This window comes from Levilactobacillus lanxiensis (assembly GCF_016861655.1).
Taxonomy (GTDB): Bacteria; Bacillota; Bacilli; order Lactobacillales; family Lactobacillaceae; genus Levilactobacillus; species Levilactobacillus lanxiensis.
Genome location: NZ_BOLN01000001.1, coordinates 173,015 through 230,685, shown reverse-complemented (window position 1 = coordinate 230,685; position 57,671 = coordinate 173,015). Strand labels below are relative to the sequence as shown.

The window sequence follows — 57,671 nt, the reverse complement described above, 5'->3', positions numbered from 1 at the left end:
ATGCTGGCGGGCAGCCTCAAGCGCCTGCACACGGATTACATCGACATCTACTGGATTCACAACCCGGCCGACGTTGAAAAATGGACGCCTCAACTGATTCCGCTGGTGAACAGCGGCAAAATCAAGCGTTTCGGGGTCTCCAACCACAATTTAGCCCAAATCAAGCGGGCCAACGAAATCTTGGGCGAAGCCGGTATTCAGGTGTCCGCCGTGCAAAACCATTTCAGCCTGTTGTACCGTTCCTCAGAAGAGGCGGGCATCATTGACTACTGTCGCGAACACGACATCACGTTCTTTGCTTACATGGTGCTCGAACAAGGCCTATTGAGTGGCCGCTACAACGTGGACAATCCACTGCCAGCCGACAGTATGCGCGGAAGCATTTACAACAGCGTACTGCCACAAGTGAGCGCCTTAACGGCCGGCCTGCAGGCAATTGGCGCGAAACAAGATGCTTCGGCCGCTGAAGTGGCTACGGCCTACGCGATTGCCAAGGGCACCACGCCAATCATCGGGGTCACCAAGGACAAGTACATTCCGAGCGAGGCCAAGGCGATGTCCCTGACGTTGACGGACGCTGAAATTACCCAATTAGAAACCCTGGCCCAAGCCGCCAATGTTGATACCAAGGGCTCCTGGGAAGCTCCCATGGCCTAATTGGGGTACAATGAAGCTATTGCGGGACTGAATAAATCAGTCACACACTGAAAGACTCATTAAATCAAAAATAGTTGGAGGAATTTTACATGACAAAAATCATGATTCTCGGTGCCCATGGTGCCATGGCACAACTGTTGACCCAACGTTTATTAGACGAAACTGATGTCACGCTGACACTGTTCTTGCGTAACGCAGACCGACTGAATAAACTGGCCGCCAATCCCCGGGTAACCCTGGTCGATGGCGACGTGCATGACACGGCGGTCGTGGCCAAGGCCATGGCTGACGCCGACATCATCTATTCCAACCTGGGTGGCGCGGACCTTGATGTCCAGACCCAGAGTGTGGTTGACGCAATGAAAGAAACCGGTAAGCAACGCCTGATCTACATCAGCTCATTGGGCGCGCACCATGAAGTTCCCGGCAAATTTGGCGAGTGGAACGAACAGATGATTGGCGCCTACCTGCCAGCCTTCCGCCGGACCAGTGAGCTGGTTGAAAAGTCTGGCGTGACCTACACGGAAATTCGGCCAGCCTGGTTGACCGACAACGACGAGGTGGCTTATGAAGTCACGACCTTGGCCGATGGTTTCAAGGGGACCGAGGTTTCTCGGCAGAGTGTCGCGGACTTCGCGCTGAAAGTTATCGCCGACCCCAGCACGTATCAAAACGCTAGCGTGGGCCTGGACAAGCCCGGTACTGATGGCGACAAGCCTAGCTGGTACTAAGGGGGATTCACGATGACGGTCATTGATGTCTTTGCGCACGTCTTACCCGCAAAATTTTTAGCCAAAATGAATGCGATTCACCCGAATATCTTAGACAACTTTCCGTACATGAAAAATGATCTGTTGACGGATGTGGCGCAACACCGGGCCAGTCTGCCAGCGGATCACCAACAGATTATTTCCGCGGTCAATTTGAACCCGGAAGACTTCGTGGGTCCGGATCAGGCGGCCGAACTCTGCCGACAGGCCAACGCGGAAATCGCAGACCTGGTCCGCGCCAACCGTGACATTTTTCCGGCTGGTGTGGCTATGTTGCCACTGAACAATGTGCCCGCCGCCTTACAGCTGATTGACGAGCAGGTGGCCGGTAGCGATGCCTTGGTTGGGGTGCAACTATTTACCCAAGCATTGGGTAAGCCCATCACGGACGCGGCCTACGAACCGATCTTTGCCAAATTAGCGGCGGTCGGTGCGCCCATCTGGCTCCATCCCGTTTTCGATACGCACAAGACCGACAACGAGCTGACCTTTAGCTGGGAGTACGAGCTGACGCAGGCCATGAATGGTATTGTGGCGGCCAAATACTTCCGCAAGTATCCCGGCTTAAAGGTTATCGTGCACCACGCCGGGGCCATGGTGCCGTACTTCAGCCAACGCATCAAGTACATCCAGTCAGCCGAAAATTACGCGGACTTTAAAAAGTTCTACGTGGATACTGCTATCCTGGGCAATCCTAAGGCGTTGGAACTTGCGGTCGATTTCTTTGGGTTGGACCACGTGCTGTTTGGCACGGATTCGCCGTTTGGAATTCCACCGGTGGGACCGACGGCGGTGATCGAGCAGGCGGTGCGGGATATGGACTTGACGGCGACGCAGCAGCAAGCCATCTTCACCACCAACTGGCAAGCACTCATGGACTAAACTGGCCGTTGTCCGCGCCTCCGGGCTGGTGAAAACTGGGCCTGGCCGCGGTGCTGGTCGTTCCCGGCGGCGGCCTCAAGGTTCCCTGCTGTGGGGCCGGCTCCAGACTGAAAGGCGGTCTTCCACCTCAACTTTGAGCCTGAGGGGCGGTCTCAAAGGTTGTCCCATGGGCTAAGCTGAGTGAGAAACCTCAGCTAAGGCCATCGACACAGCCGGGAACCTTGGTCCGCCTCTGGTCACTGACACTGGCCTAGTCAGTCCAGTTTTCCCCAGCCCTGCGGCTGACACTTGTTTAGTCCGTGGGCTGGCCGGTTTGTTGTGAGTGTGCTGGGATGCTTATAAATTTGTTTATTGATGCCGGCTGGCTTTATCTGGTCGGCATTTATTGGTTGATCGTTTATGTTGGAGATGAATTTTGTTAGAAGAGCAGATTTATATAGATAAAAATTGACTAGGGCTAAATAGAATCGAAGAGCTGGTAATCAGTGCCAACTAGCTATTAACAAGGAATACATTTATGGGTTAAACACATACTCATCAGTGGTTTAGGGGTGTGATAATGACATGGTCGATGTGAGTGACCAGAGGTGGGCCAAGATGGCCGGCTGTGTCGGCGGTCTTGGCTGGGGGACTTTCTCAGCCTAGTCCGCGGGACGACCTTTGAGACCGATTTTTGGCTCAAAGTCGAGGTGGAAGCCCGCTTTACAGGCTGAAACCGACCCCATAGCAGGGCATCTTGAGCCCACCACCGGGAACGGAACTGTCCTTGCATTCTCGTTACCCCCAGAAGCATTAGCCAAAGTATCTTTAACCCGAAAAGGAGTCTGACTATTTTGAAAACGGAACATGAAAAACTCTTAGCCGGTGAGGATTACGATTACCGGGACCCCGAACTGCAGGGCCTGATTACCAAAGGCAAGAGCCTGCTTTCAGTGATCAATACCAGTCAGGACACTGCCAAACGGGCCGATGCCATGCAACAGTTCTTTGGCAAAACCGGGCAACGCTTCGTAATCAATGGGGCGTTTAGCGCGGTCTATGGCGTCCACATTTCAGTTGGCGATGACGTGTTTATCAATGGGAACTGCACGTTTCAGGATTCCAACCGCATCACCCTGGGCGACCGGGTCGTTATTGCGCCGGATGTGAAGCTGTACTGTGGCGCTCACTCGTTGGACGCGACGCAGCGGTTCGGCGTGCGGCCGGATGGCAGTCGCTACCTGATTACGACGACCAAGCCGATTACGATTGGCAGCGACGTGTGGATTGGGGGCAACGTGACCGTGATTGGTGGCGTGCACATCGGTGACAACGTCGTGGTTGGGGCCGGGGCGGTCGTGACCAAAGATGTGCCAGCCAATACGGTGGTCGCTGGCGTGCCCGCGCGCATCATCAAGCCGTTGCCTGCACTCAAGTCACTGTAGAAAGGGAGAGAGCAGATGACCAAGCAATTAGGTGCCCCCTTATTTCGCTTATTCAAGTTAGAAATTACCGCGGCGGAACGAGAAAACTTTGCCGCAGTGGGGACCCAAAATTTAACGACGTCGATTCAAAATGAACCTGGGACGTTGGCGATGTACACGAGTCACGTGGACCCGGCCGGAGTACATAACCGGGTCATTGAAGTGTATCGCGATAACGCTAGCTACAACATTCATGCGCACTCACCGCAGTTCGCCGCGTTTCGGACGGTCGCCAAACGCGCTGTGACCCAGCAAACGGTCGTGAACCTGACACCGAAATTGTTGTTGGAACAACCGCAGCCGTTATACCGTAGTCCGGCGAATGAGGCCTTTATCCAGCTGATGGAACTAACCGTACAGCCAGGGCAGACGGCCGCCTATCAATCAGTAGTGGTGCCGTATTTACAGGCGGCCATGGCGGATGAACCGGGCTTGCAGGTCAGTGCCGTGGGACAGGTCGTGGATGCGCCAGATCAGTGGGTGATTTTCACGGTTTACCAGGATTTGGCGGCGTTCAAAGCACATTGCCAAACGGCTGGATTCAAGCAGTATCAAGCGTCAGCCCAACCGCTGATTCAGACGGCGGATGCGACCGTTTTGACGGGCGACACCTTGGTCAATCACGGTGGCCTGGCATTTACGGCGGAGTAAACCAGGTAGTTGCCTCCGGGTTGGTGAAAATAGGGATTGGCCGCGGTACTGGTCGTTCCCGGCGGCGGATTCAAAGTGCCTGGCTATGGGGCCGGTTCCAGCCGAAGGGCGGGCTTTCACCTCAACTTTGAGCCTGAGGAGCGGTCTCAAAGGTTGTCCCGTGGGCTAGGTACTTTGATCCGCCTCTGGTCACTGACACTATTCTAGTCAATCCAATTTCCCCAGCCCTGCGGCTAACGCTGGTTTAGCCCGCCGTGATGTGGCCGTGTGAGTGCTTTGATTGTTACTAATATTAACGTAAAAATGGTGCCACCCGATTTTTGTGGGTGACACCATTTTGAATACTCAGATAATGTGTTAATCGGATAGCTCGTGACCATAATTCTTTCCGTCATCGGCTAAACCAATGCTTTGGTTAAAATCAGCAATTTCTCGTGGATCGTCATGCCAAATAGCCGGAAAGTCTGGACCAGTTGGGTTGAAAGGCAACTGGTTGGTGCGCACAAGCTCGGCTAAAAATAAGTTGATGACCGTGTCTATGTCAAGTCCCATATCAGCTGCAACTTTGATAGCTGCTTTTTTGACATCCTTGTTGAGACGAATGGTTAGGGTTGTTTGCTTATCCATGATTACGCACCTCATTGTGTTTTCCTGTCAATCGACAAAGCAATTGGCGTTGATCCGGTTCAGATTATTGAGAGAGAGTTTATTTAAACGTCTCATTCTTAAACGACTGCACGGTCCCAGTCTTGGCCTGCTTGTTGACGTTGGCGGTCAGTTTGACCTGGTCGCCGGCCTTGAGGAGCGCCGCCTTGGGGTAGTCACCGGTGCCGACCGACCAAAGATAATCGTTGCCCTTGATGGCGAACAGCACGCTTTGGGTACTGCCGTTGGGCACGATGGCGACTCGGGTGACGATACCGTTGACCTTGGTCAGTTTGGTGGCAGTGGAACTGGCCGTGGATCCGGCCGCGGCTAATTGCACGCGGTACTGGTCCAGCGCCTGGGCCGCCGTGGTGGCGTAGGCCTTGACGCTTTGGTCGGCCGCCTTGATATAGGCGTAGCTCCGGAAGGCCCCGGTGGAGTCTAACAGGGAAACGACCCAGGTCGGCGTGCCGTCGATGTTGTACATAATTGGCATCGTGGCCGACCATTTCTGAGCGACATATTCCTTTTCAGCAATCTTTTTGGCCCCATCACTGTCCATGACCCCGATATTTTTACCGGTGTAGTAGGTCAGTGTCCCGGTCCGGGCGTTGATCATGGAGTACCCCATGGTCGAGTCGGCGCTGGTCTTGGGCGAGGTGAAGTCGTTGAAGTAGGAAATATTGCCGTGCTTGTCGGCGACGGGGGTGACGCCATCCTCGGTCCCATTGCTGTTAGGGAGCTTAACGCCGGTCTTATTGAAATAGGCGTTGAAGAACCCGTTGCCGTAACGACCGAAAATCTGGTTCATTTCCGCAGCGGTCGAGGAGGCAATCGATTCATTAATAAATGCGGGGGCACCGGCCGCCGTGTAGAGGTGGGTGGCACCAGTCTTGGCATTTAACACGACCACGTGGAGGCTACGGTAGTTGATCCGGCGGGAAACGCCGCGCGCCTTGTAGACGGTTTGGATGAAGAAGGGCTCACCCTGGTCATTGACCTCGAGTTGGGGTTGGCCTTCCTGAACCCAGCTGGGGAAGCGGTTGTAAATGACCCGTTGCGCGTCGTCAAAGAGGTAGGCGCTCGGGGTGTATTTCATAGATTGCTTAACGAAGTGGGGTTCGGCGTTGACGTTGGTGGCATCGATGATGAAGTACCCTGGCGTGTTGCGGGCCCGTTGCCAGCGCCAGAAGCCATCGAACTCGACCGGCGCGATGTAGACGGTCTTGCCTTTCACGACTTGCGTCTGCAGGTCGCCCAGCTTGTAGTAGGAGGTGTTGGGCACGGTGCTCATCGCCTTGTTCATCTTGTTACGGACGGTCTTGGGCGAAATGGCGATTGGCGTGGCGTTCTTGTCCAGCAGAGGCGCCGTTTTCACGGTCTTGATGCGCAGAGAATTGTAGACGGCTTTGACGCCAAAGCGCGTTTGTAGGGATCCAAACAGGCCGAGGACCACTAACACGGCTAGTACACCAGCGGCCAGTTTGGTGCCGAAATTAATGCGGGGCAGGCGGAAATTGAAGTTCTGTTCAAAAAGATTGCGGGGGCGTTTGGCCTTCTGCTCGACTTCCACCTTGGCCTGGGGACTGCTGATGAGGAGCAGGGGCAGGTAGAGGATGCCGTAAATCAGGTTCATGCCAATCAGGCTGGCGGGCGTCTTGCTGGGCAGCGAGCTGAAGACGATGCTCAGCGCGACCAGGTAAAAGATCACGTAGGTGCTGACTAATATTCGCCAGCGGGTGGGCCGCTGAATGCAGGCCAGAATGGTCATGCCCAGTGCGGTCAGGGTGCCAAATAATGCAACTAAAAGCATAGATAAACTCCTTTGTGAGTGACTGTGAGGTGGAACAATTACCTCTAGTTTACCGTAGTTAGGGGGTGGGGTATAGGGGAATGAGTTGGATTGTGGGGATGAAGGGATCATTGAAGCGGAGCAAAGCGCTGTGAATACCCCAAACTCAAGTCAAACACAATTTCCGTGTTGATCCTGAAGAATTGTTGATTTGGTAGAACTCACCCTTATTACCATCGGCCTTGATTAAATCACCATCAGGGTCGGTTGAATCGGTGTAAGGGTTAGGGTCGGTACCTTGCTTAGCGTGACCAACTTGGTGGTACCACTTAGTTCTGTAGTACCAGTAGTGGATTTGCTTGTCGTCACCATTAGGGAACGTCTGATATGCTAAATATTGATAAGACTCTGTAATTGGTTTACCTTTTTTGGTATACCCTACAGTTCTAGTAGCAGTTTTATAATGATTAACAATCTTGATTCTAGCTGAAGTCCACTTCATTTCGGATGGCGTTGCATATGTACCATCATTAGGACCATGAACAAGCTTGTATAACTTACCGTTATCTGGCGCTACTGCTTCCGCTAGTGGCGTAATCGTCTTTTGACCTGACGTTACACCTGAATCATAAATTTGTTTAGGTGTGAAGATGTCGTAACCCTTAGCAACAGCATGGTCGTGATGGTCAAAATCAATGAAATACCCCTTGATTTCTTCGTTCTTCAACGTCCACTTTGCTGTGTTTGAGTTTTTTGTCTGCCACTTAGATTTTGTGATTTTACGTCGTGATGTGACATGGTTGTTGAAACTGGTATGACGTAGAGCTTGGGACTTTGTGGTTGATGACGCAACGTAGAAGTTATAAGTATGCGTCGTCTTATAAACATTCTTGGTTGCCTTAAATGTTACTTTATTACCTGAAACTGATTTGGACCAACCAGAAGGTGAGGTTACTGATGAAATTGAAGTTCCACTTGGTAACGTATCGGTGATGGTATACCCCTTGCCAGAGAATTTAGCCTTCTTAGTCTTCTGTACAATCTTCCATGAGAAGGTCTTCGTATAATCAGCTAGAGCTGACTTGGTTGCTTTGTAAGTTGATGGTTTTGAAGATTGAGGACCGACGTACTTTTTGGGAGCGGGTTGTTTTGGTGACTTTGGAGGAGTAACCGGGTACGTACCACCATTAATTTCAAGAATATCTGATAATGCTGCATGTCCGCGCCAACTAAAGTCAATACTACCAGTTGACCAACGACCCATTACTGATTGCTTAACATTACCACCTTGGAAGTCTATACCACTACCGATAATACCACTAGGAAATGTTGTTCGTTTTTCAATTCCAAGAATACCCTTCTTGGCCAAAGCACGGTCAGCTGAAGATGAACCATTACCACCAAAATTACCAACCATTGTTGGTTTTGTATAAGCTAAAACACGTTGAGCATAACTATAAGCACGAGCTTTTTGACCTTTAATATGGAACCAAGGTGATTCCATTTCCATGAAGTCAATGCCCACTTGATTATCATTATCTAATGGGATTGTCTTTTTTGATTTATCATAGTACAAGTGAATCTTAAAGTTACCACCAGTTTGTTGGCGAGATACTCCACTAACCCTATGCAATCTACTCTTTGGTACCTTAGCGCTACCAGTATCAGTGCTATAAATACCCTTGGTATCAGCGTATGTCCAATTAGCTGTAGCATTCTTAGGAATAGCTAGACCTAATCTTTTAGTCATGAAATAAACTTCATTTCTACCACCAAGGCCTGCAGCCTTCTTAGTTATACTTAAAGACATATCAACTACTTTACCATTGAATTTACCAACATTCTTATAATAAATAGTGCTACCTGGTGTATTTTTAACTGATGTTACAGCAGCTCTTGATGAAATTGATGCGGGCCTACCTGTTTTAGCGCCTTTACTAAATGTAACTTTAGTTTTACCGGCTTTAAACACAGGGAAAAACTGGGCTGTAATATGACTACTTGTAGGAATATTACCCCAATCACGTTTAGCAACATACCCATCTTTTTTTAATTCAGAATAATAAGTAGTGAAGTCTTTGTACCGAACACCATTTACTTTCTTATTTACAGTTTTATCGAAACCATCAGCATGTGCCATTTGTGGTGCAGCAATACCTGCAAAGGTCAAAGCTGTCATTGCGGTGATTGATACCCCTATACCGAGACGGGATAGGGTACTTAATTTGAAACTATGACTATGATTATTGAGACTGGATTGTGATTCTGGACTTCTAGGACGTCCAGTTGAATCTTGAGTTACGTCAGTTAATCGTGGACGTTCTCTTTTGTCATTGAACATTTTCTCACCCCTATAGTATGTATTTACTAATTAAGACCTCATCAAATTGAGGTAAACGATAGATATTGATAGCTTGATACCATTTAAGAATATAAAGACGTGTTGTCTACCCTAAATCTACGTAATCGATTAATAACGGTTTATGAGTAAGAATCAACGTCATTGAAGATAATTGAATGGTTTATGTTACTTGAATTTAGGTATTATTGTCGGCATCAAGCTAAAAATACCAACACTGTAGTAAATGAGTGTTGGTGAGTGGTCTCTATAGACATTAAAAAAGCAATCACGTCTGTTGTGATTGCTTCAGTGAAGATAAATACCCCACAAGATTAAACTATCCTGTGGGGTATTGTTGGTTTTACTATTTAAAATCATGTTGTGTTGATTTTATTTAAAGGTTACTTGTAAGCTTTTACAGATACCTTCTTATGAGCGGAAAGTAAGTGGAACGTGTAGGTTACCTTACCATGCTTTTTAACAACCTTACCGTGCTTCATGTTCTTGGTGTAATACCCAGCTTTAGCCCAAGTATTCTTGGCCTTTGGCGCCTTGATAGTAGCTTTGAAGTTATTGTGCTTATTGAGACGTACGTACTTGTAGCCCTTGTAGGTAGTAATACGAGCCCATTTTGCGTGATGTTTCTTAGCCAATGCCTTAGTGCTGACCTTGACTTTACCGTTGACCTTGACGTACTTGTTGGACTTTGTCTTCTTTGAAGTCAACTTGGAAACCTTGTAAGCGTACTTCTTAGTTGCTTTCTTCTTTGAAGTCTTTTTCTTAGGTGTTGTCTTCTTTTTTGAAGTAGTCTTCTTCTTTGAAGCGGTGTTTACAACTGATGAAACTGATGAATTTATAGCCGCTTCAGTATCGGCATTCTTCAAAGCAGTCTTAGCCTTATTTTTATCAATCTTAGCATTATCACTAAAATTGCCTTTAGCATCAATTTTAACACCAGTATACTTAGTCAATACTGCATAAGCTGCGACCATCGATTTTGCATCTGATTTCGTTTTATCATAGGTATTGCTATATGCAACATCTGCCTTTGTCTCAATAGCATCCGCAACATTTTCACTAAGGTGGTCATGTAACCAACCTTCGATAGCAATATGAATGTCTTCATTCATATAATGTTTAACCTTAACTTGAATAACCTTTGATGAAGCATGGGCTACGGTTACGTTAGAGCTGGTAAATGATGGAACAACTGTTGCTAAGCCCATCAATGTTGATGCTAACATGATTGAAGTCATAAGCTTCTTTGAACGTTTTGAAGTAAACATTTTAAATCATCCTTTCGATTTTTGTTTCATTCATTATCAAATTTTGTTTTGGTGTTTGATTTGATATTTTGTTGTTTGATTCATTGGTTCATTGCTCCGTTTGATGTGGTTCTCATTTAGCAACAAAGTTATCATACCGCGTGTTGGTTCTGTTGCAAACCCATTGTTGATTATTTATGTAGTAAAGATAGTCATGAACGTGATGATGTTCGTGAGAACTTTACATGTGACTAATTTGGAGTGGGTGACGCAGTGCATAGGGTGATGATTGAAGAAATGACACGAAGGTGTCGGGTGTAATACCCCTGTGGTTTGTCAGGGACGTTAGATGACGACATCTTTCACTTGCAAACTGTCGGTTTCGTCGATTGCTAACTCGTCATTCTTTAGTTCGACATCGGATTGTGGGTCGTTATCGTCAGTTAACTCTTCTCGCTCGTTTGTCGCAAATGAATCTGTTAGGTCTTCGACCGTTAAGTTGAAGTCATTGTCATGTCCCAAGAGGTTCAACAGAAGACGCTTACGATTATGATTTGGGTCATGCCCAAAGAGGGTGGTGACTAACTCGTTCACCGTTTGTGTCGTTGGGTCAAACTTGATTTGGACTAGGTTCTTTCGGTGGGTGTAGATTGGATTGACAGTGGTAGTCGGGAGATCATTAAGGTCAATTGCTCAGATTGGACGATTGTAAAAAACAGATTGATTTTAGTTAAGCGCAAGATCAAGATATTGGTCTTCTGAGAGCGAAAATTAAGGAAGATTAGCTAATCTAATAGATGTATTTGGTGATAATGTCTATTATCTAAAAATTAGATACCTCAGATTACTAAAATTCTTAATTCAAATCGTCATGCAAATGAGGATCCGTCAGATACTGGGCGGCATTGGATAAATCAGGGTAGATAAATGCCTGATTGATGCCAATTGCATCCAGGTCCTTTAGTAATTGCGCTTTCTTCTCGCCTGGAATTTTGATTCGAAACCGAATCAGGTGTCGAATCTTCTTTCGCACAGTTTTTGGTTTTGAGAGAAGTATTGGCATTAAGAAGGCCCCAGATTGGTTACGAATCCGCTTATCAACGGTAGGAGATGAAGCGAAGACGACTTCTTGCAATTGATCCAAGTTTGGAATTCGGCCAACTACCGGTGAGTCCAACTCAATGTTGTGATAAAGATTTTCGAGCTCGAATGAGTTTCTAAAGTTATTGTATTGCGTGTACAGCTTGGAGAAGGCATCGGATAAGTCTATCTTCTCATCATCCGTCAGGTTCTTGAGCCGTAGCGAAGTCGTGCCCGATTTATCTAAGTCGTTGGCCTGTGTAGCAGTGAACCACTGGTAGAATATGTTGAATAAAGAAAGCTTTTGATAGCCTTTCGCGTCTGCTTCTCTGAAGGAGATGACGACGGTTGGGTTGCGCTTAGAATCGTAGATTGTCTTGCAAGCGGCGTAGCGGTCAGCGTCGCCGAAGACATTTTTTTGCTCAATAGCAATCTGGTGCTTAAACTTGTCGATATCTTTTTCCAACCTTTTTTGCCGGTCAGGGCGCATCAGACTGATGCTAGCACCAATGTTTAGCAAGTCACTGTTACCGTTGCGGTAAGAGTCAAAGCTAAATTGATTGGGTTTCGGGTAAAAGGCAGCAATCTCGCCTTCCTTTTTCTTACCATCCGCATCGACGGGAACCTCACTGACGGCGAAGTAAAGGGCAACCAAGGGATTGCTGGTGATGTCTAGCAGCCGGGTAGGTAATTGGTTGTGTTGCATAATGGCCATGCGCTCAAAGTTATTTTTGTCCTTAAATACTTGCGGGAAACGCTTCAACATATTGTTGGTATAGTTGAATTCGTTCCGTCGCACATGCTTGCTTTTTGCCAAGCCATTGTCTCCCCGATAGAGATTAGGCAAGTAGTCGGTTTTCCCGAATGATTGGGACTGACCGCGATAGAAAATGGGGACGTGATCCTGATTATTATGCTTTTCATGTTTTTCCTTTTTTTCGTGTTTTTCTGCAACCAGGGCTATGTACTCACTTAAAGATGAAATGGAAATGGATTTAGTTTCGACGATGATGCGCAACTCCCTTCGATGATGGGCCGCAAACGGGTCCTATCAGTACTTTTTAGACCGGAACAAGTTCAGTATACCATATTATAATGCGGTTAAAGGTGCGTACGTCGTTGCAAAATAGAATTCAAAAATAAAAGAGTTTAGCCAGTGTGAAGTGGGCTAAACTCTTTTGATTTGGTTATTAGCGAATGACAACCTTCATCCCAGCAGGCACATGTCTGTAGATCCAGTGGGCATCGGCAACGGTCAGACGCACGCAGCCGTGACTTGCGCGTTTGCCCAGCTTGTGAGCCTCACTGACGACGTACTTGCCGTGCACGTTGACGGGAACGGAGTGGAACAGGTAAGTCCCCCAGTCCTTGAAGGACGTCCAGTAGTTGGCGCCTTCCTTAGAGCTGGCGTTGTAGAAGTGCTTGCCGTGGTTCTGAATGTGAAAGGTGCCGGTCGGGGTCGGGGATGATTTCTTCCCGGTCGAGCAGACCATGGTGTAGAGCACCCGGTGCTTACTGGTCTTCACGTAGACGCGTTGCTTGGCGATAGAGACCTTAAGATAGGCGTGCTTGTATTTCTTTAAATTGGGGTAGGCCTTGCTCTCGGATGGCTGTTTCCAGCTGGGAGTGGTGCTGGCCGTGGCAGTGACCGCGTTGGCCCCAATGCTACCCAGCAGACTAACGATGGCCAAGAGGGTCGTGATGATGATTTTTACCTGTTTCAATGGAATTCCTCCTTGTAGAATACATTATCATTCTATTAGGAGACGCCAGACCTGTCAACGCGACAAAATAAAAAGGCTGCCAACTATTTTTGAGTTGAATGGCTGATGGGACAGGTGTAGTAAGGAATCAGGGTGCTTTACTTTGCCACGCGGATTCGGTATTCCACAGACAGTTAAAATTGGAGAGTTGCTGCCGCAAGTGCAAGCGATAAAATGGTGAGCCACTACCGCAAGTGCAAGTTATAAGGATTGACGTTAGTTAGCGTTGATCACAAAAAAGGAAGAGGCCGACTTGGCTTCTTCCTTTTGACTTAACAGCAGTTTAATTTATCCTTTAAACATGAAAATTCCCCGAACAATTTCGGCACCAATCAAAACAATCATTGCGGACCAGGTTAATAATGTGGCTAAGCTCCCCATAATGTTGACCTCCTTGTGCACGTCTTAACTAACTTCATTGTACGCCGAAGCGAGTAAACTAACAATGGGTACGCTTACATTTCATCAAACATTCGAGCGGATAGTCAAAACCCGTTCGGAAGAAACGTAGCGCTTAGGAAAATGGGTGATCCATGTAAGTGACCAGAGGTGGGCCAAAGTGCCCGGCTGTGTCGATGGTCTTAGCTGAGCGGTTTTTCTCAGCTTAGCCCATGGGACGACCTTTGAGACCGCATTTTGGCTCAAAGTCGAGGTGGAAGCCAGCTCCACAGGCTGGAACCGACCCCACAGCAGGGCGCTTTGAACCCACCGCCGGGAACGAAATGAGTCATCCGTTTGCCTTAAGAGTTCGTGACCTGAATCAGGTCGGCAAACGTGGCCGTCGTCATGCCCGGCGCAATCCGCAGCCGTGACAGGTTGTAGCGGCCCTCAGACATCTGGGCGAATCCCTCCTGGGTGGTCAACGCGAGCTTATAGCCGGCCTGTTTAGCCAAGCGATGCGTGGTCTTGTTGGCCCGACCAGCCGGGTAGCACAGCATTTGCGTATCCTGATTGAGCTCGTGGTCGAGCCAGCGTTTGGAATTTACCAGCTCTTGGCGTTGTTGCGCGGCTGATAAACTATTCAGGTTCAGGTGCTGGACCGTGTGACTGGCAAAGTCCACGCGGCCGGTCGCCTTGAGCGCCTTCATTTGCGCTAGAGACAGGTGATTGGCCTTGTGGGTGAAGCCCGTGATGGCATTGATGGTCACGTGTTGGTGGTACTTTTTCAACGTCGGCAAAATTTTCTGATTGTCCTTGTAGGCGTCGTCCAGCGTGATCCAGACGACTTTTTTCTGTGGCACGGTATTCGTGGTCAACGCGCGAATGGCCTGGGCCGTGGTCAGCGTTTCATAGTGGTGCTTTTCCAAATAGGTCAGCTCCGCCACGACCTGTTTCTTGGGCACCCGCAGCTGATTGCCGGTCGCCACGCTATGGTACATCAGAATCGGCAACTTCAAGGGATGCTTGAGGGTGATCCAGGGCTCGGGCTTTTTTACCGTGACCTCGGTTGCGGAAACATCTTCCTGGGGCACCCGATTATGCGTCGCCGGAGCCGTTTGAACGTTCGTCTTGCGAAACTGGGTGAGCGTGACCGTCCCCAAAATTACGGCCACTAGCGCCAGACAGCTCCCCAAGAGCCACCATTTCTTTTTCATTTGTGATTCCCCCAAAAATCTAGTCTTACCTCTATTATAAATATTTTAATGAAAAAATCTTGGGCTAATCAGCACGTTGGCTCAATCGCCGGTAATAATCGATGGAATCCGGTGGCAGGTTCAACGCCGCGGTGACCTCTCTGTCGGTCTTTTGCGGGTGGCGCCGGAGATAGTTAACTAAGTAACCTTGATAGAGGACGGTGGGGCTGAGGGCAAAGCCAATGACCGCTTCGTCCGGCTTTAAATACTTGTGGAGGCCGGGCAACGTCAAATGGGGGTCGGCCGCGGCCCGTTGCTTGAGAAACCAGTCATCGCAAAGAAACCGCTGTTGGAGCGGGTCGATGAAGTCCCGGAAGGTTTTGAGAAAGGGCTGGACGGTAGCTGGCCAGTCGTGGGTATCGATTTTTTCCGTCACACCAGGCTTGAGAAAACTTTGCACGGGATAGCCTTGCGACACCAGCAGGAGGGTCAGGCGCGTATAAATGTGGAGCCGCTCATCGGCGAGGTAGTCGGTCAGGTCGTCGACCCAGCGATAATTGATCGGTTGCGGTGCCTGTTTGGGCTTGCTTTTAAGGTCGAGTGTTGGCAGGTAGGGTGTCCAGCGGTGCGAGAACAAAAATTTGAAATAGATGTTCAGGTGCGACAACACCTTGTTATAGGTCTGGTTCTGAATTTGACGGGCGGTGAGCAACATGCTGAGGTACTGCTCGACGTCTTGCGTTTGGAGATCACGCACGCGGTGGGTCTTCTGATAAGTTGGGTTGAAGTTCTCTAAGTAATGGAAGAAATCCTTCAACGTGGTCGTGTACTCGTCGCGCGTGGCTTCGGCCATGGCCCGGTCGGTTAGTAACCGGTTGAAGGCATCTTGGTAGGGGTATTCTTGCGGCATCCAACCGCCTCACTTTCTTTAAAAATAAATGGTTTTGTGATTGCGTTCCCGGCGGCGGGCTCAAACCGGCCTGCTATGGGGTCGGCTCCAGCCAAAGGTCGGGCTTCCGCCTCAACTTTGAGCCTGAGGAGCGGTCTCAAAGGTTGTCCCGTGGGCTAGGCTGGCACAGAACGTCAGCCAAGACCACCGACACAGCTGGCCGGTTTGGCCCGCCTCTGGTCACTCACAGCCACGTTAATTTTAAAAGATGTGGTCGTGGGTGGCAGGTGTGTTGGTGGTTGGGTGGTTAAAATCCTTCTGCTGGCAAAAAAATTACTGTAAGTTCGCTAAAAAATAATTACGTTAACTTAAGTATACCATTTAGCGGCTGAATACCTGTAGTCGGGCGCTTTGGGACCAATAGAAAGGGCACGCTAGAATTAACCAGTGTGCCCTAATTATTTCATGTCATTAATGTCTAAGCCGTGACAGTTTCTGCCGCCCGGACCTTGGCACGGAGCTGTTCCTTTTGGTCTTCGGGGATGAAGGCGCCGTCGATGGCGTTTAGCGTGAGCCGTTCCAGTAGGGACCAGTTCAGGCCGAATTGGTCGTGCATCTTCATGATTTCACTTGTTAGCGTGACATCGGAGACGGTTCGGTCGTCGGTGTTTAGCGTGACCTTCAGACCGGCACTGAGGAACTCTGCCAGTGGGAAGTTTTCGTAGCCGTCGATGGCCTTGGTCTGCACGTTGCTGGATGGGCACATTTCAATCGTGGCGCCCGCGCGTTTGGCTTGTTCGATGGTGGCAGGGAAACCGCTCATGTGCACGCCGTGGCCGATACGCTTGGCACCTAACGTCAGGGAGACCGCCACGTTGTCCACAGGACCGGCTTCGCCAGCGTGCAGCGTGAATGGCAAGCCCGTTTTGAGACCGGCCTCGACTGCGGGCGCAATTTCCAAAGCTGGGTGGTTGAATTCATCGCCGGCAAAGTCTAAGCCGACCACCCCCTGGTCCTTGAATTTCGCTGCCGTCTGGAACACGTCGATGCATTCGTCCAGTGGGCGATCACGCATGGCGCAGACGATGGCGTTGACGGGGATGCCAAAGTGTTTGGTGCCGGCATGTAAGCCGTCCAGCAAGGCCGCGATGACTTCTTCAACGGAGAGGCCCTTAGCCGTACAGATTTGTGGGGCGAACCGGGCTTCTAAGTAGATGAGACCATCTTTAGCGGCCGTTTCGACCATATCGTAGCCGGCAATCTTCAGTTGTTCCGGCGTCTGCATCAGGTCGGTCACAATTTGGAATCGTTTCAGGTATTGGATGAGGCTGTCCGTTTCTAGGGGTGCCGTGGTTAAATCGTAAAGCGCGGCATCGTCGGCGGGCAGCTCGGCCCCAGTGACGGCAGCCATCTTCCGCAGGGCGGCCAGAGAGAGTGAGCCATCGAGGTGGCAGTGCAATTCAACCTTGGGGTACTGTTGGACATTTTCTTTAGTAAAAGGTTTGACGTGGGACATTGCTGAACTCCTCCTTCAATATGTAGCGTGCTACGCCATTCTGGGCTAGACTTGGCGTTGGTTGGCGCCTTACCGGGCGGAAAAAATGAGATCGGAACGCTGTGGGCAGGACGCCCAGAGCCAAAGGGCGGTCTCTGGACTCGCTTTGAACCGCTAAGACCGCGTTTCAAAGTCGCCATTTACGCTGCTAGCGCACCGTAAATCCCACGGCTAGACTCATTTTTTCCGCCCTCACGGCTAACACTGGTTTAGCCCAGATGGTGGGTGGCTGATTGTTTTAGTCATGATCAAATAAAATTTCAGCCAATAGCTTCCTTCCAGTATACCATGTAAGCGTTTAACTACCAGGACAAATCTGCCTGATTCATGGTGGTGAGGGTGGTTTTATTTTAGAAATTCGTCAGTATTTGGCGGCTGCTTGCGCACGTCCTGAGGCAGTTGCTTCGCTGACCTAATTAAGGCTTGCATCAGCCAAAATATTTTTTTGCGAGTGGACGGTGGCTTGGGTTCCCGTGACCGTTGGCTTGGGGGCTGAGCCGACCTCCCCGCTGAACGATTAAGGGGTGCTATTTATCGGGTTTCGTGCTAATATTTAGGCTTACCCAACTGTTTTAAGAACTCTTGGTTTGCGATTCTTGCAGCTTAGTTGACAGGTTTCGTGCAAGCAACTTTACCCGTAAAAATGCCGATTAAGATGTCAAATTTTACATTTTTTTTAAATGGCGCAAAACCATTGTTTCCGCGGGGTAAACATTATATGATTAGTTTAATTAAAAAGACTAATTTGGCGCGACTTTGGCCGCTGATTAGGTCGTCTTGGACAGCTATTAGTTTGGTTGGCAAGTGAATCACCATAAAACAAATCAATATCATAAATAACATTGGCAACTTAAACAACTTGGCGTACCACCATTCGGGGGAGTATGACCAGTCTTAGCAGTTACTGGTTTCAAAAGAGAAGGAGCAATTAAAATGGATCAATCTTACACGCGGCTTACGCGGGAGCTCATCCGCAACCGGCGCGCGGGCAAGCGGCGTTACATAACCGGATTTGATGGGATTCGGACACTAGCCGTTTTGGGGGTCATCATCTATCACCTGGCGCCATCGACGCTACAAGGGGGCTACTTAGGGGTTCCTATCTTCTTCGTAGTTTCTGGCTATTTAATTACTTATTTACTGATTCAAGAATGGGATTCAACCCACAGCATTGATATTTTAGGCTTTTACGGGCGCCGGCTAAAACGGCTGTATCCCGCGTTGGTCACGATGTTACTGGGAACTACGGCGTATATCACGTTGTTCCAGCGGAGTCTGTTGGCCAACATTCGGGGAACCGTGTTGACCAACATGATCTACGGGTATAACTGGTTTGAAATTAAACACGGTCAGTCCTACTTTGACCGGTTCAGTGGCGAGTCGCCGTTCACCCATTTGTGGTCGCTGTCTATTGAAGGGCAGTTCTATTTAATCTGGCCGTTCGTTGTGCTGGGACTCCTCTGGTTCCTGCGTAAACGGGCACGGGCAGCCGCTATTCTGTTTGGCATTGCCATCTGTTCGGCAATCGCAATGGCTGTGCTGTATGATCCCGCCAACACCAATCGGGTTTACTACGGGACGGACACGCGGATGTTTGCGATTCTGGTCGGGACCGCCATGGCCTTCCTATGGCCAGCGCACAAGCTTAATGAAAATGTGACGACCGCCCATCGGGTCATTTTAGATGTGGCCGGGGGCCTGTCCTTACTGACTTTAATTTACATGTTCTTTACCATGAACGGCCAAGCGGCCAGCACGTACCGGGGCGGCATGTTCTGGTTCACAGTGCTGTCCGGCATCCTGGTCGGCACAGTGGCCCATCCCGGGAGTGATTTAAACCGGGTCCTGACCAACCGCGCCTTCAGCTACATTGGCCAACGAAGCTATGGGATTTACCTGTATCAATTTCCCGTGATGATTTTCTACGAATCACGGATTAATATTGGGAATCATCCGTTGTTAAACTCACTGATTGAAGTGGCCCTGATCATGCTGGTCACCGAGCTCAGTTACCGCTGGATCGAAAATCCTATGCGGCACTACCACTACGGGCAAATCACCAATGACGTGGCGACTTACCTGCAACAACCTCGTGCGCACCGGCTGGTCAACAGTTTGGGCGTTGTCGCGGCCTTGTTATTTGGCTTAACGGCGGTCGGCTTTGTCCAACAACCCGCCGCAGCCAAGCCAACGGCCCTGCAACAGACGATTACGCAACGGTCTGCCGCAGCTAAGAAGAAGAACGAGGCGGCCGCCAAGAAGCAGAAGGCCTTAGCCAAGGCGGCTTCCAAACGTAAGCACGAAAAGGCTGTGGCGTTCTCCAAGATGTCCAAGGCCAACCAGAAGACGGCGAAGTATTACTTCTTAACGGCCGATGAGTTGATGACCAGTAAGCAAACGCCATTGACGGCGGTCGGGGACTCCGTCTTACTGGATGACTCCGGTGACCTGCAAAAGGTCTTCCCAGGCGCTATCGTCGACGGGGCCGTGGGTCGTCAGGCTGATGCCATGCCAGGCATCATTAGCAGCTTATCGCAACGGGGTCAGCTTGCGAAGAACGTGCTGGTCAACATCGGGACGAACGGATACGTGACGCCAGCGCAGGCTGATCAAATTGTCCACGCCATTGGCCCGAATCGCCAGATTTTCTGGGTCACGGCCCACGTGCCAACGCGTGAATGGCAAAATTCCGTGAACAATCGGATCAACAAGACGGCGGACAAGTACAAGAACGTTCACGTGATCGACTGGTACACGACGGCGCAGAACCACAGTAGTTGGTTCGTTAGCGACCACGTGCACCCGAACGACCATGGGAATCGCTACTACACCTCCCTCATCGCCAAGACCATCACCAAGGTCACTAACGCCAAATAGTCTCTGGCGGCGCCTTACCGGGCGGTAAAAATGAGACCGGAACGCGGTGGGCAGGACGCCCAGAGCCAAAGGGCGGTCTCTGAACTTGCTTTGAGCCTCAAGAAGCGAGTCTCAAAGACACCATTTACGCTGCTAGCGCATCGTAAATCCCACGGCTGGGCTCATTTTTACCGCCCTCACGGCTGAGACTGGTTTGGGGCTAGTGAGCTTGAACTGGACGTTGGTTTTGAACTCTTAAATATAAAATGACTTTTACGACAGGACGTTTTACCCGCTTTCTTGGGTGAACGTCCTGTTTTGTTTTGGTCAGCTTTCACTGAAATTTTGTGCAGTGTGTGAGGTGAACTGGGTTCGCTTTCAGGACAATCGCGTTGTCAAAAAACAGTGAACTTGCTGGGAAATGATGGGGCTTCATCAATCACCAAATACCGGTTTAACAGAGATTTAGCGTCTTTAATTTCCGCCACCTTTTAGCCCCTTAACGTTAGTTGGTTTAATTTACCGTTGGGGTCAGATTTTTACAGTTTTTCAGTCGTTTTTAGGAGATTATCCCGGTCACATTTTTCCGTGCGTGATATGATACCTAGTGAATTCAGGGATGGATTCACCATATAATCTACGGGGGGAATTGTTATGATGAAGAAAGTTGCAATGATTGCTGCGGCAGCTGCGATGGTATTACCTTTAGGGTTAGGCGCCATCGCACCCACCCAAGCTGAAACGACGGCCTTTGCGGCTACTAAGGCAGCTGCGAAGAAGACGACGTTGACGTTAGTAAGCAGCAAAGCCATCAAGAAGGCGGCCTTCCACGTGAAGAGTGGCAAGCCAGCACTGTATAGCGCAGCGTTTGCGGCCGACAAAGCCAAGGTCACCATGGCTAAGAAGGGGACCTTAGCTGGCAGCACCACTTACTACGCAACCAAGAAGATCGTGGTAAAAACCAAGGCAACTAAGACGGCCAAGGCCAAGAACGTCACTTACGCTTACATCAAGAGCGCTAATGGCAAGGTCAAAGGCTGGGTGGCCCTTTCTAAACTGACCGCGGGCAAGTTTATGGCCGCAGATGGTAAGAAGGTGGCCAAGGCTGCTGACAAGATTGCCGGCAAGACCTACACGCTGGTGAAGGCAACGAACCTGAAGAAGGCCGCTTATCACTTCAAGTCAGGTGACCCGGTTGTCTTTAGCGGCAAATTCGCTGCTGACAAAGCCAAAGTAACTTTAACGAAGAAGGGCGTTTTACCAAACAGCAAGACCTTCTACGCAACGAAGAAGATCACCATCAAGCAAAACAAGAAGAACGTGGCCTACCTGTACATCACCAAGGAAGGCTGGGTTAAGGCTTCTGCGTTGACTGCTGGCAAGTTCATGGCGGCTGACTAAGGAAAGACCTCAGTAGGTTTTAAAATGGCGCGGGAATGCGGTCCCACGCCATTTTTATGCGGCCAGCCAGTATAACAAAATTTGTAAAGGGTCCGCCGTGCTATTTGGGCAGCATCATGGTAGACTTAAGCCAATCAAAAAGGGCCGCCGCGTATCAGCACGACCACCCTCCCTGGCTTCGGTTGCAAAACAGTGGCTAGCGACAAACGATAAAGATAACCTTCCGCCGCAGAGCTAAGTGTTTGGGAAGGTTATTTTTTTTGTAAAAAAACCGTAGAAAATTAACGGTTACTGTTAGATCAAGGGTAGCCAGATTGATTACATCCAGCTAATCATCACGGTTAGTCTGCCTGGAATCAGACAAAAAACTGTTGAGCAAACGGCGCCCAATTCGACTGCTATGGGTAGTTGCGGGTTAAACCAGTGTGAGCCGCAGGGACGGTGAAAATGAGCTTAGCCGTGGGAGTTCCCTTGGTGGCGGAGCCGCTTAGGGAACTGATATCTTTGAGACGCGGTTCTTAGCGGCTCAAAGTAAGTTCGGAGACCGCTCTTTGGCTCCGGACGTGCGCCCACAGCGCCCCGGCTTATTTTCACCGTCCTGGAGGCGAATGAACGAAACTAGTTTAACCCGCATCTAATTATTTAGATAAGCCGGCAATCAAGATTGGACCGTCCAATTTCATCAAAAAATTGTAACACGACCTGTTGCAATTGCCGTTAGATTAAGCTTTCCTAGCGTTTCTTAGAAATGGCTAATTTTCAAAGTAAACGCTTTACAATGCATGACAAAGCAAGCATAATGGAGTCGTAAAAGGCACATGAATCTACGGAGGTGTTTTTGATGGTAAAGACAAAAGCAGTAATGATCGGTGCAGGTTTAGGGAACATGGCCGCAGCGGTTTACCTGATTCAAGAGGCCCATTGGAGCGGCAAGCAAATTACGTTCTACGGGGTCGATATGCATGGGGCCAACGATGGCGGCACGACCAGTGAATTCAATGATGAATACTGGAACAAAAACCATCCTCTAGACAACCAAACGGGGTACGTTGCCCGTGGTGGCCGGATGCTGAATTACCGGACTTACGTTGATTTGATGGACTTACTGGACCGGATTCCTTCCGCTACTGAGGACGGGATGACGGCCGCTGAAGATACCCACGACTTTGATTCCCATCACCAGACCTACGACAAGGCCCGTCTGTTGCAGGGCGGCAAGGGCATCATCGACGGCGGCAAGCTGGGCCTGAACAACAAGGACCGGGTCTTGCTCTCCAAGTTAGTCTTAATGCCAGATGAAGAAGAAACTAAATTAGACAATATTACGATTGCTGAATACTTTAAGGACGATCCACATATGTTCCAAACCAATTTCTGGTACATGTGGGAAACGACTTTCGCCTTTAGAATTGAAAGTTCCGTTCAAGAATTACGGCGTTACATGCACCAAATGATTTATGAATTCACGCAAATTGAACACCTGGTTGGGGTCAACCGGACCCGTTACAACCAATTTGAAAGTATCATGCTGCCATTGATCAACTACTTGAAAGATCAAGGCGTGACCTTTATTGATAACCGTATCGTCACGGACTGGGAGTTTGCGGACAGTGCCTTACAAGACGAAATCACGGTTACCGGCTTACACATCAAGAATTTGGAAACGGACAGCGAAGACTTAGTCGACATCGATGATGACACCGCCGTTATCTTTACTAACGGGTCCATCACCGACTCCGCCACCATGGGGGACTACGACACGCCAGCCCGGGAAAACATGGAATACGGCATCAGTGCCGCTCTCTGGAAGAAAGCCACGGAACGCTTCTACAATCTGGGGACGCCAGACAAGTTCTTTAACGACCGGAAGAATTCCGAATGGGTCAGCTTCACGTTGACCACGAAGAACCACCTGCTGTTGAATGAAATTACTCGGATCACCACGCAAGTTCCTGGGAACGCGCTGAACTCCTTCCTGTCCACGACACCAATCACGCCACTGGGCCAAAAGGATATTAACATGTCCATCGTGGTTCACCACCAGCCGCACTTTACGACCCAGAAGCCAAACGAATCCGTTATCTGGGGCTACTTCCTGTACCCACGTCGGACGGGTGAATTCGTCCACAAGCAGTACATCAAGATGACTGGTAAGGAAATGGCCCAAGAATTGATTGGGCAACTGTCCAAGGTCGACCCTGGTCCCGTTAACATCAAGAGTAAGGAACCAGAAATCATGGACAGCATCATCAACAACATTCCAGTCTACATGCCATACGCCTCAGCCCTGTTCAACAACCGGGCTAAGACCGACCGGCCAGAAGTCATTCCGGCACATTCCACGAACTTGGCCTTCACGGGTGAATTTGCGGAACAGCCTTACCAAATGATCTTCACGGAACAAAGCGCCGTTCGTTCGGGTGAAATTGCTGCATACCACTTCACGGGCATTTCGATGGATAACTTAGTCGACACGCCACGGTATGACAAGGATCCGAAGACGTTGCTGAAGGCGACGAGAAGAATGTTTAGCTAAAACACTCACGGGTAAGGGCCGGTTAAGTGGTGCAGTCCTCCTTGCGACGGCCGTCACTTATGCTGTGGGCACGACGCCCTTACCCTGAAATGAAGGAACCGACCTGCTTGGTTGGCTCCTTTTTTGTTGGGAATTTAAAAAATAAACGGGCGTTCTCTTTTGAAAAAAGCTGGCTTTGCTATGCTAAGAAAGAGGGGAGAAGAAAGTGGACCTAAATTCTTGAAGTGTAATTTTTTGAGCTTATAGGGGTAATCAGTGAAAATGACAGATTTTACTAAGGGGGAACGGTTTGCAATTTGGGGATATCGCAAGTCTTTTAAAGCCATTCAAGCCAAATGTTTACCATAGAGGCACATATCGGTGCTATAATGGCAAAAACGAGGTGGGAATAATGAAAAATATGGAAAAGGATCGAATCAGTATTCGAGTTGATCACGATAGAAAAGAGGCTGCTCAGTCTATTTTGGACGACTTGGGCCTTGATTTAGGAACGGCGATTAACATGTTTTTGGCGCAGACTGTTCGTGAGCAGGCACTTCCCTTCCGACCAGCTAAACACCCATCTGCTCTAAAACAAGCGCTGGATGACGTTAAAAATGGTGATGTGACGACATTTGATTCGGAAAAGGACTTCTACAAATATTTAAATGAGCAGGAGGATTAAATGCAGGTCAGGGTCACGCGGACGTTTAAGAAGAGTTTGAAAAAATTAGTCAAGAAACATTATGATAAGGCCAAGTTGATAGAGGTCATTGAGCTAATTAAGCACGGCGATAATGAAACGCTTGTCCGACAGTTTAATTGTCACTTACTAAAGGGTGACAAAATGGGTATCTATGAATTACATTTAGAGCGAAATTGGTTGCTACTTTATCAAATAATTGGTACAAATCAATTGGTTTTGCTCTTAGTGAATACGGGAAATCATGATATTCTAAGATAAGAAGGACTCAGTACCTATAGATAATCTCGTTGTTAGCTTTTAATTCTGTATGACTAAGTTGAGAATCGTTTCTGTTGTGATATTTTTAAGACTAAATACCGTAGCAGGCCAAATAAAAATGGCAGCCCAATCATCTCTGATTGTGGCTGTCATTTTTTATCGACGGGATTAACTCGCCAAGCTATTCACATTGGTTCGATGTTCTGTGGTTCCTTGCCAGAACGGTACTTTGACCACGCCCATGACCTTGTTGGCACTGACGTAGCCCCAGGCCCGACCGTCCTCGGAGACGCTGCGGTGGTCACCCAAGACGAAGTAGTGACCCTTAGGCACGCGGTTGCCCTTGTAGGTCCAGTTGCCCTTTTGTGCCAGGGAACTCAGCGTCCAATCGCCGGTCCCCGTGGTCCGCTCATTCTGGTTGATGAAGGACTGATTGATTTTTTTATTATTCACATAAATGTAGCCATTTTGACTGACGACCTTGTCGCCGGGTAGGCCAATCACGCGTTTGACGTAGTTGGTGTTCTTGGCCGCAGCGGGATCCTCGCCGTAAGCGTCGAAGACAATCACGCTGAGGCGTTTTAACTTAAGCGGCTTGACCACGACCATCCGCTCCTGGTCGACGAGGTTGGGCTCCATGGAGTCCCCAGAAACTTTGACGACCTCAAACAGGAAGGTCCGCACCAGCACTACTAAGACGAGCGCCACTAAAATGGGGATGATCCAACTAAAAACACTGCGTAACACTTTCATGAAGTTATTTCTCCTTGGTTAATTAGGATTAGGGGCTAATCACCAGTTATCGGTGATTCTGGGGCAGGCAGGATGACCACCACCCACGGCGACCGCTAAATTCAAGTTACGGATATCTGTGGTCAATTCTAGCATAGTGGACCCCCACGTTAGCCCGTTTAGGTGGCCGTTTAGGAAAAAATTAAGTAAACCCCAAGAAACTTCGTTCAAATGGTAGCGTTTCCAGTGAAAATATGTAACAATAAGGACGTAAACCGTTTTATTAACGAAGGAGGATTCATCATGGCTGATAAACAAGAATTGTTAAAAGTCGCAACTGACATGCTCGACAAGGCGTACACCCCATACTCACATTTCCACGTAGGTGCAGCAGCGGTCGGTGCCAGCGGCAAGATCTACGGTGGCTGTAACATCGAAAACGCTTCGTACGGTGCCACCAACTGTGCCGAACGGACGGCAATCTTCTCCGGTATCGCTGCGGGTGAAAAACACTTCACGGCTTTGCTGGTGACCGGGAACACGGACGGTCCAATTGCCCCTTGTGGCATCTGCCGCCAGGTCATTTCTGAATTCTTTGATGCCGATGCGCCAATCTACCTGACCAACCAGAAGGGTGCTTTCACGGAGACCACGGTTGAGGGCATCCTCCCCGGTGCCTTCGTCGACTTGAACTAACCATAAATTGGTCCATCCGAAGTTCGCTCCCGGCGTCGGGTTCAAGGTGCCCTGCTATGGGGCCGGTTCCAGCCGAAGGGCGGGCTTCCACCTCACCTTTGAGCCTGAAGTGCGGTCTCAAAGGTTGTCCCATGCTCTAAGCTGAGTGAGAAACCTCAGCTTAGAGCATCGACACAGCCGGGAACCTTGACCCGCCTCTGGTCGCTAACACGTATGTGGCCATTTACGATTGATTCAAGGAGCTTGGTTTTGTCCTTTTCAATTTTCCTACGACTAGGGACGACACCATTCATTGTTGGTGTTGAGGGCGTGATCACTTGCGTCTAATGAGCGACCGCAGATTGTTAGGTTTGTTAGGCTAGTTAAATTTTTGAATACTTAGAATGTGACGCTCAGTAGAAACTTGCTGAGCGTTTTTTGTCGTGGAGTGGGAAGGTGGCTATGGATTTGGTGTGGGTTAAACCAGTGTTAGCCGCAGGAATAGTAAAAATGAGCCGTGCTAGGGGATGTCAGTGACCAGAGGTGGGCCAAAGCGACCAGCTGTGTCGATGGTCTTAGTAGAGTGAACTTCTCTACTTAGAGCATGGGATGACCTTGGAAACTCGCGAATTTCAGCGAGGTTTCAAGGCAAGGTGGAAGCCCGATTCTCAGGCTGGAACCGGCCCCACAGCAGGGCACTTTGAGCCCGCCGCCGGGAACGAATATCACCGCGTTCCGCTTCATTTTCACCCTCCCGGAGGCGAAACTAAGCTCCAACCCCAAACCTAAAGCGAATTAGCTGAAATCGTAAAATTCAACGCACAACCTGAGCCGGAGGAAGCCAGGACGGAGCCAGCTGTGTCGAGGGTGTTAGTCGGCGTTTCTCAGCCGGCTTACAGCCTGGGGCAACCTTTTAGACTTGTGGGTTTCAAGGCTAAAAGTTGAGGTGGGAGCCTGAACTTTGGCGGGAACCGACCCCACAGCAGGCGCAGTCCTGGAAGCCGCAGGCGGCCACTCCCACACAACCTGCACTAAACCAATTTTACTATTTCAGATAAATTACTTTGACACACACAGTAGTACGTGATACAGTAGTCTCATCAAAACAGAAAAGGAAGTGGCAGCATGGCTGAGGTTATTTCCAAAGATTTAATCCGGGGCCATACGGATACGATTATTTTAAACATCCTGCAACAGGGGGATAGTTACGGCTATCAGGTGGCTAAGCAGGTGAAGGCGCTGAGTGATGGTCATTACGAGTTGAACGAAGCCACGCTGTACACGGTCTTTCGACGGTTAAAAAAGAACGGCGCGTTGACGGATTACTGGGGCGATGAGTCGCAGGGGTCGCGACGCAAGTACTATCACATCACGGCAGTCGGCACGGAATTATTGCAGGCGAACACGGCGGCCTGGCGCGTGGCCAAGCCAATTATTGATGATCTGATCACGGGCAAGATTACTGAGGAGGAAGACTAAGCATGGACGATATCACAATGGAAATTCGCACCCGGCTGGACCAACTATTCAGCCAATACCAACCATCACGCGCACTGACTGAGTTGAAAGAGGAATTGGTCGGCGACCTGACTGAAGCGGTGACGGACAAAGTCAATCAGGGCCAGGACACCACCAGCGCCATCGACGAGGCTATGGATCAACTGGGCGACATCGACACGCTGCTCAAGGAAGTGGCTGGCGATGACAGCACCACTGAAAATGCCGACACCACGGAACGTGACGACACGACCGCATCCGGTTCTGATCAAGACAACGATGATGAGACCATTCACATCGACAACACCGGTGACGAATCCCGCGTCCAAATTGGTAAGCTCCAGATTCACGGCGATAAGGTGACCTGGGGCGACCACGTGCTGGTCGACGGGGACAACGACAAGGTTGATTTTGGCAAATTGGTTCAGGTCGATGGCGACCACGTCACGGTGGCCGATGGCCTGGTTGACGTGAACGGTGACGACGTGAAAATTAACGGCGAGCGGCCCCGGCGGACCTATGTGGAATCTCTGCGGTTAGTCAACACGCAATCATTTGCCATCGATGACATCAATGAACTCGACATTAACTACCGCGATGCCGCCATCAAATTAGGGCCGGCCAGCGCCGACAAAATTGTGGTCAACGAGTACATGAGCCGCGACAACAGCCGCTACTACCTGCGAGCAGCCCGGCACGGTAAGCTGTTGGCCATCAAGCAGGGCGACCGGCCGCGGCTGTGGCCGCTTCACGCCCGGACTGAAATCTTCCTGCCGACTAGCTTAGCGGGTAAGGTCACGGTTCACGCCGGGAACGGTAGCTTGGAAATCAGCGACTTGCGGGCCGACTTAGCCGTCGATGCGCACGCCACGAACGGCAGTGTGCGGGCGTTCGACGACCACTTGAAGCAGTTGAAAATGCACTCGACCAACGGTTCCGTGCGGCTCGATCAGGTGACGGCCGCCACCGATTTATTTAGCAAGAACGGGAGCGTCACGGTGCGTGAGGGTGCCGGGGACGTGCGGATTGAATCCAGCAACGGCGCGGTCCGGCTCTCCGACCATGTCGGGAACGCCGACCTGCGGAGTCACAATGGCGCCATCAAGCTGGATGGCGTCACCGGGCAAGTGCACGCGGCTACGGCCAACGGCGCCATTCGCGGTCGGAACGTAAACGGTGGGGGCATCTTCAGTACCGGCAACGGCAGCGTGAATTTGCAACTGACGGGGTTGACCAGCGACGTGTCCGTTGAGAGTGGTAGCGGCAGTGCCACCTTGCAGATGCCGTTACTGACGGACTATCAATTTGACGCGAAGAACTGGAGCGCCAGCGTGAAGGTGCCAGAAGAGGCGAAATTAAGCCTCGATGACCACCACCACAAGATTGGGACTGTGGGGGAGAACGCCGAACACCGCGTGACCATTCAGGCCAGCTCTGGTAGTATTCGGTTAAGTTAGAATGCCTTAAAAAAATCCGTGGATAGTCAATCTAATTGACTGTGCACGGATTTTTTAGGGCAATTGGTTTAGGCCACTCAATTAATCAATCTATGTAACTTTCTAATTGTTACCAGTTCACTTAAACTGTGGTCATTCTTTTAGGCCGTGAGGGTTTATAATCTAGGTAGACTAGGACTAACTTAAAAGGGGTTTTTTCGGAATTTGCGGATTGCCGAAAAAGCCAGACGGATTAAATGAAGACAGCGTTTTCTTTAAATTGTAAAGAAAAAGCCAACAATTTAGCAAAAAGGGGTTTATTTTTTGCTGGGGAGAGGCGATACTAGAAGAAGTTACTGACGAGAGCCCTCGTAGAGATGCCACCAAGATTGTAATTGGTGTAATCGCACTTGGCTGATTCCGGTCAAGGGAATTTCCCGCGAATGGCCCGCAGCTAAACCGAGGTAAACGGTGGAAGCTGAAACGTAGTCGACGGTTCCCGTATACGTAACGTTATTGAATATTAGCGTGGTCACTTGATTGTTTTGATAGGCTAGTTGGAGTAGGTGCTTAATTGGCTGGCTAACACGTTGCATGATAATCATCACGTCCTTGATGAAATAAGATTAATTTCATTATAGAACATCCGTTCGCTTTTTGAAACCCGATTTTTAAATATTACTGGATAACTTAATTTCATGGTAAAATGTACGGAGGGTTGTCCATTTGGGAAAAGCTGACCGGTGACGGGCGGAATTTCATCAGCTAGAATTAAGACCCGTAGCTGTGCGCAATCAAAGGACATAAATGACAGCGCCTGGCGCTGGACTAGAAGGAGTAATGGACTGATAATGACAGAATCGACTAATGAGGCTGTAACCGAAGCTGAACTGAAAAAAGAATTTGACGATCTTTACATGCACATTTTCAAATATATTGGTGACTTTGTCTCCATCCCTACGCAGAAGTATAACCTCACCTTCGAAGCGTTCATGGTCATGGACAATGTCGCCCGAAGCAAGAACGGCCAGACGTTGGTTGAACTCGCTAAATTAGAAGGCGTCTCCAAGAGTGCCATTGCTCGCCAGGTCAACGTTTTGTTGAAAGAAAACTACGTGATGCAAAAGGTTGATCCTAACGACCGTCGGGTGAAGTACATTACCTTGACGGCTGCCGGGAGCCGGGTTCAACGCAACCTCTCCCAAGCCACTGACGAACGGTTCCACCGTTGGTTAGAATTTTTCGGTGGCAAGGACGAAGCCGAACGCTTCATTCGCGTGCTTCACCAAGCCAACGAACGGGCCGTCGCTGCTGGTTTTGTCGGTTTCGACAGCCTGCACGACAAGCGCCGGAACTCCAACCGGAGTCACACGAATCACTAGTAAATAAGTAAACTGTTGAAAAGACGTGGGCATTCCACGTCCTTTCGACTGCGTAAAATTAAAAACGGTGTGACCTTGAGAAATTTCTCGGTCACACCGTTTTTTGTTGTTGAAATGTGGGTTGTTGGTAAATGATTGTGGCAAAAAAAGGTTCAGTTAGCAGGAGTGGTCACAGGAATCAAAGGATAGGTAAGTGCTAACTGAACCAGTATGACGGTTTTAATACATAACTAGTAATAGAAACTAGAAACCACACGGTAAATAAACGCCAGTGTAGGGGATGGAGGCGGAGGCAGGCAAGGATGAGACCTGGTGCCCTGAAGACCGTCCCGCAGGCTTCAGGGCTGCCCCACCAGCGTCGAAATCCTTGACCTGCCGCAGCCGGAATCCCCGGCATAGCTGACGTTTAGTTACGGCGTTGGCTCTCGCGGGTTAGACGGCGGTAGACCTCCGCGCCCACCAGATCATTCGTGACCATCCACACGATGTGGCCCAGCGATTCGGACACGTGCTCTTCCGTAGGCTGGTCCTCAGCGGCGGGCACGGTACCCATGGCTGGCATGATACCGAGGTGGAAGGCAACCCAGATGGCGAGGCCAAACCAGGTGCCAGCGTCCTTTTCCACGGCCGGAATCTTCTCACCGATGATTTGGTAAAGTACGGCAAACGTGGTCGAGAAGCCAAAATGAATCACGTAGCTGACCCACGGCAATTGTTGGCCGGAGTAGGTGTAGGTGGCGTGCGTCACCTTAGCAGGGATGCCAAATTGTTCCAGCAAACGCTGGGGTGGGTTGGTGGCGTTGCGTTCCTCGGTGCGGGGTGGCAGGACGTTTTCCCAGCCGAGCTTAACTAAGCCGGAAACAATCCCGGCCGCACCACCAGCGATGACGGCTGCGCGGAGATTCAATGGATGACGTTTAAAAAGAGACATGGAAGATTCCTCCTTCGGAATAATTGCTACGATCTAAATTATAGCCTTTCGGGGATAGGATTGTGGCTGATTTGTTTGTGGATTTTGGAATAGACAATTTAGGGGGTGACGGAGAAACACAGATTTTAGCCAGAATGGATAATGTGTATCCGCAAAATTATTTAAATATAGAACGTCAGTTATTGTATCGGTGAATTACATAGTTAGTCATGGATTAGCCATGCAAATGGTCGTCTTTTAAAACATTTTTGACATTTAAGCTTGCTTTTAGTTTAGGGGAGGCGCATTATAAGAAGCAGTTCGAGTTTATCTTTCAACTTTTTAATTGATAATGAATGTTGAGTGAAAAGTGTGATGTCATGGCATTTGAACGATACATGGGATTCATGTGGATATATATGTGAATTACATAACAATCACGACTTTACACCATAGTTCTTCACCTGTGCGAATCGATTCCATAGTTAAGTTAAGTAAACATTCAAGGATTTTATCAATTAAAAAATCAGAAAGATAGGCTTCACCAAATAGTAGGGGGACTGACTTATGCAGTCAGGAAACAAAGTCATGGACACTAAAAACAATGTTCAGGTAAAAAAATGTACAAAGTCGCTAAACTACGGTCTGCTGGCCGGTACGATTCTCTTAGGCCTTAGTCTGGGCCTGGTTCCAGCTAAAGCGTCAACGACTGATGATGCCGCGGTTAATGCATCTACACCTAAGGTAGACGATACACAAACGGTGGGTGAAACACCCGCGACGCAACCAGCCACGGTCTCGTTGGGCAAATCCAATGTCGATACAGCAGTTGTGTCTAAAGCACCTGCCCAATCAGCAGAGAAGCCAGTCGCAGCTGTTCAGCCGCAAAAGCCTGTTACCGTGGACTCCAAGACAGACGCAGATGATTCAACATCCGAAGCGCCAGTTCCAGCCGACAAAAAGCAATTAGCCAGAGAGGCACCAGTGGCTGCTGATGCACCAGCGCCGGCTGATACGGATACACCGACCGATACAGACACACCAACTGACACCTCAAAACCAGCTAATGATACGACTACGCAAACAGATTATGCTAGTGCCACACCCATTACGGACAATCCCAAGGCCGTGGTTCCCGATGGCACCCAAAAACTTGATGGCAAGTACGCCTTCATTCCTAAATTCAACGGGAGTGGAACGACAGCGGTTTCAGTGATTGGAACTGAAAAGGCCGTAACTAAGAAGAATACGATTGCCGCAGACCTAGTCAATGCGACCAAGGGTCAAGTGGGCTTTAAATACACCAATATCGGGTTTGACGCCGCTGGCAACAGTATGGACATGAACATTCTCTATACTGACTGGGGTCGTTTGGATCAAACGGATCCGGCTTACGTGGAGACCTATACCACGATGATCTACTCAAACTTCCGGGGTGCCGGTTGGGGCGATGTGACCTACGAGTTTGTCCGTAGTGATTCAGGCAATCCAGAGAACGTTACGGGCTTAATGACCTTGACCGATATCGATGGTAATCAAACGGTTAGCGTTACGGATAGTCAATGGGCCGGTATCGATAACCTCTATATCCCCAAAGGCGATGACCCAATGAGCGGTCAAAATGATAACTGGCTACGGTATACGGAGAATGATGGCTACGTGACCATCGTCTCACCAGATTCGGGGAATACACCTTCTGATGGGCAATACTCAATGTTGACCTTTACTTATACCAATCAAAGTTCCTTAACGTTCCGGTACAGTGATGGGACTGATGGCACGGTACCAACCAAGTTGACGGCGTGGGGCGTTAATTACATTCCCCAAAAGCCGTTAGCCACGGCAACGGTTACGCCAACCATCACCGTCAGCGACAGCGATGAAACGACTGTCTTACGGGATACTGTTAAGGATGGCGAATCTACTTATACATACAACATCAATCAGGTCATTCCAGATGAGTGGGCGCAATTTTATTATGGCAACGTGGCACTCACGGGCACCTTGCCTAAAAATACTAGTGTGACCGGCTTCAAGGTGTTGGATGAGGTCGGTAATGACGTCACCCAGCACTTTACCAATGAGAGTACCGGGCAAACCTTTAAAGCCACCGTTAACGCAGATTACTTACAGAGTGGCGATTTTTATGGTCACCGGTACACGATTCAATTGAATATGAGCGTGCCACAAACCGATAGCGTGCAACAACTGAGCTTTAATATGGCAACCACGATTGACGGCGATACCAAGGCGTCTAATTCAGTGACGACATTGGTTGATAAGAAACATTATTTGGTGACCCATTATTACGTTCAGGGAACTACCACGTCGGTCGCTCCCGACCAACGGCAACGAGTCATCTATGGATCGAGCTATACGACGAGTGCCCAGACGCTGGATAATTACCGATTAGTTGGTCAGATTCGGACTAGTGGAACCTTTACTGATGAAAGCCAGGCAGCGATTTATGAGTATGCACCACTAACGGTCTCGATTCCGGTCAAATACGTTGATCAAAGAGGTAAAGAAATTTCACCCGCAACGAGCCTCACGGGACGCTTGGATACTAGCTATGACGCCAACAATTTGAAGCGTGATTTGACCGGCTATGACTTGAAGTCTGTCGAAAATGCGACGGGAACCTATGCGGAGAACAATGCCGCAATTATTTTCCATTACCAGGCCAAAACCATCACAATTAAAATTCATGACATTGATAATTACGAAAACAACTTGGATAAGGAATTAGGCCTTACTCGTACGATTCAAGGCTTGTACAACGATCCTTACCAGTTGTCAGTCTTAGACGTGCCGCAGTGGAGTGAAATCTATTCGGGTGCGAAGTCGTTACTTACGGGGACCTATTCGGAGAATCAAACGATTACGTTGCATTACAAACAGGCCTGGAATCAAGACTATGAGGGATATGATGGTTCAGAGACAATTCCAGTTTTTAATGGGCTTGATAAGCTTATTGGTGTTATGCAGATTCACCCGGATGTTAATGAAGATAATACAACTGTGTTGATTCAGTCAGGTGGTAGGTATTTGGTTGGTACTTTGGATGATGATGTGGATGTTAGTACTTTCCGCAAGCAAGCGAGTGTAACTAAGGGCAAGTCAGTGACAATCACCAGTAATACTGGCGAAAAAATCCGTGTATCAGTCTCGAAGTCTGGTGAGATCACGATTGCCCATTTGAACAGTGCAAGATTGCCGGTGGCTGATAGAGCAGTGATCAGTGCCAAGGGAACTCGCGTGGGTCAGTACGTTGATACTAAGAGTGCCATTAAAGGGCTGAGCACCAGTACCTATTCCTTGAATAGTGAGTACGGTTTCCAGCAGGCCGTTCAAAAGTGGCCTAATGGCTATACCAGTAGTTATGACAGTACCGATCCGCAAAAAATAAAAATTATTATTCGTAATGCTAAAGGGAAAATTGTTTATAGCAAAGCCGGTTCTCAACTAACAAAGGCAGCGAAGATTAAAACTGGAGCAGCTCACTGGATGTTTAAAAGTAATGCCTACGGTGCTTTAACCAGTGAATTGCTGGTAACCGATAAGCGGGGCAATGGCAAGTTGTATGTCCAAAAACTCACGACGATGGGTACTTTGAAGAGCACAACGGTAGCTGTGGTAAAACGTAACCAGATTACCAACATGAAGACTTTGACGTATGGACAGTATCGTGGGCAAGAGTATGATGATGAGCCCGAAGCAAGTTCGGCAAATAGTGGAAAAGTCATGGGCACACAAACGTTAAGCCGAATGAAGAACGGTGAATTTCAAGTTGTGGACTACGATAAGGATGGCCAACGAACTGGTAGAACAGTTTACCAATTACGCTCCAAGGCGGAAATTCCAACTAATTTTGCAAGATTATCAGCTGGGAAACAAACAGATTGGTTGATGGAACACAGCCTGTCAGCCCATAAGTATGATAGTAATGGACGAGTAATCTTACCGTATACGGCAGACGCCAAAGATGGGCTAGGTCAGCAGTCAAGTGAAGTAGCTAAAACGCAATCAGGGGCGAAAACAAAGCAGGTTAGACATGTGACTGTACTTCCGCAGACTGGTAATATTTCTGGTGAGAGTTTGTCAGTTTTAGGGGTATTTGGGTTGTTATTGGCCTGGATGGCTGGAATTGCTGAGGTGTTAGGAGGAAAGAAGAATGATTAACAAATTTTATCAGAAGGTACTGATTTCGGGATTGAGTCTCATGTTAATATTACCCTTGGATGTAGATGCGTTTGCTAAGGCAAGGCCAACAGTTTATGCAACAGAAGATATAGGAGCAGGAAAGACCAAAAAGGTGAATACAGAAAGTATCACTAAGATTTGGTATAGACCCCGTGCCAACAAGAGAGAATACCAGCGTGAAAAGTTATCAGGTAAGAATAAGACGTACAATGGGAAAAGAATCATTATTAGTGAGAAGGGTAAACACTATGAATTTAAACGTTTCGCCTTCTTAGCTGATGGTAAGCCTAAAAAAATGAAATATTATAAGACTGGAATTTTAAAGAAGAACTCTGAAGTACAAGGGGTTGCAATTATCGGCAAAAATTCTAAAGCTAAAATGTATATTTTAGTAACAAATAGAAGGAGTGGTAAGAATACAAATCATAGATATGGCCATATTTTAAAGTATAACCTACATACTTTGAACAAGTACGTGAATAAGAAGGGCAAACACGATAAGATTGTGCGGGCACTTGTAAAGAGTCGTAAGTATATGTATACGACCTCTGCAAGTAAATCTAAGAAGAAGCATCTTAGAAATAAGGCAAAGGACAAGTTGACCCCTACCAACTATAAAATCTATAGATCGGTGACAATTGGGCCCCGCTTTAAAGCTGGGCATGGGCAGAGCTTTGCGTATAATCCATATGACAAGTATCTATATAATGCAGCATATTGGTTGAAAAAGGATACGGGTAAGAAGCACCTGGTTACTATGCAGCGGATTGGATTAAATAAATTAAAGCCAGTTAAGCGTTGGAAGTTCTATATTCGTATCAAGAAAAAAGCGTGGCATCAAATTTGGGGAGTGAAATTCCGTTGGCCATTCCAGGATAAAAATGCTGGTTATTTACAAATTAGAGATTTAACGTTTGATAAAAATGGGAATTTTTATTTTGCAAAATTATTGGGCAGAAATAAGTTGAAGAAAAGGAAACGCTTAGCAATCGTTAAGCCAAATAAGCATGAGTCAAAATATGCAAACCAAATGGGAAAAAAGGTGCAAGTCTATCGTGGTAGATTGTCTTCTCATTCAGTTAAGATATCTGCTGTCCATCAGATTTCAAACTCGATTGGGTCAGTGAGTCAAGGATTATCTTATCGAAAAAAAGGAAACAGACTGTTCTTTATCTATGACAGTGCATTTATGTCGTTACCATTAAGTAAAATTAATCAAAAGTTTTCCAGAAAATCGATGCACTTTACAGTTTTAACCAGACAATACTATCGTGAGTCTGAAGGGATGGGAATTACTAGTGATGGAGACGGTTATCTTATCATGAATAGGTATGCCGAAGCAGTAAAATCGGTTGGCAAAGTGAGGTAGATATTTAATGAAGTTAACGAAGATTGGGGTAGTATTTTTATTGAGTTTAGGGACTATTGTCGTTGGTTGTACAAGTCAAAAGGAAGGAGCAATAAAAGCGTCATCTTCTGCAGCATCGTCAAATAGTAATAAAAAGGTCGGCAAGATTGAATCCAGTACAATGATGGATCCGGACGTGGCCTACAAGGTTGCCAATAAAAAAGCAAAATTTTACCGGAGCTTAAAGGAGTATGGCACTGAAGATGGAGTTGTGTCGGATAATGAGACGGCTCAAGGCGCTTTCTTTGGCAGTGTGAGAAAAGTGAAAACAGCTACTGGTGTGTATTACCATGTTTTCAGATACTACGCTAATGGATTTAACAACAAGTCAAATCCTGAGGGGTCGGCTGGTTATAACGAGGATGCTGACTATGGGTACGTTAAGGCTGTAAATATGAAGCGGGTTAAGACGATTAAGTCGGAATGGACTTATAAATCTAAGCAGTTATATTACGTTGGCAATCCTTATGCTTATCATATCTGGTCTAATCCGGTTAATACGAAACACTACGTCTACGTGACGCACGTCTTTGATCGACTTACGACGACGCAACTGTATGCCACTAGGGAAATGATTAAGTCTAACGGAGATCATTACGTCTATCTTAAGACTGCCAAGAGGTCATTAGGGTGGGTCTACAAATCACCTAAAGCTTTAATTGCTGGTCGTTATAAAGGATTAGGTCATCAGCTATTGAAGATTAGAGGAAAAGAAAAAATGGTCTTGAAAGTGCAGAGTAAGCGTTCGACTGGGAATCGGGTTGACGTGAATGACAGCTCTGCACTGCCACAGAAGGTCTATTTGATTAAAAATGGCCGTCAACATCGACTACGTGTCTTGACTGTTGGGATGGATAACCGTCCAATCCGATTTGATTTTTACCGGGGAGTTGCCACTCGTGTAAAAGCATATGAATATTGGCGTAAGCCTTGGAAGACAATCTCAAGTCAGAAAAAATTGCGGAGTCATTTTACGATAACGCATGAATTTTCTGAGCCGACCTACACTAATGTTCATTTCTTTTCCAAAAAGAGTAAGAAGTTAGTTCGGGTAAAAACGTATGGTACTGATAGTCAGGGGACAACCTGGATTTATCGAAATGGTCAGGTGAAATTCAAGACACATATCGATCATGATGTCTCTACTTATCCGTTAAGCGACTTTAGGTAATTAACGGTTTGTTACGTGGCTGGGTATTGCTGAATTTATCCGGTTAGTATGGACTCTAAATGAACACTTTCAACCTTTGGTTCTTACCAGGGAACCGATATGTATAATTTTAGGTAACTCTAGCATGGAGGAGTCAAATAAGACAGGACTACCCATTCAGACTAAGTGTCTGTAAGGGCAGTCCTGTTTCATTTCAGAGATTAATCTGACGAAGTTATGAGTCGCTGGCTGGTCTTGATAGTCGCTATCCCCGCACAAAATTTTAGAATATGGTAAGGTGAAACGGTAGCGCTGATGGCAGGGAAAGTGATTATCTGACTAATATCTTGAGACTATCTGTCATTAAATCAATTAAAGGGTTATCCATGAATTAAGTACAGACTAACGCTATGTCAGCCGCGGAAATGCTGAAAATAAGCCAACGCGGTCGATGTAAGTGACCAGAGGCGGGCCAAAGTGACCAGCTGTGTCGGTGGTCTTAACTGAGTGATTTTCTCAGTTTAGTCCACGGGACGACCTTTGAGACCGTTCTTTGGCTCAAAGTCGAGGTGGAAGCCCGTACCTCAGGCTGGAACCGGCCCCACAGCAGGGCGCTTTGAGCCCGCCGCCGGGAACGGACACCACCGCGTACCGGCGCAGTTTTCACCATTTTTAAAGGCCATAACACAGCGTTAGCCCAAAACCATGAGAGGGGAAGAGAAGATGCAACCAACTTTCAAGCAAGGCTTCATTGAGATCAAGGATGCCACGCAAAACAACCTGCAGCACGTAAACCTGCGGGTGCCCAAGTACCAAACGACGGTGTTTGTCGGGCTATCGGGGTCCGGCAAGTCCTCGCTTGTGTTTGATACGATTGCGGCGGCCTCACGACGGGAACTGAACGAGACGTTCCCCAGTTTCACGCAACAGTATTTACCCAAATATGGCCAACCGCACGTCGGCGACATTGAACACCTACCGGTCGCCATCGTCATCGCCCAACAGCGGCTGGGGAAGAATGCCCGGTCGACGCTGGCCACGTACACCGGGATCTATTCGTTGATGCGGCTGCTATTTTCGCGCATTGGCAAGCCCTTCATCGGCTACTCCGACAGCTTCTCGTTCAACCTGCCACAGGGGATGTGTCCGGCCTGCCAGGGCCTGGGTTACGTGGACGACATTGATGAAAGTAAGCTGATTGACCCCGAAAAGTCGTTGAATCAGGGCGCCATCACGTTTGTTAGCTTTGGTCCGGACACCTGGCGTTGGCGGCGGTACGCGACCAGCGGGCTGTTTGACGACGATAAGCCCATCAAGGATTACACGGCCGAAGAATACGAGTTACTGATGCACGCGCCGCAACAGAAGCTGGACCACCCGGGCGAGGGCTTTCCCCGCACGGCGCTGTATGAGGGCGTCGTGCCGCGGGTTCGCCGTTCCGTGATTGGCAAGAAGGAAGCCGAACACCACCGCGAGGCCATTGCGGAAATTGTGACGCGCAATCCGTGTCCCGTTTGCCAGGGCACGCGGTTGAAGCCGGAAGTCCTGACCAACCACCTCAACGGCCACAACATTGCCGAGGTCACCGCCATGGATCTGCGCCACGTGCTGGCGTTTTTGCAGGGCATTACCGAACCGTTGGCCGCCGACGTGGTCCGGGAGCTCAGCACCAAGATCCAGTCGTTGGTCGACATCGGTCTGGGCTACCTGACGCTGGATCGCGGCACCAGTTCGCTGTCCGGTGGGGAGGCCCAACGGATCAAGATTGCCAAATACCTGACCAGCGCCTTGGTCGATATGGTCTACATTTTAGATGAACCCAGCGTCGGGTTACATCCGCACGACATTCAGTTGGTCAAGCAGGCGTTGACCCGGTTGAAGGATAAAGGCAACACCATTTTGGTGGTCGAACATAACCCAGCAATGATCGACTTCGCGGATTACGTGGTTGAGATGGGGCCGTTAGCCGGCAAGGGCGGCGGGACCGTCACGTTTACCGGGACCTATCCGGAGCTGCTGGCCTCGGACTCGCTGACCGGCAAATGGTTGCGCCAGGCCCATCACTGGGGCACGGAACGGCAGCCAACCGGGCATTTAGCCTTACGACACGTCACGCAGAACAACTTACAAAATGTGGACGTGGATGTCCCACTGGGCGTGATGACCGTCATCTCGGGGGTCGCCGGGTCCGGGAAGTCTTCATTAGTTACGGCGTTGAAGTCGCAGCTCACGGAGGATTATATCGACCTGGCCCAAGCGCCCGTGGGCATCAACATCCGCTCGACGCCGGCCACCTACTTGGGAATTTTGGATGAGATTCGCAAGCTTTTTAGCGACGCCAACAATCGGGTCGGCACCAGCCTGTTCAGTTATAACGGCAAGGGCGCCTGCCCGCGGTGTAAGGGGAAGGGCGTCACGATTACCAACATGGCGTTCATGGACCCGGTCGTGCAGACGTGTGAGCTCTGTCACGGCCAGCGCTACAGCGAGGAAGCCCTGCAGTATACCTATCAGGGCAAGAACATTGCGGCGGTGCTGCAGCTGTCGGTCAAGGCGGCAACGGCCTTTTTCCAGGACACGCCTAAGCTCGCCAGCCAACTGGCCAACCTGGACCGCGTGGGTCTGGGCTACCTGACGTTGGCGCAACCCCTGACGACACTGTCCGGTGGGGAACTCCAGCGGTTGAAATTGGCGGTCGAACTGGGTAAGTGGGGAACGATTTACCTGCTGGATGAACCCACGGCCGGTCTGCATTTGCAGGACACCGCGCGCCTGTTGAAGCTGTTCAATGAACTGGTCGCGGCCGGCAACTCGCTGATCATCATCGAGCACAACCTCGCCGTGATTGGCCAGGCCGACTGGTTGATAGACGTCGGCCCGGATGCCGGGCGTTACGGCGGTCACATCCAGTATAGCGGCACGCCACGTGAATCCGTCAACGTGGCTGATTCGCGGACTGGGGTGGCGTTGAAACGCTGGATCGCTGAAAATTAAAAGGTGTGGGAATCCGCTGTCCGGGAGGTTGGGACGGCGGATTTTTTTAAAGTGGCAGAAATAGCCTGAAATTGACAATTATCAAGTTATTTGGCACCGTTTCGTAGTAAGCTAAGTTCTGTTGTTAGCGTGTCGCGTCGGATGTGATGGCGCGAGTCGTGCAAACCAGTTACCGAAGCCACCCGTGGTAAGATTCAGGGTGGAAATGAAATCAGAAAAGGAGTTTTTACGATGCCATTAATACGGATTGATATGTTTAGAGGCCGCAGCAAAGCCGAAATCAAAAAGATTCTGGATATTTCCTATCAGGTTGCGACGGAAGAACTACACTTGTTGCCCCGTGACCGGTACCAAATCGTGACCCAGCACGACCCGGAAGAAATGATCATTCAAGACGTTGGCTTGGGCTTTGAGCGGACGAATCAGTTTCTGATGTTCAGCCTGACCTCCAGCCCCCGCGCCGAGGACGATAAGCAACGCTTCTACGCGCGGCTGGTAAAGGAACTCGCGGCTGGTACGGGTGTCGCCCCCGCTGATGTGATGATCAATATCGTGGGGAATACGCGGGCCGACTGGAGCTTTGGCAACGGTGAGGCGCAGTTTATGAACGGAAAACTGAAGTAACTTAGCGTGGCACTTAATTAAATAAATGAGGCGAATGGGTTTGACACAAGCAAAGACGATTATTATTACGGGCGCAACTAGTGGCATCGGTCAAGCAACGGCGCTGCTAGCTGCGAGTCATGGGCATCGCGTCGTGTTGGCCGCGCGTAAGGAAGCGGACCTGCAAGCCACCGCGGCGGTCATTCACCAAGCGGGTGGCCAGGCGATTTTCAAGGCGACCGATGTCAGTAACCGGGCTGAGGTTCAGGCGTTGATTGATTTTGCCTTGGCTGAATATGGCCGGATTGATGTTTTAGACCTAAATGCTGGCGTGATGAGTTTCGCGCCAATGAATGAGGGCCGGGTCGATGAGTGGGAAAAAATGATCGACATCAACGTGAAGGGTGTCTTGTACGGCCTGGCTGCGGCGATTCCGGTCATGGAGAAGCAGCAGGGTGGCCAGATCATTGCGACCGATTCGACAGCTGGGCATCAGGTCGGGCAAAATAATACGGTTTACGCCAGCACCAAATTTAGCGTGCGGGCCATCATGGATGGCGTTCGTGCGGAGGAAGCTGACGCACACATCAGGACCATGATGGTTTCCCCAGCATTTGTGAAGACGGGGTTCTTTGCGGACCAGCGCAACGCTAACCTGGAATCGGTCCCGAAGTTGCGGCCTGAGGATATTGCGGCTTCGGTGGTCTTTGCCATTGAGCAACCAGCGAACGTGGATATTAATGAAATTGTTTTGCGACCGACTTTATAAGTGAATATGTGTGTTAGGTAGACCGTTCATCTCACTAGGTAGTTGTGAAATGAGCGGTCTATTTTACATGGTTAGGACATCCATAGTGGTGAAACCAGTCAGAATTTCAGCAGGCAATAATCCATCCGTGCGCAGATGGGAAGTAGGATTGTGGGTCAAACCCGTGTCAGCTGCAGGGCTGGTGAAAATGAGCTGACCGGGTCGATGTGAGTGACCAGAGGCGGGCCAAAGTGACCAGCTGTGTCGATGGCCTTAGCTGAGTGATTTTCTCAGCTTAGCCCATGGGACAACCTTTGTGACCGCCTTTCAGGCACAAAGTTGAGGTGGAAGCCTGTTTCTCAGGCTGGAACCGACCCCACAGCAGGGCGCTTTGAGCCCGCCGGCGGGAACGGCCAGCACCACTGCGTTTCGGCTCAGTTTTTACCATCCCGGAGGCGAAAAGAAAAAATAAACATATGTTCCCTATTTTGCGGCGAGTTATGGTAGACTAAAAGAACGCGAATTTGAGACGAAAGGACGTTACGCATGGCAACCACCATTTTGACGCCGGCCGAGAACCGGTTCCTACAACTGAGTCAGCGTGCACTGGCGTTGCCGGGATTGACCCGACTAATGCCACTGCTGCGCGACCACCCCACGATTAAGGACAGCAGTGATTTTCTCCCCCGCTCGGCGCGAGAAGCCTTGTTGGAGCAGCGAGTCGACTGGTTAGTTCAGAGCAGCGAGGCGTGGAAATTATTGGCGGACTCGCCGTACGTGATCAATCCCAGCAATAACCGGCTGGATTGGCGGCATTGTGCGCTCTGTCACAAGCCGGTGCGCTACGAATACCACGTGGTGTTGCGCAAGGACGGCCATAAGATCATTGTTGGCTCCGAGTGCGTGAAGAAGTTCATGAGTGATGAAATGCAGTACCTGATGACCATCACCACCGAGGATAACATCCATGCGGTCGCCCAATACGACGATTTGACCGCCCACTACCCCCAGGTGCCAGAAATTTTGTGGGACCCTGAAGCCTTGCCTAACTTGCCTCAAACCCACCAACGGCGCCAGCACTGGGTCCGGCATGGGACCAAGGATACGGTGACGGGGTATTTGAAACGCCCCCAAACGACCTTGCCGGAAACCCAGTTAAAACCATACCTGACGGAGTATGACGTCCTGACGGGGATTGACCAGGAAGCGGCTACGGCTGCGCAACAGGCGGCCCAGCGTCGGGCTGAACGGGAGAAACAGTTGGCCGAGGAAGAGGCGCAGGCGGCCTGGCAACACGCCGAGAACCAAGAAAGTACGGCGGTTCAGGAGTTGCGGGCGTCGGCACCGTATCGGAGCTACTTACAGCGGGTGGCCAATCTGATTACCCAGCACTTACCGTTGGCTGCGTTTAAGGAAAACCTCGCGGCCCTTACCATGCCGGCTAGCCTGAAGAAGCTAGTCAACTCCTATCAACTAGGGGTGATGGCCACGGAATTTGCCAGGACCGGCCAGATTCAGGCGGCGCGGCTCCAAATCGTGCCACGGTACCTGGTGGCGGATTTGAACCGGGCCAGTCGCCAGCGTGCCCACCAGCGCCAACGTGATTGGTGGGATGACTTGTTTAACGCGGCGATTGGCTTTGACCTGACGCCAACGGAACGGACGGCTAGCTTGGTCAAGCTCCAACAATCCTGGGAGGGTCAACAGGTGCCAGTGAGTGTTTACCGAGACTGTGAAAGCTTGCGGGCCCGGTTAACGGCGGGGGATGCGTTGCCAGCCACTTGGCCGGCGGAATTGCGGCAGGCCTTCACGCAGCGGATGGCGGTTCAACCGGCAAATGACTGGGTGCCAGCCAAGAAAAATCACGTGACGACCACCCAACTACGGGGGCTGGTTCGCGAGAATACTGAATTTGCTCAGATCAAACAGGCTTATCATCGCCTGTATGCCTTGCCAGCCGAGGCTGAAGCGGCCACGTTGTCGGCGCTCCAGCAGGTTGCCCTGCGGCGGGCTGATGAGCGCGAAAAACGCGAAAGTGTTACACAATCGTTGGTCCGGAAATTACTAGAGGACTAGCTTGAAAGCCAGTGCTGACGGGAGATGCCGTTGAGCTGGCTTTTTTGTTTACCCGTAAATGTTTGTGAAAAATGCGGAAAATAAAGATTTTTTGACTGTAACCACCCTAATGATAGTTTATAGGGTTCTTTCTATGGGAATATAGTATGAATGATTGTTCGCCATTGATTGGCACACTATTCACGGCATACCGGCGCTTATCGTGATTATAACGAATAGTCTCGTTGATTGGATAATTGTGGGACTTTGTTGTCTAGTAAAGTGCTTATTAGACATTATATGAAACATTTAGAATGGCTACAACAGCCGAACTGCCGGCGTTTCAACGTTTTTAAGTTAACTTTAAAAAAGTTGAATATATTTTAACAGAAAAGGTTTACACACACGCTGTTTTGACATATACTGACGTTGTTACATAGTTAGTTGATTGTAACGCGATTTGAAACGATTTTTGTCTCAAATTGTTAGTCATCGTGGGTGTATCCGTTACTTGGGAACGTAAGCCCATTAAGGATTAATGCAACAACTAGCATATGGTGCTTAATTATGTGGGAACCATGCAGATAACAAATACAAGAGGGGTGTATTCTTCATGAAGAAATCAATTAGTAGTATTTTATTAGCCAGCGCTTTGTTGTTAGGTGCCGTGGCACCAATTACGGCCAATGCGGCTACCGGGGACACTGGTCAGATGACTGGTAAGACGGTAGGTTCAATTTCATTTAACAAGCCAAAAGCCACGACCGACCCAGTTGACCCAACTGACCCAACCAAGCCAGATCCAGGTGACAAGGGTGGGGTTGACACCACTAATCCTGCCGGTGACTTGGCTTTGCTCTACGTTTCTAAGGGCATTGACTTCGGATCACATGATGTTTCAACGAATACCCAAGATGCCACTGCTGAAAAGGTTGATAATAGCCGGACCTCTGGGACTGGGACTGCTATTGCAGACAACACCAACCTGTTGACTGAAGTTACGGATACTCGTGGGACAAACGCCGGTTGGTCAATCAGCTTGAGTGCTGACCCAATGACGGTTGGCGGCAAGGCTGATGCCACTACTGACAAGTCCAACACGTTGACCGGTGCCTTACTTAATTTGAACAGCAAGACTGCTGCCACTGTTAAGAGCTCTTCCGATACTGAAAGCGGAATTACCCAAAGTGCTGTTAGTGGCATGACCACTGATGGGACCTCGACACAACCTATTTACGGCGCCAAGGCGGGTAGTGGGATGTTGACCACGACCTTCCAAATGGATCCAGGTGACGTCCAATTAACTTCGATCCCAGCTAACACCAAGAGTGGTGTGACCTACTCTGGTGACATCAACTGGACGCTGAGTGATACCCCAGCTAAATAAGTTTCTTATATGGTAGAGGGTGTTCATTGGTTTATGGATGAGCACCTTTTTACCTTACATAACACGGTTATAACCAACACATAGCAATAATCATCATAGATAAAAACTAACTAGGGTAGTCAGGGGTGTAGAGATGCAAGAGTTTAAGAAGATTCAATTTCTCGTTTTAGCAGTTTTTAGTTTGATTTTAGGTGGCTTGGGACTCACAACGGTGGCCAATGCGGCTGGGGAAAACGAAGTCGGGTATAGCGTGAAGGCATCGATTCCCAAGAATCAGATCAACAAGAAAAACTCGTTCTTTGATTTGAAAATGGTTTCAAACCAAACGGAATATCTGAAGGTCCGCGTCTACAACGTAACCAATCAAGATATTCAGGTAAAGACCGCGATTCATACGGCCTGGACCAGCAGTGCCGGTGCCATCGAATACGTGAAGCCAGCCAGTTCATTTGACCCCTCACTGCGTTACAAGATGAGTGATATCAGTAAGATTCAAGGCAAGTCTACACTGACGATTCCGGCCGGTAGCTCTAAGGTTGTCACGGCGAAGGTCCAGATGCCAAAGACGTCCTTCAAAGGGGTTATCTTGGGTGGCTGGTATTTCAAACGAGTCGACAGCAAGGTCACCGGTGACGTCAAGGGTGCCAGCAACCTGCGGAACAGCTATTCCTACGTGGTTGGGATGAAATACACGATGGGCAATACGACGCCTAATCCCGATATGAAATTGGGCAAGGTCGCCGCTGGATTGGGTGACTATCACCGTGGGGTGTTCGCAGACTTGCGGAACCTAACAGCCGTGATTATTCCTAATTTAAACATGAAGACGACGATTACCGACCGTGATGGCGGCAAAGTTATCAAACAAGCAACTAAGAAAAACGTTCAGATGGCCCCAAACACGACCTTCCGTTACCCAATGTACTTTGGGAAGGAAGAATTGAAGGCAGGTCATTATCACCTGCACATGGTCGTCAAGAACACGGACCGGACCTGGGTCTTTGACCGTAACTTTACGATTACGGCGGCTCAAGCGGCCAAGTTTAACCGTGGATCGGTTGAAAGCTCCGGCATCAGTTTGTGGTTAGTGCTGGCCTTAGGGGCTCTGGGTATGCTGATTCTGATTCTCTTGATTTTACTGATCATTTACCTGATTCGGCGGAACAAGAAGAAGCAAGAAGAACAAGCCGAAGACTAACGAGTCTACCTGGAAAGGAGGGCGTTGATCATGAAGAAACTCATCATGCAACTAGTGTTGGTGCTCACGCTGGCCTTGGGTCTAGGCATGGGGACATCAGCGCTCGCTGACAACGTGGTTAGTCGGGGTGAAACGCAGGTGGGTATTACCTTTACGGGCAATCCCGCAACTCGGATTTCCGATGATAAGATTCCCAATGGCAAAACGCCAACGAAGACTTCTGGTGCGGCGACCACAGCGACCCATGGGCATGACTTGCGGCGGAATGGTAGTGGGAGTGATACCACTGATAATGCTAATCCCAACAAGAAAGAGACTGGTGTCACGGCGTTGAAGGCCGCAGCGGCTGATGTTTTAGCTGGACGATTGCCGCAGACGAGTGAAGTCCAATCTTTACTAGCTGATTTAGTGGGTATTCTACTATTGATTGTGTTGATTTTAGTGGCAATTATTTACCATCAAGCACGCCAGCTACGGGAGAAGGAGTGAGTCAAAATGAAGTTTCGTAAATTCATCATGCAACTTGGCTTACTGCTGGCCGTAGTGTTGGGGCTTTGTTTGGTTGGGAATTGTTCAGCCAATGCTGCAACAATGCCAGCGGGTGCTAACCCGGTAAATACCGCTAGTGCCTACTATTCGGCGAGGTCAGATAAAGGTGCGATGTACATGGGACAGATAGAGCCGACATGGTCGGTTCCAACAAGACCAAAGTTGGGGGTCGTTGCGGCCAACGGACTATCAAGCACAAATAGAATTACAATGAGCACGACTAAAATTTATCTACAGGTGTCTGGAAGTTTTGGAATGGCTAGTGGTGCGACCAGCAAGATTAAGAGCATCAAGCCAGAGGTTATGCGATCTAATATGGATCCCAATGCACCAGCTGGAGATGCCAAACCTTTTGCTGTGGGAACTGATTTGATTAGTGGATCTGCTGTTCCTAGTGTGACGACGTCGGGTGATTATTATGAGATTGATGTCAATTTGTCAAAGCTTTATACTTTGCTCCCCTTATCTCTGGGATTTGCCATTACCTATACCAACTCAACGAAAACGGATTATTTGGTTTATGCCAGAATCACTGAAGATGATGCGCTTGAAACTACCTGGAAAGGGACCGACTGGCTGTTTGATCCTAAGATGTATATCAATTCGACAGTTAAAGCAACAGGTGCAGGGAATGTTAAGAACATCATGGCGTCGGACAAGAAAGTTACAGGAGTCGGGTATCCGGGGCTAAAGATTGCTGCGACCTTGACCAAGGGTACCGAAGATACGGACTATTCTGGCGATAACGTTAGTGCAGATGGAACATTTGAAATTGATTTTCCAGATTATATTGGAAATTTAGTCAACATGCCTGATACGGGAACAACTACGCTTGGGGTAACTGAATATAATGACATGGGTGATCACGCAACTGCTGGAGCGACAATTAATCCGGCGCTGAAGATCACGCCACCTACGAATAGCCTAGACATCAATCCAGATACCTTGGAGGATTTGCAAGGGATGTCTTCTGATAGTCAGGTATTAAACTGGATTGCTAAACAGGCGGGGGTCACCGTTTCCTATCTGGGAACGCCATATGATTTAAGCAAGGTGACGCTGAAGTCTGATCAGACCGATATTGCAACGCAGCTTGCTGAACTAGCCAACGATGGTAGTCTAACCGTTAAAATTGGGGCGACAAATTCAGATGGTGTTGGGACGACAAGTACGGCTGATATTACCCTTAAACGGAATGCGGGTGAGCTTTACCTAAGTCATGTTGATAACGAGATGAACTTTGGTGCAATCAGTGTGCCATCTAAGGAAACACTGATTGCACCAAAAACACTGCCACAAATACTGGTGCATGATACACAAGCCTCAGGTACGCAGTGGACGGTGTTGGCCCAGGCAACGGATTTAACTTCTACTGATGGGAATCAACGGAAGCTAGATGGTCACATGGTCTACGTTGACGCTGACGGCAACCGTGAATCAATGGCTTCTGCTGTGGCAGTCTCTGCAGGTGCCCGTGACCGTTCAGTTACTCAGGACGTGAACGCGACGGACGGTTGGTCGACAACGACACAAACGCTGAACCAACCGGCTACGGGAATGTACCTGGATGCGATGCCGACAATCTTTTCGGGTAGTAATACGACAACGTACCAAGGCACAATCTATTGGGAGCTGACAAATGCGCCCGGTTCTGTTGCTGGCACGGATATTAGTGCAGACTATGCTAAGGAACATGACAGTGAGAATGCTGAATCCGGTGGCAGTAATGCTATTAGTAGTCCAGCTAGCGATAGTTCAAGCAGTTTACCCGTTAACACTGCTCTTAAATAAACCGAACTAGCATAATCCACAAAAATTTTGGGCTTGATTTGGGTTTGGAGCCGAGAAAAGCCATGATGACCTGGTAATTAAACGAGCAAAGCAAAAGCCACTAGAGCTTCTTACCATATCGATAAGGGCTCAAGTGGTTTTTGATTTGTCGCAGAGGACAAGCAAGGTGAAATCAAGTGCGAAATTTTAAGCTTTTTGGCTAGGCGAGGGTAGGCCGAAAGTACGGTTAATTAAAGACAAAACATTTAAAACGTTGAGTATATAATAGGAAATTCAAGTCAATCAATTGAATTGAATTTTGAAAACATCATAATAACGGACTTGCTGATGATACAGTATTGTAAGCGGAAACATTCACACGTAGTCGATTAACTTTTTGTAGCCAAACTAGTCACCTAAGCGTTACACTATAGATAAGAGGTGAGTGTGATGACTAGAAAAGTAATAAAAAAAATTCTGTTTAGCGTCGGGCTTCTCCTAGTGGTGTGTAGTTTCGGTTTCTTTAAGGGTCCTGGGACAGTTGTAGCCCAGGCAGACTCAAATTCAAGATATATATACGATATGTATTTTGAATCAGAGAATGACAGTACGAACAGGGTTTGGGTTGATGGTCGCTCTGGTGGTGATAGTACCAATATTAACCCTGAATCATTCCAGGACAGTGATGTTAATGGCGTAACTTATAATGATTTCTATAAAAAGCTATTTTCAGAACAATTCAATTCTTCGTACACAATGTACGATATTGTCAATACTTATTTTGATTATTCAAATAATGTTATCAATCAAGATACGGCTCTTTCTAAGCTCTCTAAAATGTTTAAAGATCCTGACATGGCTCCTGATGCAGACACGTTCCAGTTCAATGTAGAGCAATATATTTCAATGTTCCCAAAGGCATCTGTTGATATGGAGAAGACGCGTGAAGAAGCTGCAAAACCGATTGTGCCAGAACCTGCTGCGGATCCTAGTACAGCGGGATATGATTATAGGATACCGGATTTTAATATCTATATTGTTAATAATGATTATCAAATGACAATTAAATACGTCTTACCAGATGGCACAGCGGCACATGCCGATGATGTAGTGACTGGTTATGCCGGAAAGACGCCAATCATGATTACCAGTCCCTCCGTGGACGAGTACGTTCCTGACCAGAAGGAAGTTAAGATTAATTTCGCTAAGGAAGGGAAATACGTTACGACCGTGCATTACGTTAAGCCGGGCAGTCAGACAGGGACGACGAACGCGTCTGATCAATCTAGTTTAATAGCAAATGATACTGCAACTGTTAAGGTGGGACAATCTGTTGATGCGGCTACTTTTGATGCAAAGGCAACTGACAGTTCGGGAAATTCTATTCCGGTTACGGTAGATACTAGTACAGCCAATCTTCAGAAACCAGGGACTTATTCAGTCGTTCTCAAAGCAGCAAATGGGAAAACAAAGACGGTTTCATTAATCGTAACGGCAGGTGCAATGTCCGATATCGATGCCCCTAAGCAGTCGGTTATTTATGGGCTGAAGACATTGTACCTGTATCAAACGCCAACGTTTAATAAGAGTCAGCGGCTTGTGAAGTATTCTAAAACGACCAGAACCAATCGGCCAATGTTTGTCGTAACGGGCTACGATTACTCTAAGTCAGGTTTACTCCGTTATAAAGTTAAAGATGTAAATCATACCAGCAAAACTGCTGGTATGACGGGATACGTGACAGCCCGGAAAGGCTTTGTCGGATCAGCTTATTATCAAAAATCGGTTAAGCAGATTAAGGTTTTAAGCAAGAAGGGTGTTAATTTATACCAGAATGTCAATTTAACTAAGCGGACGAAACATGTGAAGCAGGGCAAGGTATTGAACATTGTTGGTTTAAAGCAGCATAACTTAACAACACGGTTTGTCTTGAGTAATGGTCAATATTTGACTGCTAATAAGAAAAGTGTGATAGCAATTAAATAGATTGTTAATTGTGCGTCCAAAGTGGTGGTCCTTGTGGCCATCATTTTTTATTGGAATTTTTACGTTATTAAGTGATGAGTGCCGAGTAATGAACCACTTATAACCGATGAAAAATTCAGAAATAGGTTAACTTTAGCGTGGGTTAGTAAAGAAATATCCATGAAAAATTTTTCAAATAATCCAACCTTTAGCTACAATATAAGTGAAAACAATCAACTGACAAAAAGTCAGTTGAAGCTTACTCCGATAGATGATTGAGGCCCTGTTACAATGATGAAAGCGTTATCCAAATGGGGATAAATGGATAGTTAATATAAACCGTAGATAGCTGATACTGTCATTTCTTTAATGACTATAAATGCCTAAACAGCGGTAATCATAGCTTCTTTATCACCTGATTAAATTAATTTAACATATTTGACCAAAAATGGTTTACAAGCCAATCTTTTGGTCATATAATAGCTTTGTTACATAGTTAGTGAAGCGTAACATCCTTCTAGGGGGAGTTACTTTTCCACAACTGGTCTTAATGATTGAGGTGCTCATGCGTTACCAAAATCATGACGACCCATAAGATGTGTTGTCTGTCACAGTGTTTTGGGAATCCATAAAAGATAAATCTAAGGGGTGCTTTATTTATGAAGAAGACATTAAGTACAATCGTATTAGCAAGTGCATTGTTGTTGGGGACGGTTGCGCCAGTTGCTGCTAATGCGGCTACAGTTGACGGAACTTCTGGGACTACGAAGACGACCGCAGCATTCACGGCACCAAAGCCTGTTACGACGCCAGTCGATCCTGACAATCCAGATACACCATCTACTGGTGATAATGGTGGTAACGGTGCGACTACTGGTGATGGAAACTTGACTTTCCTGTATGTGACTGACGCTCTGGACTTCGGTTCAGCCGAATCAGTTAGCAACAACACACAATCATTGGACTTGAGTTCATTGAGCACCGGTTCATTTACGGATGCGAAAGTTGCCAACACAAACTTCGTGACTGAAATTTCTGATACTCGTGGGACTAATGCTGGCTGGGCAGTATCATTATCAAGTACGCCAATGACCAACGCACAAGATAAAGATGCGAATACGAATACTTTGAAGGGTGCTACCGTTGATTTTAATGGTGGCGGCGATGTTACGAAAATTTCAAACAAAGCCAGCACGACTGGAATCACTGCTAACACAGTAAGTGTGCCTACTGAAAGTGCTACTGCTAAGACTATCTACCAAGCCTCCGCTGATAACGGTGCTGGCCAAACTGCTTTCCAACTGGATCCTTCAAACATCAAGTTGGCTAACGTTGGTCCTAACACTAAGACTGGTACCTACAATGGGACTTTGAACTGGACTTTAAGTGATACCCCAGCAATCCCAGCTGAATAACAATTATCTAATTGCGATTGAAGGTGTCCATTGTTTAAAGATGAGCACCTTTTTCGCCTACATATGTAGTATCATGAAATTGATATGACAAGAGTGTCTAACTAGGGTAAGGCAGAGGTGTAAGTATGTCAGAATTTAAGAAGATTCAACTCATGGTACTCGCAGTTTTGAGCCTCGTGACTGGTGGGCTCGTTCCGGCTACCGCTCATGCGGCAACGGCCAGTAATGATATTGGCTACAGTGTTTCGGCCCAGTTGCCGAAGAATCAGATTGATAAACAAAATTCGTTCTTTGAATTGAGAATGAAGTCTGGGCAAACACAAACGCTGCGGACTAAGATTTATAATGTGACCAACCAAGAAATTAAGGTGAAGTCGGCTATTCATACGGCTTGGACCAATTCTGGTGGTGCGATTGATTACACGAATGTTACGAAAAATTATGATCCTTCTCTGAAATATAAAATGGCTGATTTGACTAAGGTGCAAGGACAAAAGACAGTCACGATTCCTGCTAAGGGAAGTAAGACTGTTTCGGCCAAAGTGAACATGCCCGAAACTAATTTCAATGGTATTATTCTGGGCGGTTGGTACTTTGAACGTGTAAATACCAAGGTTACGGGTAATGTTAAAGGCAGTAACAACGTTCACAACAAATACTCTTATGTCGTTGGTATGGAATACGTCATGGGTAAGGTCCCCAGTGGTGATTTGAAGTTAGGTAAAGTGGCGGCTGGTGTTAGCAACTACCACCGAGGCGTTATCGCAAATCTGCGAAACCCAACGGCGACCATGGTTCCTAATCTCAAGATGAATACGACCATTACCAATCGTGATGGCGGTAAGGTTGTTAAGAATCTCAAACAGGAAAACGTGCAAATGGCGCCCAACTCAGGATTTAGCTATCCGATGCTTTATGGGAAGACGCCTTTAGCAGCCGGCAGCTATCACCTGCATATGGTTGTGAAGAACACGAATCGGACTTGGGTGTTTGACCGGGACTTCACGATTACTAAGGCTCAAGCCAGCAAGTACAATGGCGATTCCGTGGATAATCCTGGCATTAACATTTGGTTGTTGATTGGACTAGGTGCCTTAGCCATGTTGATTTTAATTCTACTAATCTTGCTAATTATCTACCTGATTCGTCGCCGTCGTCGGGATGATGAAGACACTGAAGAATAAGACCGTTCAGCCTGAAAGGAGGGCGTTGGTCATGAAAAAGCTAATCATGTGGGCCATTCTGACTTTGACGTTAATCGTTGGGGTTGGCATTGGCACACCGGCGCTCGCCAAGACAGTGATTGGGACTGGTGGGAGCACGCAGACAAAGGTCTATATTGTTGGTAATCCACAGCAAGGTCGTTTGGCCGCGTTAGTTGACAATATTCCGAATGGGACGAAACCAACAACCGGGTCTGATGGTGATCAAGTCGCGGGTACCCAGAATGGTAATAAGAAAAACGGATCGCCAGCCGCTGCCGTGGCAACAGTGGTTAAGTCCGGTTCAGCTGATTTGATTGCTGGCCGGTTACCACAGACCAGTGAATCGCGGATGTTTTTAACCAGTATTTTCGGGTTGTTATTGTTAATCGTCCTGATCTTATCGGTGACAGTTTATCGGCAAGCACGCCTATTACGGGAGAGGGAGTGAGCTAAGATGAAGTTGAAGAAAATTTTACTACAGCTTGGCTTGCTGCTGGCTTTTGTTGGTGTGGGGATTGGTATTCAATCTGTTCACGTGATGGCAATGCCTAGTCTTCCAAGTGGGGCAACGCTTTTATCTGATAGTAAGGGCGTTGAAATGAATCCAAATGGGACAGCAAGTATTGCACCTGGCTCTGAGGTTGGGGACATGACGTCCTCTTATCCATCATGGGACACTGGACAAAATGTTGCGGCTAACTTCACAAGCGATGGACGAGTGACTAATAAAACTACGAAGATTTATATTTACTTTACTGAAGGTTCACTTAAGTTAAAAAATCCTAATTATGGATCTTACACAAAGGTTTATGCAGATGTTTCGGCTAATGTAAATGGTAAGCTAGTTTCACTTGTCACGAATCAGCAACCCTGGACACTTAATAGTAAAGCTACTGTGGCAACCCCGCCTGCGAATAAATGGATTGAAATGGATGTTGACTTTACACACTTAGGTGTCAATCCTCAAAAAAAAATTTACATTGGCTTTTCGGATGAGTATACGGAACCTTACATTATGCCTGCTGGTGCTGCGAGATATGCAACTGCTTCTTTAGTAAGTGATGATGCAACGTTTGCAGGGATGGCAGGCGTCACAATTGATGGTGGCGGAAGTGTGGCAGCTAGTGCGCATGAAGTGACTGGGAAAGCTCAACCAAACATAGATGTCTTTCTTTCAGGCGTTGATGGTGACGATGGTACGTATCATACAACTGCGGATTCAAGTGGTAATTATACAATATCTTTGGGTGATAGCACGTTAGACTCTCTACATGCCAAAAGCCCAATTAAGGTTACTGAATATAATGAGTATGGTGATGTTAAGTCTGCTACTGCGAATGTGGTTAATACAGTTCCCTTAACAATCACACCGGCGACATCAAGCCTAACCATCAGTCCGGATGACTGGGACGCAAATATCAAAGGTAAAAGTTCTTCAGATATTGCTACTTGGCTAGCAAAGCAGTCGAATTTAGTGGTGACAAAGCAAAATTCGTCTACAGCTTTAACCGCTAGTGGTGATGGACTAGCTTTTGATACTGCAAATGACCTATCGACGTTAGCCGGTGGTGCTACACAAGCTGTTCAAATTAATGCTAGCGACAGTGCTGGTGACAAATCAACTGATCCAGCAACAATCAATGTTACTCGTGGATTAGGAAATATGCAGTTCACGACTATCTCTCAGTTAGTATTTGGTAACGGTGTAAACTTAGCTGTTCCTTCAACGCAAACCTTATATGCGCCCGGAAAATACAACGTCGACGTTTCGGATTCACGAGCAACCGGTTCACCTTGGTACCTGACGGCGCAGGCTTCGACTTTAACCGATGGTGATGGTGGACACACGTTTAGTGGTCACGTGGTTTACGCAGATGGTAATGGGACTGTCACGCCGTTAGATGATGGTAATGCTGTGCAAGTGGCTTCCGGTAATCGTTCCACTAGCACGTATGATTTAGCTAGTGATTGGAACCAGAAGGGTGATTCTTATACTGGAAGTTCCGTACCGGCTGGCGTTTACTTGCAGGCTAATCCCAACGTTTATGCTGGGTCAGGTACTGAATACACTGGGTCGATGACTTGGACCCTGTCTGATGCGCCTAAAGGCAATTGAATATGATGCCTAATAATAACCTCTTCGACCAACCATTCATGGTTGGCTGAAGGGGTTATTTTATTGAAAAAATGCAGTCAAACGAAAAAATCACCCCAGTCCAACCGGACCAGAGTGATCACTATAATCCATTACCGCCGTACCAGCCGCAGTCCCGCACCAACCAGCATCCCCCCCGCCATGCCCCACATTGCCAGCATGTCCAAGTGAAACGCCACCAGCAACAGGATCACCGCGTAGTAGCCGGTCGCCACGATGGCATCAGTTTTCTTACCAGCCATCACAGCTCCACAATCTTACCCACCGCAATCGGCAGGGTAACGTGAGTGGAGTAATGCCCGACCGCACCGGCAACCGTGTCTGGCAGGACGACATCGTGGTTCACGTCCTGGGCACTGGTGGCGATGTCAGCGGCCTTGCCATCCGGGAAACCGTGGAAATGTTCCCAGTGCTGCAGGTTGGCTGGGGTGTCAAACATTTCAATATTAATGGTCAGCGTGTCCCCGTTGATGGTGAATAGCGCCGTCCCGTGGGCCGCGGTCCCGATGACCTGTTCGTTGAGTGGCACGATGGTTGCTTGATAGATTTTCATATGAAATGACCTCCTCGAAGTGATGAATTTAGTATATAATGGTTTCAAGAAATAAAAATTGATAAATATCAAGAAAATGTGAAAAGGAGCGAAAAAAGATGACTCATTCGCCAGTTAAATGTGTGCGGAGTACCCCCATTTTCAAAGGGCTGGATGACGCCGCCATTGCGGAGCTTGCCAAGATTTCCGTACACCAGCAGCTATTCAAGAAGGGCACGGTGCTCTACGACCCGACCAGTCAGCTGGACCGGATGATGATCGTCGATTCCGGGCGGGTCAAGGTGTATCAGCTTAACGAAAACGGCAAGGAGAAGGTGCTGTACATGCTGCGGGCCGGGACCATCGACAGTGAGGCCGCGCTGTTTGCCAAGCGCCAGCACTTCAACTACGCCGAGGCCGTGGAGGATACGCGAATCTGTTCGATTGGCCGTGCGGACTTCCAGGACCTCCTGCGCCGGGAGCCAGATGTGGCGTTTAACTTCCTAAATATCCTGGGTGACCGCTTGACCGAGCTGGAGTCGGTGAGCGCGCTAACGGGCAATCTGACGGCGAAGAACCGGGTGTTGGCCTACCTCCAGCAGATTGGGCAGGCACAGCAGGCCTCCGAGTTCGATTTAC

The 57,671-nt window shown here is 48.4% G+C and carries 45 protein-coding genes and 1 pseudogene (2 of these 46 running past the window's edge); 31 read left to right on the top strand and 15 right to left on the bottom strand.

Going from position 1 to position 57,671, the window contains the following annotated elements:
- From JUF22_RS00935 to JUF22_RS00915, 5 genes are all read left to right on the top strand, one after another.
- Positions 1–657 carry the 3' portion of an aldo/keto reductase gene (locus JUF22_RS00935; protein ID WP_203642485.1) on the top strand. 291 nt of this gene lie to the left of the window's left edge, so 657 of the gene's 948 nt are visible here — the last part of the coding sequence; the start codon falls outside the window, past its left edge; the stop codon is at positions 655–657.
- A gap of 89 nt (positions 658–746) precedes the next feature.
- Complete coding sequence (locus JUF22_RS00930; RefSeq protein ID WP_203642484.1) at positions 747–1,388, top strand: NAD(P)H-binding protein; 642 nt, start codon at positions 747–749, stop codon at positions 1,386–1,388.
- Positions 1,389–1,400: 12 nt separating this feature from the next.
- Positions 1,401–2,309, top strand: a complete 909-nt coding sequence (locus JUF22_RS00925) for an amidohydrolase family protein (protein WP_203642483.1) — start codon at positions 1,401–1,403, stop codon at positions 2,307–2,309.
- 833 nt (positions 2,310–3,142) lie between these two features.
- Positions 3,143–3,733, top strand: a complete 591-nt coding sequence (locus JUF22_RS00920; protein ID WP_203642481.1) for a DapH/DapD/GlmU-related protein — start codon at positions 3,143–3,145, stop codon at positions 3,731–3,733.
- Positions 3,734–3,748: 15 nt separating this feature from the next.
- Positions 3,749–4,423, top strand: coding sequence for an antibiotic biosynthesis monooxygenase (locus tag JUF22_RS00915; protein WP_203642479.1), 675 nt, complete (start codon positions 3,749–3,751; stop codon positions 4,421–4,423).
- A gap of 357 nt (positions 4,424–4,780) precedes the next feature.
- Here the strand turns inward: JUF22_RS00915 and JUF22_RS00910 are convergent, their stop codons facing one another.
- The 10 genes from JUF22_RS00910 to add all read right to left on the bottom strand — a co-directional run bounded on the left by JUF22_RS00910 (position 4,781) and on the right by add (position 17,288).
- Positions 4,781–5,050, bottom strand: a complete 270-nt coding sequence (locus JUF22_RS00910) for a type II toxin-antitoxin system RelB/DinJ family antitoxin (protein ID WP_203642477.1) — start codon at positions 5,048–5,050, stop codon at positions 4,781–4,783.
- A gap of 79 nt (positions 5,051–5,129) precedes the next feature.
- Positions 5,130–6,881, bottom strand: coding sequence for a hypothetical protein (locus tag JUF22_RS00905; RefSeq protein WP_203642475.1), 1,752 nt, complete (start codon positions 6,879–6,881; stop codon positions 5,130–5,132).
- Between the two features lie 145 nt (positions 6,882–7,026).
- Positions 7,027–9,201 carry a hypothetical protein gene (locus JUF22_RS00900; RefSeq protein WP_203642471.1) on the bottom strand — a complete coding sequence of 725 codons (2,175 nt, stop codon included), beginning with the start codon at positions 9,199–9,201 and terminating at the stop codon, positions 7,027–7,029.
- 401 nt (positions 9,202–9,602) lie between these two features.
- Positions 9,603–10,487, bottom strand: a complete 885-nt coding sequence (locus tag JUF22_RS00895; RefSeq protein WP_203642469.1) for a hypothetical protein — start codon at positions 10,485–10,487, stop codon at positions 9,603–9,605.
- 324 nt (positions 10,488–10,811) lie between these two features.
- Positions 10,812–11,060, bottom strand: coding sequence for a hypothetical protein (locus JUF22_RS00890; protein WP_203642464.1), 249 nt, complete (start codon positions 11,058–11,060; stop codon positions 10,812–10,814).
- Between the two features lie 262 nt (positions 11,061–11,322).
- On the bottom strand, positions 11,323–12,564 hold the full coding sequence (locus tag JUF22_RS00885; protein WP_203642463.1) for an FRG domain-containing protein: 1,242 nt from the start codon (positions 12,562–12,564) through the stop codon (positions 11,323–11,325).
- Between the two features lie 172 nt (positions 12,565–12,736).
- Complete coding sequence (locus JUF22_RS00880; protein ID WP_203642461.1) at positions 12,737–13,270, bottom strand: L,D-transpeptidase; 534 nt, start codon at positions 13,268–13,270, stop codon at positions 12,737–12,739.
- 779 nt (positions 13,271–14,049) lie between these two features.
- Entirely contained in the window at positions 14,050–14,904 is an 855-nt protein-coding gene (locus tag JUF22_RS00875; RefSeq protein WP_203642459.1) for a polysaccharide deacetylase family protein, read from the bottom strand.
- 64 nt (positions 14,905–14,968) lie between these two features.
- Positions 14,969–15,793, bottom strand: a complete 825-nt coding sequence (locus tag JUF22_RS00870) for a phage integrase N-terminal SAM-like domain-containing protein (protein WP_203642457.1) — start codon at positions 15,791–15,793, stop codon at positions 14,969–14,971.
- A 457-nt stretch (positions 15,794–16,250) separates the two neighbouring features.
- Positions 16,251–17,288, bottom strand: a complete 1,038-nt coding sequence (add, locus tag JUF22_RS00865) for an adenosine deaminase (RefSeq protein WP_203642456.1) — start codon at positions 17,286–17,288, stop codon at positions 16,251–16,253.
- 972 nt (positions 17,289–18,260) lie between these two features.
- Between add and JUF22_RS00860 the strand changes: the two genes are divergently transcribed.
- The 5 genes from JUF22_RS00860 to JUF22_RS13880 all read left to right on the top strand — a co-directional run bounded on the left by JUF22_RS00860 (position 18,261) and on the right by JUF22_RS13880 (position 25,063).
- Positions 18,261–20,204: an acyltransferase family protein gene (locus JUF22_RS00860; RefSeq protein ID WP_203642455.1), complete on the top strand. Its 1,944-nt coding sequence runs from the start codon at positions 18,261–18,263 to the stop codon at positions 20,202–20,204.
- Positions 20,205–20,837: 633 nt separating this feature from the next.
- Positions 20,838–21,584: a hypothetical protein gene (locus JUF22_RS00855; protein ID WP_203642454.1), complete on the top strand. Its 747-nt coding sequence runs from the start codon at positions 20,838–20,840 to the stop codon at positions 21,582–21,584.
- Between the two features lie 841 nt (positions 21,585–22,425).
- Positions 22,426–24,120, top strand: coding sequence for an oleate hydratase (locus JUF22_RS00850; RefSeq protein ID WP_203642453.1), 1,695 nt, complete (start codon positions 22,426–22,428; stop codon positions 24,118–24,120).
- 391 nt (positions 24,121–24,511) lie between these two features.
- Complete coding sequence (locus JUF22_RS00845; protein WP_203642452.1) at positions 24,512–24,784, top strand: type II toxin-antitoxin system RelB/DinJ family antitoxin; 273 nt, start codon at positions 24,512–24,514, stop codon at positions 24,782–24,784.
- The gene (locus tag JUF22_RS13880; protein WP_373306098.1) at positions 24,785–25,063 is read left to right on the top strand and encodes a type II toxin-antitoxin system mRNA interferase toxin, RelE/StbE family; all 279 of its coding nucleotides are present in this window, start codon (positions 24,785–24,787) and stop codon (positions 25,061–25,063) included.
- Between the two features lie 168 nt (positions 25,064–25,231).
- Here JUF22_RS13880 and lepB read toward each other — a convergent pair whose 3' ends face one another.
- Entirely contained in the window at positions 25,232–25,816 is a 585-nt protein-coding gene (gene lepB / locus JUF22_RS00835) for a signal peptidase I (RefSeq protein WP_203637618.1), read from the bottom strand.
- A gap of 282 nt (positions 25,817–26,098) precedes the next feature.
- On the opposite strand from lepB, the gene JUF22_RS00830 reads away from it, so the two are divergent.
- From JUF22_RS00830 to JUF22_RS00820, 3 genes are all read left to right on the top strand, one after another.
- Positions 26,099–26,491, top strand: coding sequence for a cytidine deaminase (locus tag JUF22_RS00830; protein ID WP_125764372.1), 393 nt, complete (start codon positions 26,099–26,101; stop codon positions 26,489–26,491).
- Between the two features lie 1,104 nt (positions 26,492–27,595).
- Positions 27,596–27,949, top strand: coding sequence for a PadR family transcriptional regulator (locus JUF22_RS00825; RefSeq protein ID WP_203642449.1), 354 nt, complete (start codon positions 27,596–27,598; stop codon positions 27,947–27,949).
- Positions 27,950–27,951: 2 nt separating this feature from the next.
- Positions 27,952–29,424: a DUF4097 family beta strand repeat-containing protein gene (locus tag JUF22_RS00820; RefSeq protein ID WP_203642447.1), complete on the top strand. Its 1,473-nt coding sequence runs from the start codon at positions 27,952–27,954 to the stop codon at positions 29,422–29,424.
- Positions 29,425–29,756: 332 nt separating this feature from the next.
- Here the strand turns inward: JUF22_RS00820 and JUF22_RS00815 are convergent, their stop codons facing one another.
- Positions 29,757–29,999, bottom strand: coding sequence for a hypothetical protein (locus JUF22_RS00815; RefSeq protein ID WP_236000673.1), 243 nt, complete (start codon positions 29,997–29,999; stop codon positions 29,757–29,759).
- Between the two features lie 255 nt (positions 30,000–30,254).
- On the opposite strand from JUF22_RS00815, the gene JUF22_RS00810 reads away from it, so the two are divergent.
- The gene (locus tag JUF22_RS00810) at positions 30,255–30,785 is read left to right on the top strand and encodes a MarR family winged helix-turn-helix transcriptional regulator (protein ID WP_203637614.1); all 531 of its coding nucleotides are present in this window, start codon (positions 30,255–30,257) and stop codon (positions 30,783–30,785) included.
- A gap of 406 nt (positions 30,786–31,191) precedes the next feature.
- On the opposite strand, the gene JUF22_RS00805 is transcribed toward JUF22_RS00810, so the two are convergent.
- Positions 31,192–31,716 (bottom strand): DUF1440 domain-containing protein, encoded by a 525-nt coding sequence (locus tag JUF22_RS00805; protein ID WP_203642445.1) that lies wholly within the window; start codon positions 31,714–31,716, stop codon positions 31,192–31,194.
- Between the two features lie 546 nt (positions 31,717–32,262).
- Between JUF22_RS00805 and JUF22_RS00800 the strand changes: the two genes are divergently transcribed.
- The 16 genes from JUF22_RS00800 to JUF22_RS00725 all read left to right on the top strand — a co-directional run bounded on the left by JUF22_RS00800 (position 32,263) and on the right by JUF22_RS00725 (position 56,461).
- A complete protein-coding gene (locus tag JUF22_RS00800; protein WP_203642443.1) occupies positions 32,263–35,877 on the top strand; it encodes a MucBP domain-containing protein in 3,615 nt (1,204 codons plus the stop codon).
- Entirely contained in the window at positions 35,870–37,267 is a 1,398-nt protein-coding gene (locus JUF22_RS00795; RefSeq protein WP_203642441.1) for a hypothetical protein, read from the top strand. Before JUF22_RS00800 ends, JUF22_RS00795 begins: the two co-directional genes overlap by 8 nt.
- Positions 37,268–37,274: 7 nt before the next feature.
- Positions 37,275–38,477, top strand: a complete 1,203-nt coding sequence (locus tag JUF22_RS00790; RefSeq protein WP_203642439.1) for a hypothetical protein — start codon at positions 37,275–37,277, stop codon at positions 38,475–38,477.
- Positions 38,478–39,179: 702 nt separating this feature from the next.
- Positions 39,180–41,450, top strand: coding sequence for an ATP-binding cassette domain-containing protein (locus JUF22_RS00785; RefSeq protein ID WP_203642437.1), 2,271 nt, complete (start codon positions 39,180–39,182; stop codon positions 41,448–41,450).
- 231 nt (positions 41,451–41,681) lie between these two features.
- A complete protein-coding gene (locus JUF22_RS00780) occupies positions 41,682–42,074 on the top strand; it encodes a tautomerase family protein (protein ID WP_203642435.1) in 393 nt (130 codons plus the stop codon).
- 40 nt (positions 42,075–42,114) lie between these two features.
- The gene (locus JUF22_RS00775) at positions 42,115–42,822 is read left to right on the top strand and encodes an SDR family oxidoreductase (RefSeq protein WP_373306097.1); all 708 of its coding nucleotides are present in this window, start codon (positions 42,115–42,117) and stop codon (positions 42,820–42,822) included.
- A gap of 525 nt (positions 42,823–43,347) precedes the next feature.
- Positions 43,348–44,877 carry a hypothetical protein gene (locus JUF22_RS00770; RefSeq protein WP_203642431.1) on the top strand — a complete coding sequence of 510 codons (1,530 nt, stop codon included), beginning with the start codon at positions 43,348–43,350 and terminating at the stop codon, positions 44,875–44,877.
- 592 nt (positions 44,878–45,469) lie between these two features.
- Positions 45,470–46,243 carry a WxL domain-containing protein gene (locus JUF22_RS00765; RefSeq protein ID WP_203642430.1) on the top strand — a complete coding sequence of 258 codons (774 nt, stop codon included), beginning with the start codon at positions 45,470–45,472 and terminating at the stop codon, positions 46,241–46,243.
- Between the two features lie 133 nt (positions 46,244–46,376).
- A complete protein-coding gene (locus JUF22_RS00760) occupies positions 46,377–47,441 on the top strand; it encodes a WxLIP family cell surface protein (RefSeq protein WP_203642429.1) in 1,065 nt (354 codons plus the stop codon).
- 30 nt (positions 47,442–47,471) lie between these two features.
- Positions 47,472–47,930, top strand: a complete 459-nt coding sequence (locus JUF22_RS00755; RefSeq protein ID WP_203642428.1) for a hypothetical protein — start codon at positions 47,472–47,474, stop codon at positions 47,928–47,930.
- A gap of 6 nt (positions 47,931–47,936) precedes the next feature.
- On the top strand, positions 47,937–49,781 hold the full coding sequence (locus JUF22_RS00750; RefSeq protein WP_203642427.1) for a hypothetical protein: 1,845 nt from the start codon (positions 47,937–47,939) through the stop codon (positions 49,779–49,781).
- A gap of 429 nt (positions 49,782–50,210) precedes the next feature.
- Positions 50,211–51,746, top strand: a complete 1,536-nt coding sequence (locus JUF22_RS00745; RefSeq protein WP_203642426.1) for a DUF5776 domain-containing protein — start codon at positions 50,211–50,213, stop codon at positions 51,744–51,746.
- 638 nt (positions 51,747–52,384) lie between these two features.
- Complete coding sequence (locus JUF22_RS00740; protein ID WP_203642425.1) at positions 52,385–53,140, top strand: WxL domain-containing protein; 756 nt, start codon at positions 52,385–52,387, stop codon at positions 53,138–53,140.
- Between the two features lie 125 nt (positions 53,141–53,265).
- Positions 53,266–54,324 carry a WxLIP family cell surface protein gene (locus tag JUF22_RS00735; protein ID WP_203642423.1) on the top strand — a complete coding sequence of 353 codons (1,059 nt, stop codon included), beginning with the start codon at positions 53,266–53,268 and terminating at the stop codon, positions 54,322–54,324.
- A 31-nt stretch (positions 54,325–54,355) separates the two neighbouring features.
- The gene (locus tag JUF22_RS00730) at positions 54,356–54,793 is read left to right on the top strand and encodes an LPXTG cell wall anchor domain-containing protein (protein WP_203642421.1); all 438 of its coding nucleotides are present in this window, start codon (positions 54,356–54,358) and stop codon (positions 54,791–54,793) included.
- A gap of 6 nt (positions 54,794–54,799) precedes the next feature.
- Entirely contained in the window at positions 54,800–56,461 is a 1,662-nt protein-coding gene (locus tag JUF22_RS00725; RefSeq protein WP_203642419.1) for a hypothetical protein, read from the top strand.
- Between the two features lie 131 nt (positions 56,462–56,592).
- Here the strand turns inward: JUF22_RS00725 and JUF22_RS00720 are convergent, their stop codons facing one another.
- Together JUF22_RS00720 and JUF22_RS00715 are read right to left on the bottom strand one after the other, a co-directional pair.
- A complete protein-coding gene (locus JUF22_RS00720) occupies positions 56,593–56,742 on the bottom strand; it encodes a hypothetical protein (protein ID WP_203642417.1) in 150 nt (49 codons plus the stop codon).
- 74 nt (positions 56,743–56,816) lie between these two features.
- Positions 56,817–57,053: pseudogene (locus tag JUF22_RS00715) on the bottom strand (hypothetical protein); the annotation flags it as partial.
- Between the two features lie 98 nt (positions 57,054–57,151).
- On the opposite strand from JUF22_RS00715, the gene JUF22_RS00710 reads away from it, so the two are divergent.
- Positions 57,152–57,671, top strand: the 5' portion of a protein-coding gene (locus JUF22_RS00710; protein WP_203642413.1) for a Crp/Fnr family transcriptional regulator. The gene runs 131 nt beyond the window's last position; the window shows 520 of its 651 coding nt (coding positions 1–520); it begins with the start codon at positions 57,152–57,154; its stop codon lies off the right edge, out of view.

What these genes read in the sequence shown, in the direction of transcription:
- JUF22_RS00930 (WP_203642484.1), top strand. Translation starts at nt 747, where the DNA reads ATGACAAAAATCATGATTCTCGGTGCCCATGGTGCCATGGCACAACTG.
- JUF22_RS00925 (WP_203642483.1), top strand. Translation starts at nt 1,401, where the DNA reads ATGACGGTCATTGATGTCTTTGCGCACGTCTTACCCGCAAAATTTTTA.
- JUF22_RS00915 (WP_203642479.1), top strand. Translation starts at nt 3,749, where the DNA reads ATGACCAAGCAATTAGGTGCCCCCTTATTTCGCTTATTCAAGTTAGAA.
- JUF22_RS00910 (WP_203642477.1), bottom strand. Translation starts at nt 5,050, where the DNA reads ATGGATAAGCAAACAACCCTAACCATTCGTCTCAACAAGGATGTCAAA.
- JUF22_RS00905 (WP_203642475.1), bottom strand. Translation starts at nt 6,881, where the DNA reads ATGCTTTTAGTTGCATTATTTGGCACCCTGACCGCACTGGGCATGACC.
- JUF22_RS00900 (WP_203642471.1), bottom strand. Translation starts at nt 9,201, where the DNA reads ATGTTCAATGACAAAAGAGAACGTCCACGATTAACTGACGTAACTCAA.
- JUF22_RS00895 (WP_203642469.1), bottom strand. Translation starts at nt 10,487, where the DNA reads ATGTTTACTTCAAAACGTTCAAAGAAGCTTATGACTTCAATCATGTTA.
- JUF22_RS00875 (WP_203642459.1), bottom strand. Translation starts at nt 14,904, where the DNA reads ATGAAAAAGAAATGGTGGCTCTTGGGGAGCTGTCTGGCGCTAGTGGCC.
- JUF22_RS00870 (WP_203642457.1), bottom strand. Translation starts at nt 15,793, where the DNA reads ATGCCGCAAGAATACCCCTACCAAGATGCCTTCAACCGGTTACTAACC.
- add (WP_203642456.1), bottom strand. Translation starts at nt 17,288, where the DNA reads ATGTCCCACGTCAAACCTTTTACTAAAGAAAATGTCCAACAGTACCCC.
- JUF22_RS00860 (WP_203642455.1), top strand. Translation starts at nt 18,261, where the DNA reads ATGGATCAATCTTACACGCGGCTTACGCGGGAGCTCATCCGCAACCGG.
- JUF22_RS00855 (WP_203642454.1), top strand. Translation starts at nt 20,838, where the DNA reads ATGATGAAGAAAGTTGCAATGATTGCTGCGGCAGCTGCGATGGTATTA.
- JUF22_RS00850 (WP_203642453.1), top strand. Translation starts at nt 22,426, where the DNA reads ATGGTAAAGACAAAAGCAGTAATGATCGGTGCAGGTTTAGGGAACATG.
- JUF22_RS00845 (WP_203642452.1), top strand. Translation starts at nt 24,512, where the DNA reads ATGAAAAATATGGAAAAGGATCGAATCAGTATTCGAGTTGATCACGAT.
- JUF22_RS13880 (WP_373306098.1), top strand. Translation starts at nt 24,785, where the DNA reads ATGCAGGTCAGGGTCACGCGGACGTTTAAGAAGAGTTTGAAAAAATTA.
- lepB (WP_203637618.1), bottom strand. Translation starts at nt 25,816, where the DNA reads ATGAAAGTGTTACGCAGTGTTTTTAGTTGGATCATCCCCATTTTAGTG.
- JUF22_RS00830 (WP_125764372.1), top strand. Translation starts at nt 26,099, where the DNA reads ATGGCTGATAAACAAGAATTGTTAAAAGTCGCAACTGACATGCTCGAC.
- JUF22_RS00825 (WP_203642449.1), top strand. Translation starts at nt 27,596, where the DNA reads ATGGCTGAGGTTATTTCCAAAGATTTAATCCGGGGCCATACGGATACG.
- JUF22_RS00820 (WP_203642447.1), top strand. Translation starts at nt 27,952, where the DNA reads ATGGACGATATCACAATGGAAATTCGCACCCGGCTGGACCAACTATTC.
- JUF22_RS00815 (WP_236000673.1), bottom strand. Translation starts at nt 29,999, where the DNA reads ATGCAACGTGTTAGCCAGCCAATTAAGCACCTACTCCAACTAGCCTAT.
- JUF22_RS00810 (WP_203637614.1), top strand. Translation starts at nt 30,255, where the DNA reads ATGACAGAATCGACTAATGAGGCTGTAACCGAAGCTGAACTGAAAAAA.
- JUF22_RS00805 (WP_203642445.1), bottom strand. Translation starts at nt 31,716, where the DNA reads ATGTCTCTTTTTAAACGTCATCCATTGAATCTCCGCGCAGCCGTCATC.
- JUF22_RS00800 (WP_203642443.1), top strand. Translation starts at nt 32,263, where the DNA reads ATGCAGTCAGGAAACAAAGTCATGGACACTAAAAACAATGTTCAGGTA.
- JUF22_RS00795 (WP_203642441.1), top strand. Translation starts at nt 35,870, where the DNA reads ATGATTAACAAATTTTATCAGAAGGTACTGATTTCGGGATTGAGTCTC.
- JUF22_RS00790 (WP_203642439.1), top strand. Translation starts at nt 37,275, where the DNA reads ATGAAGTTAACGAAGATTGGGGTAGTATTTTTATTGAGTTTAGGGACT.
- JUF22_RS00785 (WP_203642437.1), top strand. Translation starts at nt 39,180, where the DNA reads ATGCAACCAACTTTCAAGCAAGGCTTCATTGAGATCAAGGATGCCACG.
- JUF22_RS00780 (WP_203642435.1), top strand. Translation starts at nt 41,682, where the DNA reads ATGCCATTAATACGGATTGATATGTTTAGAGGCCGCAGCAAAGCCGAA.
- JUF22_RS00770 (WP_203642431.1), top strand. Translation starts at nt 43,348, where the DNA reads ATGGCAACCACCATTTTGACGCCGGCCGAGAACCGGTTCCTACAACTG.
- JUF22_RS00765 (WP_203642430.1), top strand. Translation starts at nt 45,470, where the DNA reads ATGAAGAAATCAATTAGTAGTATTTTATTAGCCAGCGCTTTGTTGTTA.
- JUF22_RS00760 (WP_203642429.1), top strand. Translation starts at nt 46,377, where the DNA reads ATGCAAGAGTTTAAGAAGATTCAATTTCTCGTTTTAGCAGTTTTTAGT.
- JUF22_RS00755 (WP_203642428.1), top strand. Translation starts at nt 47,472, where the DNA reads ATGAAGAAACTCATCATGCAACTAGTGTTGGTGCTCACGCTGGCCTTG.
- JUF22_RS00750 (WP_203642427.1), top strand. Translation starts at nt 47,937, where the DNA reads ATGAAGTTTCGTAAATTCATCATGCAACTTGGCTTACTGCTGGCCGTA.
- JUF22_RS00745 (WP_203642426.1), top strand. Translation starts at nt 50,211, where the DNA reads ATGACTAGAAAAGTAATAAAAAAAATTCTGTTTAGCGTCGGGCTTCTC.
- JUF22_RS00740 (WP_203642425.1), top strand. Translation starts at nt 52,385, where the DNA reads ATGAAGAAGACATTAAGTACAATCGTATTAGCAAGTGCATTGTTGTTG.
- JUF22_RS00735 (WP_203642423.1), top strand. Translation starts at nt 53,266, where the DNA reads ATGTCAGAATTTAAGAAGATTCAACTCATGGTACTCGCAGTTTTGAGC.
- JUF22_RS00730 (WP_203642421.1), top strand. Translation starts at nt 54,356, where the DNA reads ATGAAAAAGCTAATCATGTGGGCCATTCTGACTTTGACGTTAATCGTT.
- JUF22_RS00725 (WP_203642419.1), top strand. Translation starts at nt 54,800, where the DNA reads ATGAAGTTGAAGAAAATTTTACTACAGCTTGGCTTGCTGCTGGCTTTT.
- JUF22_RS00720 (WP_203642417.1), bottom strand. Translation starts at nt 56,742, where the DNA reads ATGGCTGGTAAGAAAACTGATGCCATCGTGGCGACCGGCTACTACGCG.